This is a genomic window from Neobacillus sp. GCM10023253 (genome assembly GCF_042653105.1).
GTDB classification, from domain to species: Bacteria; Bacillota; Bacilli; order Bacillales; family Cytobacillaceae; genus Neobacillus; species Neobacillus citreus.
In genome coordinates, this window is the sequence record NZ_JBHSHV010000027.1 from 115,343 (window position 1) to 173,013 (window position 57,671).

Annotated in this window: 55 protein-coding genes; 37 read left to right on the forward strand and 18 right to left on the reverse strand. The window is 46.1% G+C overall.

Annotation, left to right across the window (positions count from 1 at the left end):
- The first annotated feature begins 433 nt into the window (after nt 1-433).
- From ACFPA1_RS24095 to ACFPA1_RS24115, 5 genes are all read left to right on the forward strand, one after another.
- Nucleotides 434-2,299, forward strand: a complete 1,866-nt coding sequence (locus tag ACFPA1_RS24095) for a GAF domain-containing sensor histidine kinase (protein ID WP_378586463.1) — start codon at nt 434-436, stop codon at nt 2,297-2,299.
- On the forward strand, nt 2,274-2,933 hold the full coding sequence (locus ACFPA1_RS24100; RefSeq protein WP_378586466.1) for a response regulator: 660 nt from the start codon (nt 2,274-2,276) through the stop codon (nt 2,931-2,933). Before ACFPA1_RS24095 ends, ACFPA1_RS24100 begins: the two co-directional genes overlap by 26 nt.
- A 272-nt stretch (nt 2,934-3,205) precedes the next feature.
- The gene (locus tag ACFPA1_RS24105; RefSeq protein ID WP_378586469.1) at nt 3,206-5,665 is read left to right on the forward strand and encodes a S8 family serine peptidase; all 2,460 of its coding nucleotides are present in this window, start codon (nt 3,206-3,208) and stop codon (nt 5,663-5,665) included.
- Nucleotides 5,666-5,966: 301 nt separating this feature from the next.
- Nucleotides 5,967-6,443, forward strand: coding sequence for a Cys-tRNA(Pro) deacylase (gene ybaK, locus ACFPA1_RS24110; RefSeq protein WP_378586472.1), 477 nt, complete (start codon nt 5,967-5,969; stop codon nt 6,441-6,443).
- Between the two features lie 195 nt (nt 6,444-6,638).
- Nucleotides 6,639-7,739, forward strand: coding sequence for a PRK06851 family protein (locus ACFPA1_RS24115; protein ID WP_378586474.1), 1,101 nt, complete (start codon nt 6,639-6,641; stop codon nt 7,737-7,739).
- Between the two features lie 56 nt (nt 7,740-7,795).
- Here ACFPA1_RS24115 and ACFPA1_RS24120 read toward each other — a convergent pair whose 3' ends face one another.
- Entirely contained in the window at nt 7,796-7,978 is a 183-nt protein-coding gene (locus tag ACFPA1_RS24120) for a hypothetical protein (protein ID WP_378586959.1), read from the reverse strand.
- A gap of 94 nt (nt 7,979-8,072) precedes the next feature.
- On the opposite strand from ACFPA1_RS24120, the gene ACFPA1_RS24125 reads away from it, so the two are divergent.
- The 3 genes from ACFPA1_RS24125 to ACFPA1_RS24135 all read left to right on the forward strand — a co-directional run bounded on the left by ACFPA1_RS24125 (nt 8,073) and on the right by ACFPA1_RS24135 (nt 10,747).
- Nucleotides 8,073-8,738: a DNA alkylation repair protein gene (locus ACFPA1_RS24125; RefSeq protein ID WP_378586476.1), complete on the forward strand. Its 666-nt coding sequence runs from the start codon at nt 8,073-8,075 to the stop codon at nt 8,736-8,738.
- A gap of 73 nt (nt 8,739-8,811) precedes the next feature.
- A complete protein-coding gene (locus ACFPA1_RS24130; protein ID WP_378586479.1) occupies nt 8,812-9,663 on the forward strand; it encodes a Cof-type HAD-IIB family hydrolase in 852 nt (283 codons plus the stop codon).
- A 13-nt stretch (nt 9,664-9,676) separates the two neighbouring features.
- Nucleotides 9,677-10,747 (forward strand): PQQ-dependent sugar dehydrogenase, encoded by a 1,071-nt coding sequence (locus tag ACFPA1_RS24135; protein ID WP_378586481.1) that lies wholly within the window; start codon nt 9,677-9,679, stop codon nt 10,745-10,747.
- Between the two features lie 62 nt (nt 10,748-10,809).
- Here the strand turns inward: ACFPA1_RS24135 and ACFPA1_RS24140 are convergent, their stop codons facing one another.
- From ACFPA1_RS24140 to ACFPA1_RS24170, 7 genes are all read right to left on the reverse strand, one after another.
- A complete protein-coding gene (locus tag ACFPA1_RS24140) occupies nt 10,810-11,730 on the reverse strand; it encodes a FixH family protein (RefSeq protein WP_378586483.1) in 921 nt (306 codons plus the stop codon).
- Nucleotides 11,727-12,404, reverse strand: a complete 678-nt coding sequence (locus ACFPA1_RS24145) for an ABC transporter ATP-binding protein (RefSeq protein WP_213147914.1) — start codon at nt 12,402-12,404, stop codon at nt 11,727-11,729. The genes ACFPA1_RS24140 and ACFPA1_RS24145 overlap by 4 nt, the downstream gene beginning before the upstream one ends.
- Complete coding sequence (locus ACFPA1_RS24150) at nt 12,401-13,198, reverse strand: ABC transporter permease (protein ID WP_213147915.1); 798 nt, start codon at nt 13,196-13,198, stop codon at nt 12,401-12,403. The genes ACFPA1_RS24145 and ACFPA1_RS24150 overlap by 4 nt, the downstream gene beginning before the upstream one ends.
- The gene (gene nosD, locus ACFPA1_RS24155; protein WP_378586486.1) at nt 13,162-14,511 is read right to left on the reverse strand and encodes a nitrous oxide reductase family maturation protein NosD; all 1,350 of its coding nucleotides are present in this window, start codon (nt 14,509-14,511) and stop codon (nt 13,162-13,164) included. Before nosD ends, ACFPA1_RS24150 begins: the two co-directional genes overlap by 37 nt.
- Nucleotides 14,508-15,086 (reverse strand): hypothetical protein, encoded by a 579-nt coding sequence (locus tag ACFPA1_RS24160; RefSeq protein WP_241114173.1) that lies wholly within the window; start codon nt 15,084-15,086, stop codon nt 14,508-14,510. Before ACFPA1_RS24160 ends, nosD begins: the two co-directional genes overlap by 4 nt.
- 158 nt (nt 15,087-15,244) lie before the next feature.
- The gene (gene nosZ, locus ACFPA1_RS24165; RefSeq protein ID WP_378586488.1) at nt 15,245-17,116 is read right to left on the reverse strand and encodes a Sec-dependent nitrous-oxide reductase; all 1,872 of its coding nucleotides are present in this window, start codon (nt 17,114-17,116) and stop codon (nt 15,245-15,247) included.
- Between the two features lie 15 nt (nt 17,117-17,131).
- Nucleotides 17,132-17,581, reverse strand: a complete 450-nt coding sequence (locus tag ACFPA1_RS24170) for a cytochrome C (RefSeq protein WP_213147919.1) — start codon at nt 17,579-17,581, stop codon at nt 17,132-17,134.
- Between the two features lie 283 nt (nt 17,582-17,864).
- Here ACFPA1_RS24170 and ACFPA1_RS24175 point away from each other — a divergent pair, with 283 nt between their 5' ends.
- Complete coding sequence (locus ACFPA1_RS24175; RefSeq protein ID WP_241114172.1) at nt 17,865-18,608, forward strand: Crp/Fnr family transcriptional regulator; 744 nt, start codon at nt 17,865-17,867, stop codon at nt 18,606-18,608.
- A gap of 55 nt (nt 18,609-18,663) precedes the next feature.
- On the opposite strand, the gene bshB2 is transcribed toward ACFPA1_RS24175, so the two are convergent.
- The 3 genes from bshB2 to pdxK form a co-directional block, all read right to left on the reverse strand.
- Nucleotides 18,664-19,332 carry a bacillithiol biosynthesis deacetylase BshB2 gene (bshB2, locus tag ACFPA1_RS24180; protein ID WP_213147920.1) on the reverse strand — a complete coding sequence of 223 codons (669 nt, stop codon included), beginning with the start codon at nt 19,330-19,332 and terminating at the stop codon, nt 18,664-18,666.
- 36 nt (nt 19,333-19,368) lie between these two features.
- Entirely contained in the window at nt 19,369-19,716 is a 348-nt protein-coding gene (locus ACFPA1_RS24185; RefSeq protein WP_213147921.1) for a YojF family protein, read from the reverse strand.
- A gap of 329 nt (nt 19,717-20,045) precedes the next feature.
- The gene (gene pdxK, locus ACFPA1_RS24190; RefSeq protein ID WP_378586494.1) at nt 20,046-20,888 is read right to left on the reverse strand and encodes a pyridoxine/pyridoxal/pyridoxamine kinase; all 843 of its coding nucleotides are present in this window, start codon (nt 20,886-20,888) and stop codon (nt 20,046-20,048) included.
- A 251-nt stretch (nt 20,889-21,139) separates the two neighbouring features.
- On the opposite strand from pdxK, the gene fdhD reads away from it, so the two are divergent.
- The 13 genes from fdhD to ACFPA1_RS24255 all read left to right on the forward strand — a co-directional run bounded on the left by fdhD (nt 21,140) and on the right by ACFPA1_RS24255 (nt 34,394).
- Nucleotides 21,140-21,937 (forward strand): formate dehydrogenase accessory sulfurtransferase FdhD, encoded by a 798-nt coding sequence (gene fdhD / locus ACFPA1_RS24195; protein WP_378586497.1) that lies wholly within the window; start codon nt 21,140-21,142, stop codon nt 21,935-21,937.
- Nucleotides 21,938-21,997: 60 nt separating this feature from the next.
- Nucleotides 21,998-24,979 (forward strand): formate dehydrogenase-N subunit alpha, encoded by a 2,982-nt coding sequence (gene fdnG / locus ACFPA1_RS24200; protein WP_378586929.1) that lies wholly within the window; start codon nt 21,998-22,000, stop codon nt 24,977-24,979.
- On the forward strand, nt 24,979-25,803 hold the full coding sequence (locus tag ACFPA1_RS24205) for a 4Fe-4S dicluster domain-containing protein (RefSeq protein ID WP_213147924.1): 825 nt from the start codon (nt 24,979-24,981) through the stop codon (nt 25,801-25,803). The genes fdnG and ACFPA1_RS24205 overlap by 1 nt, the downstream gene beginning before the upstream one ends.
- Nucleotides 25,796-26,500 (forward strand): formate dehydrogenase subunit gamma, encoded by a 705-nt coding sequence (locus ACFPA1_RS24210; protein WP_213147925.1) that lies wholly within the window; start codon nt 25,796-25,798, stop codon nt 26,498-26,500. Before ACFPA1_RS24205 ends, ACFPA1_RS24210 begins: the two co-directional genes overlap by 8 nt.
- A 316-nt stretch (nt 26,501-26,816) precedes the next feature.
- Nucleotides 26,817-27,626, forward strand: coding sequence for a formate dehydrogenase accessory protein FdhE (locus tag ACFPA1_RS24215; RefSeq protein ID WP_213147926.1), 810 nt, complete (start codon nt 26,817-26,819; stop codon nt 27,624-27,626).
- Nucleotides 27,627-27,638: 12 nt separating this feature from the next.
- Complete coding sequence (gene mobA / locus ACFPA1_RS24220; protein WP_213147927.1) at nt 27,639-28,238, forward strand: molybdenum cofactor guanylyltransferase; 600 nt, start codon at nt 27,639-27,641, stop codon at nt 28,236-28,238.
- Between the two features lie 16 nt (nt 28,239-28,254).
- Nucleotides 28,255-29,487 (forward strand): gephyrin-like molybdotransferase Glp, encoded by a 1,233-nt coding sequence (gene glp, locus ACFPA1_RS24225; RefSeq protein ID WP_378586503.1) that lies wholly within the window; start codon nt 28,255-28,257, stop codon nt 29,485-29,487.
- Nucleotides 29,488-29,501: 14 nt separating this feature from the next.
- Entirely contained in the window at nt 29,502-31,424 is a 1,923-nt protein-coding gene (locus ACFPA1_RS24230; RefSeq protein ID WP_378586505.1) for a molybdopterin biosynthesis protein, read from the forward strand.
- A complete protein-coding gene (locus tag ACFPA1_RS24235) occupies nt 31,425-31,892 on the forward strand; it encodes a molybdenum cofactor biosynthesis protein MoaE (protein ID WP_378586508.1) in 468 nt (155 codons plus the stop codon). It abuts the gene before it with no gap.
- Entirely contained in the window at nt 31,885-32,118 is a 234-nt protein-coding gene (moaD, locus tag ACFPA1_RS24240; protein ID WP_213147931.1) for a molybdopterin converting factor subunit 1, read from the forward strand. The genes ACFPA1_RS24235 and moaD overlap by 8 nt, the downstream gene beginning before the upstream one ends.
- A gap of 248 nt (nt 32,119-32,366) precedes the next feature.
- A complete protein-coding gene (locus ACFPA1_RS24245; protein WP_378586511.1) occupies nt 32,367-33,386 on the forward strand; it encodes a MoeB/ThiF family adenylyltransferase in 1,020 nt (339 codons plus the stop codon).
- A 163-nt stretch (nt 33,387-33,549) separates the two neighbouring features.
- Nucleotides 33,550-33,879, forward strand: a complete 330-nt coding sequence (locus ACFPA1_RS24250) for a YwdI family protein (RefSeq protein ID WP_213147933.1) — start codon at nt 33,550-33,552, stop codon at nt 33,877-33,879.
- Between the two features lie 143 nt (nt 33,880-34,022).
- Nucleotides 34,023-34,394 carry a DUF423 domain-containing protein gene (locus ACFPA1_RS24255; protein WP_378586514.1) on the forward strand — a complete coding sequence of 124 codons (372 nt, stop codon included), beginning with the start codon at nt 34,023-34,025 and terminating at the stop codon, nt 34,392-34,394.
- 47 nt (nt 34,395-34,441) lie between these two features.
- Here the strand turns inward: ACFPA1_RS24255 and gerQ are convergent, their stop codons facing one another.
- Nucleotides 34,442-34,906, reverse strand: coding sequence for a spore coat protein GerQ (gene gerQ / locus ACFPA1_RS24260; RefSeq protein ID WP_378586517.1), 465 nt, complete (start codon nt 34,904-34,906; stop codon nt 34,442-34,444).
- A gap of 183 nt (nt 34,907-35,089) precedes the next feature.
- Complete coding sequence (gene hemQ, locus ACFPA1_RS24265) at nt 35,090-35,833, reverse strand: hydrogen peroxide-dependent heme synthase (RefSeq protein ID WP_378586519.1); 744 nt, start codon at nt 35,831-35,833, stop codon at nt 35,090-35,092.
- A 246-nt stretch (nt 35,834-36,079) separates the two neighbouring features.
- On the opposite strand from hemQ, the gene pta reads away from it, so the two are divergent.
- A complete protein-coding gene (pta, locus tag ACFPA1_RS24270; protein ID WP_378586522.1) occupies nt 36,080-37,048 on the forward strand; it encodes a phosphate acetyltransferase in 969 nt (322 codons plus the stop codon).
- 257 nt (nt 37,049-37,305) lie between these two features.
- Nucleotides 37,306-38,136: a lipoate--protein ligase family protein gene (locus ACFPA1_RS24275; protein WP_378586525.1), complete on the forward strand. Its 831-nt coding sequence runs from the start codon at nt 37,306-37,308 to the stop codon at nt 38,134-38,136.
- A gap of 203 nt (nt 38,137-38,339) precedes the next feature.
- On the opposite strand, the gene ACFPA1_RS24280 is transcribed toward ACFPA1_RS24275, so the two are convergent.
- Nucleotides 38,340-39,101: an RsfA family transcriptional regulator gene (locus tag ACFPA1_RS24280; RefSeq protein ID WP_213147938.1), complete on the reverse strand. Its 762-nt coding sequence runs from the start codon at nt 39,099-39,101 to the stop codon at nt 38,340-38,342.
- 529 nt (nt 39,102-39,630) lie between these two features.
- Here ACFPA1_RS24280 and ACFPA1_RS24285 point away from each other — a divergent pair.
- The 3 genes from ACFPA1_RS24285 to ACFPA1_RS24295 all read left to right on the forward strand — a co-directional run bounded on the left by ACFPA1_RS24285 (nt 39,631) and on the right by ACFPA1_RS24295 (nt 41,827).
- Nucleotides 39,631-39,852: a DUF1450 domain-containing protein gene (locus ACFPA1_RS24285; protein ID WP_378586528.1), complete on the forward strand. Its 222-nt coding sequence runs from the start codon at nt 39,631-39,633 to the stop codon at nt 39,850-39,852.
- 140 nt (nt 39,853-39,992) lie between these two features.
- On the forward strand, nt 39,993-41,288 hold the full coding sequence (locus ACFPA1_RS24290) for an HD domain-containing protein (RefSeq protein ID WP_378586531.1): 1,296 nt from the start codon (nt 39,993-39,995) through the stop codon (nt 41,286-41,288).
- Nucleotides 41,289-41,320: 32 nt separating this feature from the next.
- Nucleotides 41,321-41,827: a YwgA family protein gene (locus tag ACFPA1_RS24295; protein ID WP_213147941.1), complete on the forward strand. Its 507-nt coding sequence runs from the start codon at nt 41,321-41,323 to the stop codon at nt 41,825-41,827.
- A gap of 114 nt (nt 41,828-41,941) precedes the next feature.
- Here the strand turns inward: ACFPA1_RS24295 and ACFPA1_RS24300 are convergent, their stop codons facing one another.
- A complete protein-coding gene (locus ACFPA1_RS24300; protein ID WP_213117092.1) occupies nt 41,942-42,127 on the reverse strand; it encodes a 2-hydroxymuconate tautomerase in 186 nt (61 codons plus the stop codon).
- 167 nt (nt 42,128-42,294) lie between these two features.
- Between ACFPA1_RS24300 and ACFPA1_RS24305 the strand changes: the two genes are divergently transcribed.
- A complete protein-coding gene (locus ACFPA1_RS24305) occupies nt 42,295-42,954 on the forward strand; it encodes a site-2 protease family protein (protein WP_213147942.1) in 660 nt (219 codons plus the stop codon).
- 18 nt (nt 42,955-42,972) lie between these two features.
- Entirely contained in the window at nt 42,973-43,482 is a 510-nt protein-coding gene (locus tag ACFPA1_RS24310) for a YwhD family protein (RefSeq protein WP_213147943.1), read from the forward strand.
- A 183-nt stretch (nt 43,483-43,665) separates the two neighbouring features.
- Here ACFPA1_RS24310 and ACFPA1_RS24315 read toward each other — a convergent pair whose 3' ends face one another.
- A complete protein-coding gene (locus ACFPA1_RS24315) occupies nt 43,666-45,735 on the reverse strand; it encodes a transglycosylase domain-containing protein (RefSeq protein WP_378586535.1) in 2,070 nt (689 codons plus the stop codon).
- Nucleotides 45,736-45,960: 225 nt separating this feature from the next.
- Between ACFPA1_RS24315 and speE the strand changes: the two genes are divergently transcribed.
- The 5 genes from speE (at nt 45,961) to ACFPA1_RS24340 (ending at nt 50,503) form a co-directional block, all read left to right on the forward strand.
- Nucleotides 45,961-46,791, forward strand: a complete 831-nt coding sequence (gene speE / locus ACFPA1_RS24320; protein WP_213147945.1) for a spermidine synthase — start codon at nt 45,961-45,963, stop codon at nt 46,789-46,791.
- Between the two features lie 54 nt (nt 46,792-46,845).
- Nucleotides 46,846-47,718: an agmatinase gene (gene speB / locus ACFPA1_RS24325; RefSeq protein ID WP_213148108.1), complete on the forward strand. Its 873-nt coding sequence runs from the start codon at nt 46,846-46,848 to the stop codon at nt 47,716-47,718.
- Nucleotides 47,719-47,941: 223 nt separating this feature from the next.
- The gene (locus ACFPA1_RS24330) at nt 47,942-48,352 is read left to right on the forward strand and encodes a DUF1934 domain-containing protein (protein ID WP_378586539.1); all 411 of its coding nucleotides are present in this window, start codon (nt 47,942-47,944) and stop codon (nt 48,350-48,352) included.
- On the forward strand, nt 48,349-50,019 hold the full coding sequence (argS, locus tag ACFPA1_RS24335) for an arginine--tRNA ligase (RefSeq protein WP_378586542.1): 1,671 nt from the start codon (nt 48,349-48,351) through the stop codon (nt 50,017-50,019). The genes ACFPA1_RS24330 and argS overlap by 4 nt, the downstream gene beginning before the upstream one ends.
- Before the next feature lie 304 nt (nt 50,020-50,323).
- On the forward strand, nt 50,324-50,503 hold the full coding sequence (locus tag ACFPA1_RS24340; protein WP_213117100.1) for an H-type small acid-soluble spore protein: 180 nt from the start codon (nt 50,324-50,326) through the stop codon (nt 50,501-50,503).
- A gap of 36 nt (nt 50,504-50,539) precedes the next feature.
- Here the strand turns inward: ACFPA1_RS24340 and uvsE are convergent, their stop codons facing one another.
- Both uvsE and cls read right to left on the reverse strand, forming a co-directional pair.
- On the reverse strand, nt 50,540-51,499 hold the full coding sequence (uvsE, locus tag ACFPA1_RS24345; RefSeq protein ID WP_378586544.1) for a UV DNA damage repair endonuclease UvsE: 960 nt from the start codon (nt 51,497-51,499) through the stop codon (nt 50,540-50,542).
- Nucleotides 51,500-51,557: 58 nt separating this feature from the next.
- Nucleotides 51,558-52,760 carry a cardiolipin synthase gene (gene cls / locus ACFPA1_RS24350; protein ID WP_378586547.1) on the reverse strand — a complete coding sequence of 401 codons (1,203 nt, stop codon included), beginning with the start codon at nt 52,758-52,760 and terminating at the stop codon, nt 51,558-51,560.
- Between the two features lie 184 nt (nt 52,761-52,944).
- On the opposite strand from cls, the gene ACFPA1_RS24355 reads away from it, so the two are divergent.
- The 3 genes from ACFPA1_RS24355 (at nt 52,945) to ACFPA1_RS24365 (ending at nt 57,595) form a co-directional block, all read left to right on the forward strand.
- The gene (locus ACFPA1_RS24355; protein WP_378586550.1) at nt 52,945-55,056 is read left to right on the forward strand and encodes a heterodisulfide reductase-related iron-sulfur binding cluster; all 2,112 of its coding nucleotides are present in this window, start codon (nt 52,945-52,947) and stop codon (nt 55,054-55,056) included.
- Nucleotides 55,057-55,380: 324 nt separating this feature from the next.
- Complete coding sequence (locus tag ACFPA1_RS24360) at nt 55,381-56,568, forward strand: acetyl-CoA C-acetyltransferase (protein ID WP_378586552.1); 1,188 nt, start codon at nt 55,381-55,383, stop codon at nt 56,566-56,568.
- Nucleotides 56,569-56,743: 175 nt separating this feature from the next.
- Entirely contained in the window at nt 56,744-57,595 is an 852-nt protein-coding gene (locus tag ACFPA1_RS24365) for a 3-hydroxybutyryl-CoA dehydrogenase (protein ID WP_378586554.1), read from the forward strand.
- Nucleotides 57,596-57,671 lie beyond the last annotated feature (76 nt).

The following is a 57,671-nucleotide window of genomic DNA, read 5'->3' on the forward strand; positions in this document are numbered from 1 at the left end:
ACTCCTTTTGGGGTATATATATAAATGTTTTTTCAAGAAAGGATTTGTGAGGGAATTCACAAGGTTTTTTAATGTTATGATCTCTGTTTACTTTAGTTTACTATAATAGTTGTTGGCTAGAGTGACAATCAGGTGACAAATTTTGGTTAACTTTGTGCCGAATAAATTTAATACAAAGGTAGTAGGCAAGAATAATCCTTTAGCCAAATAGAAAACGCATAGCGGTTTATGACATAATAGTGGATATCAAACCAATCTGGTTTGCCGAGGGCCTAGTCCGGTCAGTGTGATTCATTAGACCGGGTTGGGTCCTTATTTTTTGCGGACGTTTGGCCGACTGAACAATCATTCATATTGTTTTCAATCTATAAATACATTAAACTAGAATAAACAGAAAATTAAGTAAACCGTCACAGAATTTGGAGGGGAAGCTTTGGGCGATATCGGCATTTTGCAAAAAAAAGAACAGCTTTCAAGGCAATTCCTACTATTGATATCAATCATTGGAGTATTTCTTTATCTCCAATTTGGCCTGCTTGATTTATCGGTTCCCCATCAGCCAATGATTTTGACGTTGCTGGTGTTGTTTCTCTTTATTGTTGAACTGTTTCCAGTACCTGTTTGGAAAGGTCAAATAACCATCTCATTTCCATTGGTTTATGCCATATACCTTATCGATGGCTTAGCCTATACGATTGTTTTTTATGGGATTATTGTTGCAGCCATTAACATTATGAATAGACGGCCGCTCCGAATTATTTTCTTTAATCCGGCCATGCAGGTGATTAGTTTTTATATTGCCCATCTGCTTTGCCAATGGCTGTATCCGCAGATGCCAATCGAAGGGCTGTCAAGGGTGCTGCAGGGAATCATCCATTTTAATTTGCTCATCATTCCCTTTTATTTCATGAATAATCTCATTGTGGATTTTGTTTTTGCTATCAGGCCACAAACGTATAATCTGAAAATCTGGAAGATGAAAGCACTCTTTGAGGTGTATAGTTTTCTTATTTCCTATGGATATATAGTTTTGTTGCATGTTTTGGGAAATCAAAGGCGGGGAACGATTGATGTTTTTTCTTTTTTCTTCTTTTTTATCCCGTTAGTCTGTGTTGCCCTGCTAAGCTCAATTATTGCCAATTTAAAAAAGGAAAAGGCGAAGCTGAAAGCGTTGTTCAGCATTTCATCCGAGCTCAATAAAAAAATTGCGAGGTCTGATTGGTTAACTTTTTTAAAAGATAATCTTCAAGAATTTATCGATGTTGATGCATGGATTTTGTGGAAACGGAGACCAGAAGGCTGGTTGTTCCGTTTTGCAGCCGGCCCTGTTAATGAAGATTTAACAATGTCGGCGGAAACGGCTGCTGCTCTTGATAAAATCACAAATTTGACCATTTATCATAATGCCAAAAGAGACCCAAGTCCGGCAGGGATCTTTTTTACAAAGGAAATAGGGACATTACTGTATGCTCCCTTAATTTTAGAAAATGAGCTGGTCGGGATGTTCGTCTTTGGCAGAAGCAGGACCAACAGCTTCGGGGAGGATGATATGCGTTCTGCCGCCACCCTTGCTAATCAGCTGGCTGTCCTGATTAAAACAAGATGGCTGTTTGCCGAGCAGGAGAAGCGGCTGATTTTAGAAGAAAGGAATCGGATTGCCCGGGATATCCATGATGGGGTGGCCCAGTCGCTCGCCGGCGCGATTATGAATCTTGAAACGGCACAGCGAAAATTTGCGAAAATGCCGGACGATTCACTTCGGTTAATGGGCGAAAGCACCGAGAAGCTGAGGCGCAGCCTGAAAGAGGTACGGGAATCCATCTATGCGTTAAGACCTTATCCGACTGAGCGGGTGGGATTATTGTCGGCCATTACTGCAAAAATTAATGCGGTCAAGCGGGAGCATAATTTGGATATCAATTTGGAGACAAGAGGTCCGGAATTCCACCTGAGCTCGATGGTTGAAAAAATTATTTTCGATATTTGTCAGGAAAGTGTGCAGAATGCCGTTAAACATGCAGAAGCCTCGAAAATTGACATTCTGTTAAGCTATCAAAAAGAAAATGTGCTTTTGAAGGTGAAGGATAATGGCAAGGGGTTTTCGCTTTTTCAGGCCATGATCAAGGCCCGGGAGCATCCGCATTTTGGAATATTACATATGAATGAATCAGCTGATAAAATTCAGGCCTCGCTGCAGGTAGACAGCCGCGAAGGAGCCGGAACAGAGATAACCTTAACGGTGCCAAGAATGGGGATTGAAGGGAGTGATTTGCGTGATCAAGCTTATGCTAGTCGATGATCATGCCGTTTTACGGGATGGGTTGAAAAATATTTTGGAAATGGAAACCGATATTGAGGTGATTGCGGAAGCCATCAATGGCAATGACGCAATTGAAAAGGTAAAAGAGACAATGCCGGATGTGATTTTGATGGATATTAACATTCCAGAGAAGAATGGCATTGAAGCAACGAGCATTATAAAAAAAATGTACCCTTCTATTAAAATTCTGATACTGACGATGTTTGACCATGATGAGTACTTTATGTCGGCGATTCGCGAAGGGGCTGATGGTTATTTGCTGAAGGATGCCCCTTCTCAGCATGTGGTCGATGCGATTCGCGCGGTGGCAAACGGGCAGTCGGTCATCCACCCATCGATGACGAAGAAGTTTTTGGGCTTTTTCCAGCCTCCGGCTAAACCAGAGCCAGCTGAGGAAGAAAAGTCTGCGGATTCGACGCTGACTGAGCGGGAGAAGGATGTGCTTCTCTGCTTGGTCAAGGGCATGAATAACAAGGAAATAGCCCAAACACTGTTCATCAGTGACAAAACGGTCAAAATCCACGTGTCCAACATATTCAAAAAACTCGGCGTCAAAAGCCGGTCCCAGGTTGTCATTTATGCTGTACAGAATCAGCTTGTGCCGTTGACTTAGGAGTGACTTAAATAGTTTCTGAGAACCAAGCCGTGGGGCTTGGTTCTCTTTTGTAAGTGTAGGTGTGTCCATCCCGGAAAGACAAATGTCTTTTTGCGGTGCCTGACACCCTTTTCTTTGTATCTGCTATTTCTAACGGACTAATAAATATTACTTAAGTAGGAAGGGAAAATAGTACTTCTATTTAGTTGAAATAGACCCTTTGCTGAATAGTATTTTGGTCCGGTTTCTTGGACAATGGACTCATACTATAGCAGAAAAGGGGAATGGGTGTGAAAAGGTGGTTTTCGGGTTTATTAACTCTTATCATTCTTTTGTCATTAGTTATACCAAATTTACCGGCAGCGAAGGCCGATACAACATCCGCTGTACTTGACCTCCAGTTGGTAAAGGCACTAGCCACAGCAATTGAACCACTTCAGGTTATCGTTACGTTTGATGGCCAAGGAGCGCCGACAGAGGATAATCTTAATCTATTAAAAACTCTGGGAATTTCCAAGGGCATTTCATTGAAGTCTCTGCCGATTACGGGAATTCTTGCAACAAAGGATCAGATTAATAAACTGGCGGAGCAGCCAGGTGTAAAATCTATCTATTTAAATCGGAAACTGGAATATTATAATGCCGATGCCACCGCATTAACAGGCGTTGATAAGTCGCGCACAGATGCGGCGATGCAAAAAGCAAACGGCGGCATGCCGGTAACTGGCAAAGGTGTCGGAGTTGTCATTAACGACAGCGGTGTCGATGGAACCCACAAGGATATCGAGTTTGGCAGCCATCTTGTGCAGAACGTTTTGGCCAGTATTAATTTGGCTAGCCTTGCACCAGGAATACTTCCCATCACTTATGCTGAAAATGTGCCGAACACGGATTCCAACTCCGGGCACGGAACCCATGTAGCCGGTACAGTCGGCGGAACTGGGGCCATGTCCAGTGGAAAATATGAAGGTGTTGCCCCTGGTGCCAATTTAATTGGTTATGGTTCAGGTGCTGCATTGTTTGTCCTTGACGGACTTGGCGGCTTTGACTACGCCATTACCCACCAATTTGACTACAATATTCGCGTTATTACTAACTCCTGGGGTTCATCAGGGGACTTTGATCCCAATGATCCTATTAATATAGCTTCTAAAGCGGCTCATGACCGCGGCATCACTGTATTATTTGCAGCTGGAAATGAAGGACCGGGCGAAAACACGCATAACCCATATGCGAAAGCCCCTTGGGTGATCTCGGTTGCAGCTGGTGAAAAAGATGGTTCTTTAGCGGACTTCTCTTCCAGAGGAACAAAGGGTGTCGGCGGTACATTTGAAATGGATGGCGAAACCTATACTTGGAAGGATGAACCGACGATTACTGCCCCTGGGGTAGATATTATCTCGACTAGAGTGCTGGCGCCTGTATCTTCACTGGCGATTCAGGATGACGCAGCTGCCATTGAGCCTGCCTATCTGCCATACTATACGATGATGAGCGGCACCTCGATGGCAACACCGCACATTGCCGGTATCACGGCCCTTTTGTTAGAGGCAGACCCAACCCTGTCTCCGGATGAAATCAAACGAGTATTGCAGAATACGGCTACGAATATGCCGGGCTATGAAACATGGGAAGTCGGCGCCGGCTATGTGAATGCTTACGATGCACTGGATGCGGTTATGTTTGGAAAAACGTATGGGAAAACATTGAATGCCGGACAAAAATTTAATAGCTATGTCAACTCGACAGTTGATCGATCAGAGTTTACTGTTGACTATAATCCTGTCCTTGCCGAATCCAATATGTATTCCTTTACGGTTGCAGAGGGAGTATCCAATGTATCGGCCAGAATAGATGCCTACGGGTTATTGGGTCAGACCGGGAACCCAGTTAATTTGATGTTAATCTCTCCAGACGGTACGGAATACAGCTCGGGGGTTAGCTTATTGTTCCCACTTTATCCAGATCGTACGGTGGCCGTAAATTCACCTAAAGCAGGTGAATGGAAGGTAAAAATTGAAGGGCTTCACGGCGATCCTTCTAATCCGCTTGGGATTGGTCTTCCGGAAACCATTACCGGAATGATCTCCACGACAAAAGTCAACGGCTTTTCCGGCCTAAACGATATCACGGGCGATCCTGCTGCTTCCGCTATCCAAATGGCAGTCAGTGAAAGACTTGTTGACGGTTATGCGGACGGCACCTTCAAGCCGAAGCAAAACCTTTTGCGCAAAGAATTGGCCCGCTTCCTTGTGATGGGCGTGGGTATCCGCCAAAGTCAGGCACCTATGTTGAAGGATGTTGCTACGGGTGATGTCCCATTTGTCAAAGCAGTTGTCGCCAAGGGCGCAGCCATTCGCGATGGCGTTTGGGTGCAGGGCGGCGTCATGCAGCTTGATGCGAACGGCAATTTTAATCCAAACGGTGAGGTCAACCGCGCGGAACTGGCTTATACCCTTGTCCAAGCGCTTGGGCTGGAAAAACAGGCCAAGGAATTCACTGGGGATGTAACGGTTCAATACAAGGATGAGCGGATTAAACTTAAGGACGATGCTTCCATTCCGGCTTCCCTCAAAGGGTATGTGCAAGTGGCCCTCGACCTGAACATCCTAAATGCTACTTTTACGGTAAAACAAGGACCGTATGATTTAGTGCCGACTGTTGAAGCCAGCTTTGAGCCGGTGAAAAAAGTAACCAGAGGCGATTACGCAGTCGCCGTAACGCGCTACTTCCAGGCGTGGCTGCAATAGTTTTTGTAAGGAGAGAGTTTGTGCTAAGGTGCAAGCTCTCTTTTTATTTGAATTTATTTACTTGTTAAATTCCGCGTCAGTCCTCAAAATGCCAGACGATTAGCCTGGCTCAGGTAGCTTTTTAAGTTTAAAAGGTCGTAAAAATTATCTTTTTTTCATTTACTCGCCACTTTGCCCGGTTTACTGTTCTAATATAAAAATTTACTCGCCAACTTTTTTATTTTACTCGCCAATATCTTGAATTTACTCGCCATCCGCCAATTTTTGCTAAAATAAAAGAAAAATCAGAAGGATGATTCAGATGGCACAGGCCAAAACCAATGCAATGCGCATTTTGGACGCGAAAAAGATTCATTATGAGGTGCTTACATACGAAAATAAGGATGGAAAAATTGATGGGGTGTCGGTTGCTGAGAAAATTGGCAGGAATCTGAAAGAGGTCTATAAGACACTCGTCACGCAAGGGGCAAGCAAAAACCTGTATGTGTTCGTTATTCCTGTTGCCGAGGAATTAAACCTGAAAAAGGCGGCTAAAGCGGCCGGGGAGAAGAGTGTCGAAATGATTCCGGTGAAGGATATTCAAAAATGGACCGGTTACATCCGCGGCGGCTGCTCGCCCGTCGGCATGAAAAAGCAATACCGGACCTTCATCGACCAAAGCTGCTCAGAAATTGAAGCAATCGTCGTCAGTGCGGGAAAAGTAGGCATGCAAATCGTGCTCGAACCGAACCAATTAAAAGAAATCATAGATGCCGAGTTGGCAGATGTAATAAAGTAAACTTCCCTTTTTAAACATTCCTTTTTGTAACATTGTTGATTGGAGCGGAAATCAACACCCCATATTAAAAAAAATCAGTTTTTCGCATAGGCATTCACCTATAAACAACAAAAGCATAAGATATGGTGAACTTAATCTTTGTGATTGAAAATTGCCTAATGGCAATGTTTATTTTTAAAAAGGGAGTGTTAATGAATGGCAGGGAAAATTAAAAACTATTTTGCCGGCGGTAACACAGCCAGGGGATTTCATAATTTGTACGATTCCAACCTGCAGGGACTTGACCGTTTGTTTATCTTAAAAGGCGGGCCTGGTACGGGCAAATCGTCGCTCATGAAAAAAATTGGCCAGGAATGGGTGGAAAAAGGCTATGACATCGAGCTGCTCCACTGTTCATCTGATAATAATTCCATTGATGGAGTGATAATTCCGGCATTAAAGGTAGGAATTGTTGACGGAACTGCTCCGCATGTCATTGAGCCGAAAGCGCCGGGCGCGGTGGAAGAATATATTAATCTAGGCGAGGCGTGGGATGCCAAGGCGCTGAGTGCGCAAAAAAACACGATCAAAAAGCTGACCAGCCAAATTAGTGAGTCCTTTGTGACAGCCTACGCTACTTTTAAAGAAGCGCTTGAAATTCATGATGATTGGGAAAAAATCTATATAAACAGCATGAACTTCCAAAAAGCGGACCAATTGACCAAAAAGCTGATTGAAACTTTCTTTGGAAAAATGAGGTTAAGCAAACAAGCCGATGTCCGCCACCGTTTTCTTGGGGCTGCCACACCAAAAGGCCCAGTTGATTTTGTCCCTAATTTAACGGAAGACATTCAAAAACGCTATTTTATTAAGGGTCGCCCGGGTTCCGGCAAGTCTACGATGCTGAAAAAATTAGCTGCTGCAGCAGAGGAGCGCGGCGTCGATGTAGAAATCTATCATTGCGGCTTTGACCCGCATAGCCTTGATATGTGTATTTTTAGAGAGCTAGGGATTGCCATTTTCGACAGTACCGCACCGCACGAGTACTTCCCAAGCCGCGACGGCGATGAAATCATTGATATGTATGAAATTTTAATCGAACAGGGAACAGATGAGATCTTTGCCGATTTTATCAGCAAAATTTCCACCAAGTATAGAAACAAGATGACAGAGGCAACAAGCTGGCTCGCCAAGGCAAAAAAGCTCCATGACGAACTTGAGGACATTTATATCGCCGCAATGGATTTTTCTGTGGTCGAAAAAATCCAAACTAAAATTGCTGCAGAAATCAATGCATTAGCTGGGGTAAACGCTTAGAACCAAGGGGCCTGATTCCCTTGGTTCTTTTTCTTATTAGTGAGTAAAGCTGAGGGTCAGGCTCTATTTCCGTTATGTGTGTGGTTTTGTTTTGTCTTGCTTTGCTGGTCTTTGTTGCGTTTGTTTCCTTTGCTGTTATCGCCGCTTACGAATTCGGCGGCGAATTCCGCTTCAGCGTGGCCGGCGCGCGCCGAATTTTGGTTGTCGCTGCCTTTATTAAATTTTTTCGTCATCATCATCCCTCCTTCCGCACATGTTAGTTTGTCGTCTGCCTATTAGTTTATACACGAGTTTCTTCGCCAAAAATAAGGTAAAAAGAAAGGATGACGTTTATTGAAAGAGATCGCACTCTTGACCGAGCTTTTTGAGGAGAACAGAAATGAAGAAAATGCCGGGCCGATGGAAAAATATATGAAGGGGCATTTCCCATTTCTCGGCATAAAAAAACCTTTACGAAGCCAGCTGGAAAAGCAATTTTTTAAAGAAACCGGAATTTTAAACAATCCTTTCAATCAAGATTTTGTTTGGGGGCTTTGGGAGAAGGAAGAACGGGAATATCAGTATACCGCGTTAGTTTATATGGAAAAGTCACTGAACAAATTGGACAAGGCCGATTTGCCGTTCATGGAGCAGCTAATCACCACAAAATCGTGGTGGGACACGGTCGATGCGATTGCCCCAAAGCCGGTTGGAACAATTGCACAGGTCTTCCCTGAGGTAATCGAGGAGACCATAAACGGCTGGTCCGTCCATGAATGCCTCTGGCTAAGAAGAGCGGCGATTCTTTTTCAATTGAAATATAAAGAAAAAACGGATGAGGAGCTGCTTTATCAATACATACGTGAGAACGCCTCAAGCAAGGAATTTTTTATCCAAAAGGCAATTGGCTGGGCATTACGGGAATATTCGAAGACAAATCCTGGGTCCGTCGGGAGGTTTATCGTGGGGCACCAATTAGCGCCTTTAAGCATTCGGGAAGGCAGCAAGTATTTAAACTGAGCCAATTAGGAGAAAATACCAGTTGTTCATGGTAGAATGGCAATATTGAAAAGAGAAGAAGGAGAACATCATAATGAAATGTATTGCAACAGATATGGATGGCACATTATTGAATTCCATGCAGGTTATTACCCAGGAAAATAAACAGGCGATCTTAAAGGCACAGGAAGCCGGAGTGGAAGTGGTGGTTGCTACCGGCAGATCCTATCAGGAAGCCACTTATGTGTTAGATGCTGCGGGATTGAAATGTCCAGTTATTTGTGTGAACGGGGCTGAGGTCCGCTCAAAAGAAGGCGAGATTATTTCAGCTTCTCCAATTGCCAAGCAAATGGCCAAGGATGCTGCGGCGGTATTGTACGAAAAGGATATCTATTTCGAGGTATACACGAATAAGGGAGCTTTTTCCGTCGATACCGACAAGGCTGTTTCCATTCTCGTGGACATCGTAATGAGCGCCAATCCTGAAGCCGACCGGGACTATGTCGTTCATGCGGCGGGAGGAAGAATCAGAGATGGCTTGATTCATCCAATTCAAAATTATGAACTTCTTTTTGAAAGTGATGAGTATCAGATTTATAAGTTTTTAGTATTCTCCTTTGATTTAGATAAACTTGGCGATGCTGCCAGCGCCATAAAAGAGTTTAGCGAGCTTGAGGTTACCAAATCGGGCATTGAAAATATTGAAATTACCCATAAGAATGCGCAAAAAGGGATTGCCCTTGAGGCCTTCGTCAATGCAAAAGGGATTGATTTGTCAGAAACGATGGCGATTGGCGATAATTTTAATGACGTGTCAATGTTTGAAAAGGCAGGTCGTGCGGTTGCGATGGGCAATGCCAGTCCGCACATTAAGTCGCTGTGCGATTGGATTACCGATACAAATGAAAATAGTGGTGTAGGAAAGGCGATACTGGAAGTTTTATAAAAGGAGGCTGCAAATGTACAAAGCTGGATCCATCGTGTTAGTTTTGATTTTGCTGCTTTCAGGCTGTTCCTTTTTTGAAAAAAAAGAAGAGGAACCAGGGGATGAAGCCATTGTCCTCCAGCCTGATATTGAGGTTGTCGCTGAAAATTTATCTGTCCCATGGTCAATTGATAAAGTGAATGGAACATTTTACATCAGTGAGCGAACAGGAAGCATTGCAAAAATCGAAAATGACAAAATGGAACGGCAGCGAGTGGTCTTACGGAAACCGCTGGCTGAAGCAGCGGAAGCCGGGCTGCTCGGCTTTGTGCTGGATCCCCAATTTGCAGAAAATCACCAGGCCTTCGCCTATTACACATATTCGGAAGAGGGGCAGGGCCAGTTCAACCGGGTCGTTGTGTTAACATGGAACGGTGCTGAATGGGTTGAGGGGCGGATCCTGTTGGACCGCATCCCGAGTGCGGCCTACCATCATGGCGGCCGGATCAAAATTGGCCCTGACGGAAAGCTTTATGTGACAACGGGTGATGCGACTGTTCCGGAATCGGCGCAAAAAAGGAACTCCATCAATGGGAAAATATTGCGCATGAATTTGGACGGGTCTGTACCAGTTGATAATCCATTTCCGAACTCTTTTGTGTACAGCTACGGCCACCGGAATCCGCAGGGGCTTGCCTGGATTGGTGAGACGCTTTATGCAAGTGAACACGGGCAATCGGCGCACGATGAAATCAATCGGATTAAGACCAGGGCGAATTATGGCTGGCCGGTGATTCAAGGGACGGAACGAAAGGCGAGAATGGTGACGCCGCTCTTTCAGTCCGGGAATGAAACATGGGCGCCGTCCGGGATGGCCGCCCATAATGGAAAACTTTATGTGGCTGCACTGCGCGGGAATGCGGTCCGCGAGTTTGACCTCGAGGCCGGCCGCACCACAGCAGTCATCACTGGATTGGGCCGGATCCGCGATGTTTACAACGACGGCGAATACCTCTACTTCGTCAGCAACAACACCGACGGCCGCGGTACCCCGGATGAAAAAGATGATAAACTATACCGGGTTTTGGTGAGAAATTTGAAATAGATAGGAAAAGGTGTCAGGCACCGTGTGAAAAATTCACATGGTGCCTGACACCTTTTACAAGGCTATAAGATTTCAATCTTAAGCGAGTTAATTTGTGATACCAGCAGGTCTTCGTATTTCTTTTGGGCTTGGTAGTAAACTTCTTGGTCCCCAGCCTTTGGGTTTTCTTTTTTGGCTTGGTCAACTAAATCCTTTTGGACCATTTGGGCCAAGACAATCAGTTTGTATTGCTGCTTTTCAACAGTCCAAAATTTTTCTTCACCATATTGCTTGATTAACGCTTGAGCTGATGGGAATTGTGCGTATTGTCCGCGCGCTTTTTCGACCGCTGCATCCACCTCAGCAGCCTCGGCCTTATGGCCTTTTTCCTCAGCCAGCATCGCCATCGAGCGGAGGCGGATAATCTGTGTTAATAGCTGGTTTTTGTCCTCAGCTAATTTCTCCTGAGAATCCAAATAGGCCAACTCCTCGTCTAATTGCGCACCACTGTAGTTCTTCTTGGCTGCCTCCCGGTTTATCTCAAGCTGGAGCCGGTTGATTAACTTATAAAAAGTAACATCCTCATTGGTAATCCATTTTTCGTTTACCTTGGCAACACCTTCAGGCTTTGCCGCCTCGATGGAGATCACCTTTTCAGTCTTTTTCCCGCCTTTTTCCAAGTTGAAAACCGCTTCGTATTTGCCGTTCATCGGCACCTTTACGTCAGCCGAGTAAGTGCCACCCTTGCCCTCGGCAAACTTGGCTTTCACGGTGCCGTGGTCCATGTTGGACATCGATAATTTGACGGATACAGAAAGCCCTGTTACCGCCTTTCCGTTCTCGGTCACCTTGATTTCAAACGGCGAAGCCTTTTCCTTTTGGAAATAAAGCTCCTTGGTCACGTCAATTTTATAATCAGGCCCCGAACTGCAGCCAGCCATGACAGCTGCAAAAGCTACTATCATGACCAACAGCAGCACTGCGGGCATAAACCTTTTCCTCATGATCCCAAACCTCCTAATTGATGTGTGTCTAAAAACTCTCCAACTGTATATTTTTCAATTTTCCCTTCGTTTAAAAAAGCAACATGGGTGCAAACCTGGCGGATTTCATCCAAATGGTGTGACGAGAGCAGGATCGTTTTGTCCTTCAGTCCCTTCAGCACCTCCAAAATTTCCTTCCGGCCCATTGGGTCAATCCCGCTCGTCGGTTCATCGAGAATCAGAATGCTCGACTCCTGATACAAGGTAATGGCAAGACCCAGCCTTTGCAGCATCCCTTTGGAATACTTCTTTACCTGCTCATCGCGGTCATCCCAAAGCCGGACCGCCCGCAGCACCTCTTCCATCCTTGCGGCATCCGCCGTTCCGGAGACTGCCTCGGCAAAAAACGTCAGATTTTCAAGGCCTGTCAGCATCGGGTAGAGCATGAACTTTTCCGGCAGGTAAGCAATTGCCTTTTTCCATTCACTGTTTTTCTTGGAGACAGGTTGAAAGTTAATCGTAATCTCGCCTTGCTTGATCGGCAATAGCCCAAGCAAACTATTAATCAGCGTCGATTTTCCGGCACCGTTGCGGCCGACAAGGGCACAGATTTCATATTGGCCGATTTCGAGATTGACAGAGTCTAATACTAGTTTCTTCCCAAATGATTGATTTAAATTCGTGACTTTAATCATTCATAGCCCTCCTTGCGGTTAAACAATAGTGCGCTCGCAAACGAGACGATGAGCCAAACCAGCAAATTTCCGAATAAGAAGAATACCGGTTTTGTCCACATGAATGCTTCCAAAAGCCGTGACATATGGCCGAAGGAGTAAACGCCCATACCTGTTTCCAAAAACATTCGGATCGCCTGAAGCGGATTTAAAAAATAGATTAGGGAAAAGAATTTCACATTTTCATAGGTGACATCCGGCAAAAACGACAGCAGGATAAAATCGTGCAGAAAGAAAAAATAAAACCAGACAAAAATCGTGAAGCCGATAATCTGCATCCGCGAGCGGGCAAAACTGCCAATCGCCGTCCCCATTTGCAGGAAGATCAGTACCATCACTAAAATACTAAAAAGAAAAATAAAATAACTGCCAAAATCAAGCTGGAATTGGAACTTTAACAAAAGTGCATATAGTAGAAACCAGGCAAAAAGAGGCACCAGGACCACCGTATAAAGCCCCATGTTTTTTCTCAGCAAAAAGCTGCCATAGCTGTCCTGCTTCGTCAACAGCATGATTAAGGTCTTTTGTTCTTTTTCCTGAAAAATCGAAAACGCGCCGATAAATAAACATAATATCGGAATGAAATAAATAATTGTATCAAACAAATTGATTAGCAGAATATAAAAGCCTTTATCGAACGAAAGGTCAGCGGAACGGAATAAAATACTGATTGAAATCAGCACTATGATGCTTAAGCTTAGCCATAGGCCTTTACCCCTTATATTTTCCTTCCATTCTTTCCAAATGTAATGCATATTCGCTGTCTCCCCTTTATCAAGACCAGCACGGCGGCAAGCGCAGTCCCCAACCCGATAAAAATGGCGGAAGTGGAATGTCCGTCTTTTTTAGACACGAGCGGGTGCGGGTCCTTAAACATAACTTCATCTTCATTAAGGCTGGCGTTGATTTTTTCATAGATGGCAATCGCCGGGCTTTTTAAAAAGAAATTGGTTAATTCTTGATCCTCAATCAACTGATGGAGGGCTGAACGGTAGGTTATCGGAAAATCCCCTATGCTGTCCTGGTTTAAATCGGTGAGCGGGAAGGCGGAGCCCCATTCGTTGCCTTTGCCCTTTTGGGTCCAGACATTATGTTCGCCTTTGCCGCCAATCGTGACAGCAGGGATCGTATTTTCAGAGATTTGGTTTAACGTAAAAATCTGGTCATTGGAACTGGCCCACAGCTCAATTCCGATTTGGTTGCGAATGATTTTATTGTCTTTAATCAGATTCCGCGTTGCTTGGTCAATGTACAAGCCACGCTGGTTCATGTAAAACGTATTGTGCTCGATATGGTTATCATTGGCCTGCAGCAGCAATAAACCAAATGATTTGTTTCCATAGTTGACGATAAATTGATTGTCTGTAAGGGTAAGGCCATTGGAATTCATAATCGCGGCGCCGCCCTCGTTCATCGTAAACGTATTTCGTTTAAATGTATTTTCATCGGAGTACATATAATGCAAGCCGTACCGGGTATTGCTGATGTTATTGTCGAAGCTTTTATTGTGGCTGGAATAATCAAAGAACATGCCGTCCCGGGTGCCATCAATTGTATTATGGGAAAGCAAATTATTTTCGGCGTACCAAACATGGAGCCCGTTTCCCTGGGCAGCAATTTCACCCTTTCCCAGTCCCTTAATATTGTTATAGCGAACAATATTGTGGTGAGCTTTGCTTAAATAAATACCGTGAAAGGAATGGCGGATGGTAATGTGCTCAATCACGTTGTTATTGGTATAAACCTTAATGGCCGCGTATTCCTCAGAGGAGTTGCGGTCCATGCTGCTGCCAGACACGGTAAGATTTTTCAAGCTGACATTTGCAGCTTTAACGGAAATCACGTTGCCGGTTCCGTCCCCTTTAATCACGGTGTTTGTTGAACCAATGATCGTCATCGGTTTCTTGATGACGATATTGCCTGTATAGGTTTGATTGTCAAGCTTCAATACCGCCCCCTCTTTCATGGAGTCGATTTTTGCTTGCAGATTATCGGCAGCCATCTTTCCCTCAGGGTTGAAAAATAACACTAGAGAAAAAACAAGAAACAGGAGCGCTATTTTTTTCATCTTTTTCGATCCTTCCATACCGGAATTAGTAACAATATAAACGCGGCAATCACGAAGTAAACGCCTGTACCTAGGATGCTATGGGTAGTAAAGTTTGCCACTGTGTTTTCACCGATAATCGGCGGAACAAATGGGTCCATATGGATCGGCGCTTTAGGGTCTAAATTGGTTCCATATTTTTTTAAGGCAGAATGGAGGTCCAATACGCCGGCAAGGCCGCCGATGACAAAAATGCTAATCAATCCGTAAAGAACCTTTTTATTGCGGAGGATAGCTGTAATCAGGGTGAGCACCGCTAATCCGCTAATAAGGTAAATCAAGTATCCCAGTTCCGGGAAATTTTCTTCGCTGAAATTGGACATGCCAATATAGTGGTTAAGCCCATTAATAATATCGATTTCGCCTTTCAGCTTATTGGGATAGACAATAATATTCAATCCTTCGGGATATTGCGGGGCATAAAACAGCATCTTCCACCACGGAAAAAATATTGATACAACCAATAATACGGCTGAAAGTCCAATCAGCAATGCCGAGGTAATAGACAATTTACTGCCTTTGTTACGATCATTCAAGTTAACCATTCCTTTTATGCTTAATAAGGCGGAGAGGCCGCCTCCTTCAGTGCCGGCCCCCCATAAAGCGGGACCGGACACTTTCCCTGAGACAGCCTCGCCCAAAAGTCGAAAGTATCTGGCTTTTTAAGCGAAGGCCTGTGCTTCGCGGTAATCCGTTAATTTTTTGGTTTAACCAGGAAGTAGCCGTTCATTTCTTGGTGCAGAGCCGAGCAGAAGTTTGTGCAATAAAGCGGGAAGGTACCTGCTTTATCAGCGGTAAACTCCATTGTATTGGTTTGGCCAGGCTGAACTTCCATGTTTAAGTCATAGCTGTTGATTGCAAAACCGTGGGTAATATCTTCATCGAAGTCGATATTCGTCAAATGGATAAAGACATGGTCACCTTGGTTCACTTCAATCACGTCAGGTCGTTTTGACTTACTGTCGAAGATGAATCTTGAGCGCATCGCAATTCCATACACATGGACTTCATTGCCGTTACGGACAATTTTGGTGTCACTTTGTTTATAGACGGCATCCTTATTATTTGGATCCTTCGGATAAACGTTAATCGTTTTGATTTTGTCAGCTTTGATCATCTGTGCATAGTGCGGCTCAGGGTCAACCGGTGCCGACTGGACGACTTTCATTTTGCCGCTGATATCGATTAACTGCATTGATTCTGGATGAGACGGTCCGACCGATAAGTAGGTGTCTTTGGCAATCTTGTTCAAGGCAATCAGCCATTTTCCATCAGGTGCGACGGTGTCGCCTTCAGCAGCAACAGAGTGGCCAGGAGAATACTGAACAGGCACGCGGTCTAAAGTTTTACCGGTTTTCGGATCCCATTTTACAATTTCAGAAGAGATGAACATGGTTGTATATGCCATGCCTTTGTCATCAAACTGAGTATGAAGTGGTCCAAGTGCGTTTTCTGGGTTCACTTCACGTTCCATTACGGATTCATATTTTAAGATTGGAATGCCGTTGCGATCGCCGGCAAATTCTTTCTTTTCGATTGCCTTAAAGGCTTTTTCAAATGAGAATACAGTCATCGCAGGAGCAAGCTTGCCGGAAGCGATGAAATATTTTCCATCTGGGGTTACGTCAACACCGTGCGGCGATTTGGCAACCGGCACTAAATAAATGCCGCCCTTTTCTTTTTCAGGGAAAATCATTTTTTGGCCGCCAACATCCTCGTATTTGCCTTCCTTGACCATCTTCTCAAGCTCTTTCCAGTTGAAAAGAACGATGTAGTCGCGGTCAGCCTGTGAGGCATTGACTTCCATTGTAGTTGTTGCTTCTTCCGTATTGTAGGTTGTCATAACAGCCCAGTCTTTTGAACTCTTTTTCCCAGCATCAGAAAGGTCATAGGACCAAGGCGGAAGGGCCACCTGGTAAGCAATGTTCAGCTTTACATTCTTTTCGTCAAAGGTTACGGCTGACATCACACCGCGGTATTTCTGGCTGTAATCATCTAGAGATTCATATTTTTGTCCAAGCGGCACGGCGAAACGTGTCGGCAGGAACATGTACTCGGTATTTTCCGTTACAAACGCGGCACAGTGCGGGCCGGCTGTATTTGGAACATTGAGAATGTCTTTGGTTGTAAATGTTTTTAAGTCAACGACTGCGGCACGGCTGTTGCCGACATCAGTGGCAAACATCCATTTGCCGTCATAGTCGCCGTTTGTTTCCGAGAAAGCAGGGTGGTGAAGGTCACCCCAAGTATAATCACCCATCATTTTCTTGGAATGCTCATCAAAGCCATAGCCTGTAGCGGAATCCGGAGAAAAGACTGGAATCGTTCTAATTTTTCGCATTGAAGGCACACCGTAGATAAACATTTGTCCGGAGTGGCCGCCGGATGCGAATAAATAGTAATCATCTTTTTTGCCAAATGGCACATAAACCTTTTCGGCATTGCTCTTGTTGCTGGCGTTTGCGGCCTCAGTCTTCGTGTTGTTCGACGAAAAATCAGCGAACGACAGTGTTGCTGCAGCAAACCCGGCTAGCAGGCCGGATGCGATTGGAACCCATTTTTTCATTCGGTTAACACCACCTTATTTTTCAGATGCCTGCTTGAGCAGGTCTAGTACTTGCTTTTCTTCTTCTTCGGTTAATGGATTTTTGCCGATAACACCTGACATAACAGCGGATGTAGGCTGTTTTAAGAATTCCTCAATTGGTTTGCCGTGCTTTCCTTCAACGTTTACAAAGGCTTGGGAAAGATCCGGTCCGACTGCACCGCCTTTTATGTTGAGCGCTTCCACGCTATGGCAGCCAAGGCATCCCTTTTTATTAAGGATGTTATCGTCATTAACACTGGAAGTGGCTGCTGTTTCTTTTGGTTTGCTGGAATCATCCGCTGCTTTTTTCTTCGAAACAGCCTGGGCGGTTTGCGGTGCCTTTCCTGAGTCACTGGAGTTCCCCATGATGACATCAAATACTAGATATCCAAGCCCGAAGCCGAGCACAAGGCTAATGGCAAAACTAATAAGAGCTTTTTTCAAATTTGTTCCCCCTCCTTTTCGTCAATTGAACAGTTTCATCCTAATTCATTAAATTTTGTAAATTTGTGACGTTCGTCACACGAAATGAAGGGTTTTTGAACGTTCTGTGAAAGGGCCCCAAAAGCATATATCTAAAGCGTTTTTTTAAAAATGAACGTTCTGTGAAAAACGATTTTTCCATGATGTATTTGCGATTTGCAGTATTGTGACCCTTTTCACTTCTATAACGTGAGAAATAGCTTACAATTAGAGGAAAATAAGCTAGGTAAAGGTGGTGGGAAGGTTGGAGCGCATAAAAAAATTACTGGAGCCGAATTTATCAGTGATTCAGGAAGTCGACAAAGAAGGCTTGCTTCGAAAAATTGAGATTTTTAAAGACTTATCCCCGAAATCGCTAAATATCATTGAAAGGCGGATTCAAACGCTTGAAGTGAAAAAAGGGATGCGGATTATCAAAGAGGATGAGAAGGCAAAAGGGGTCTTCTTCATTCATTCCGGGTCGGTTAAGCTCGCCAAACAGGATGAGAACGGGAATGAAATTATCGTTTGTGTGAAGCAGCAAGGGGATATTTTCGCCGAAGCATGTTTATTCACACGGAAGGAAGAATGTTACCCGGCAACAGCAACGATGCTTGAGGATGGCCGGCTGTTCTTTTTGGATAAGCAAGAGCTCGAGCAGGATCTTTACCAATATCCGGAGCTTTCTATGCAAATGATCCGCTATATGAGCGATGCTTTAAGAGAAATGACCTCACAGTTAAGGGATGTGGTCCTGCTCGATGTTTATGCAAAAACGGTAAAGATGCTGGAGCGGCTCGGACGGAAGTTTAACCCAGACTTCAAACGCTGGGAAGTTGAAATACCGTTAACCGTACAGGAATTCGCCACCGTCGTCGGCACCTCGCGTGAAAGCATCAGCCGTGTCTTCTCCAAACTTAAAAAAGAGGAAATGATTGATTTGAAATCGCGGAAAATCATCATCCTTGACTGGTGCAAATTCTGCACGCTGCTCCATAAAGAATATTAAAAGGAAAGGGACCTGTCACCACTCTAAAAGTGAGATGACGGGTCCCTTTATATATTTAATCAAATTTGTACGTCCAAAAGCGCTCGTTGTTGATCCAGACCATAATTTGTGGGTCTTGGTTTTTTAGTTTTTCGGACACGTCGGCAAACATTAGCTCCGTTTGCGAGCGGTGTGCCTTGATGGCGGCAAGCTTTATTTCGGCGACAGGGCTGATATTATTAATGATGTCAGCTTCACCAAGTTTTTCAATACAATCGTTCGAGAAGGCAACGCAGTGTAAGGTTGGCCGTGCGGCTTCAGGAAGCCTTTCGACAGCGCGGACGACGGCCGCGCCGGTGGCGTCATGGTCGGGATGCACAGCATAGCCGGGATAAAAGGTGATAACCAAAGAAGGATTCAGTTCATCAATCAAGGCGGACATAACGTCGGCCAGCTTTTCTTCATCCTCAAATTCTACAGTTTTATCGCGGTAGCCGAGCATGCGTAAATCTTGGATGCCTAAAGCGCGGGCAGCTTCCTTTAGTTCCGCTTTTCTGATTTTCGGGAGATTTTCCCGATTGGTAAATGGCGGATTCCCCATATTGCGGCCCATTTCCCCAAGGGTTAAGCAGGCGTAAGTAACAGGGGTGCCATTTTTGATGTGGGTGGCTATTGTCCCGGATACTCCAAATGCCTCATCATCCGGATGTGGAAAGACAACTAGGACATGGCGTTCTTTTTCCATTTTACATTCTCCTTTCAGGACTGACGCATGAAACCACTATTCAAAGGGAGTCGGGCTGATTTCCAATGCGACGGCTAGTTTCCCTTCATTGTCATGGCCGGCAAGCAGCAGCCGTCCCAGTTCATCGATTTCAAAATGAGTGATGCCCTCAGCGTAAATCCAGCCAAGGTTAATTTTTAAGCCCACCCGGTAAGGACCTTTTCCGGTGATTTTCCCTATTTCATATTGGACTTTGGCGTTGCGGATATAAGCGCCTGCCGAAAAGAATGATTGATCGCGATGTGATGCGTAGGCACCGTTTGTGGTTTCAAGGTGAATATATACTTCTTTATTTACGAAGCTATTAATGGCTTCCTGTACTTGTTTGGTGTTCACTAGTTCCAAGCTGATTCCTCCCTTCCCGTTATTTCTTATAAAAAATAGGATTTAGTCTACGAGATATTTTTCTTTAAGAATGTAACTATCATACTAAAATTGGATAAAAAATGCGAAATGAATGCTCGGTTAAATATATGTTGATTTCCGCTCCGGGCACTCGCTTTCCGCGGGGAGGTCCTGGAGCCTCCTCGGCGCTGAAAGCGCCTGCGGGGTCTCCAGTGACCTCTATATCCCGCAGGAGTTGAGTGCCCTCCGCTCCAATCAACAAGGTTGGCGATCATTTTCACATTTTAATGAAAAAAAGAGCCGAACGTCGTGTTCAGCTCTTTAGGAAATTATTCTGCGCAGTCTTCGCAGTATTCGGTTTTGCTTTTTGAGCCGCGGTAGGCGCCGTGCCAGGTTGGGCCGACGTATTCGTTTAGGCGGAAGCCTTGTTCGATGGCTGCGGCGATAAAGTCTTTCGCCACTTCGACTGCTTCAAAGACGGATTTCCCTTTCGCAAGTTCAGCTGTGACCGCGGATGAGTAGGTGCAGCCGGCGCCGTGCGTAAAGGTTGTATTATATTTTGGCGATTCGTAAATTCTGAATTCCTTGCCATCATAAAGAAGATCGACGGCATTTTCTTCAGACTGCAGTTTACTGCCGCCTTTGATAAGGACATTTTTTGCCCCCTGGTCGAAAATTTTCACAGCGGCCTCTTTCATTTCTTCCACTGTCTTCGGCGTTTTCATGCCGGCAAGCTGTCCAGCTTCAAACAGATTTGGTGTCACTACTAAACAGCGCGGCAATAAAAGCTCACGCATCGCATCGGTTGTTTCCGGGTTTAACACCTCGTCTTCACCTTTACACACCATGACAGGGTCTATTACGACACGCTCTAGCTTGTGGGCATCGATGGTTTTTGCAGCAATTTCAATTAACTCGACCGTTCCCAGCATACCTGTTTTCATCGCGTCGATGCCAACAGAAAGGACGGTTTCCAGTTGCTTTTCAAGAACATCTGCCGCAATTGGGAACACATTATGATGCCAGTTATCTTTTGGATCCATTGTGACGATGCAAGTCAAAGCAGTCATGCCGTATACGCCAAGCTCCTGGAATGTTTTCAAATCCGCTTGAATTCCGGCCCCGCCGCTCGTATCTGAACCGGCAATTGTCATTACCTTCTTAATGCTCATTATGTACTCCTCCTAAAAAAGGCTTAATAATCACCCTATTATTATAATTCAACAGCAAAAAAACAACCAAAATAAACTTTTGCAATGGTGCAAATGATTTTTTTCGCCTGTCGAAAGAGTTTGACAAAAAAGTGAAATATCCAACTTTTTTACTATTTTAATCAATTTATAGTGATAAAAATTACTTTCAAAAAACTCCTCCAAAATTACTCTATTAATGAGAAATACTCTTCAAAGGTGGTGGGAAAACAATGAACCACAAAAGTTGTCCCGACGAATATCCCATTTCATTAATCATTAATGGATACGAAATGGCGATTTTCCAATTGACAAAATTTGATCTCGAGGATTGGACATATGGCTATTTGTTTTCTGAAGGATTTATTCAGGCAGCAAATGATATTGAGTCCATCGTCATCAATGAAGATATGGGGAGCATCCATGTCACTTTAAGCGCAGCCTTTGATGAGGAGCAGGTCTTTTCAAAAAAGAAGCATTACACAGCAGGCTGCGGCAGGGGCGTTACATTTTTTTCAATGACGGATGTAAAGAACTTCGATAGAGTCATATCAAATCAAACCTATCAGCTTAGCTATCTTTTAAAAAAACGCAGCGAATTTGCTCAGAACTCCCGTTTTTATTTGGAAACAGGCGGCATGCATGGCGCCTGCATTGTGGATGAAGAGGGAAATATCACCATTCGCGAGGATATCGGCAGGCATAATGCCGTTGATAAGATTATCGGACACGCCTTGAGAAACCGCTTACGCCCCGACAGGCTTGTACTTCTTACAACCGGCAGGGTTTCATATGAAATGCTCTCAAAAACAGCTAAATTCGGCTTTCCTGTTATCGGCTCGCGGACGGCCGCAACCAAGCAGGCTATCCAGCTGGCGCGGTACTTAAATATAGAAGTAATCGGCTATTTAAGAGGGAAAATGGCGATGATCTATACCGCGGCAGGACGGGTTGAAAATGATGTAAATCCAGAGCCGCTCTTGGAGAGAAGCTTTGAAGGGGGGAATCAGCCGGTAGAACTATATAGATAAACATAAAAAAATGGGATGTTCTATTCATTACTCTTGGGAAGGAGATTGGAAATGGTTGAAATGAACTTAAATCGCCGGCAATTTTTAAAGCTATCCAGTGCAACCGCTGCCACTTTAGCGGTTGTCGAACTGGGCTTTAATGAACAAAAAGCCTATGCGAAATCAAAGGAATTCAAAATTGCCAAAGCTACTGTAACACCAACCATTTGCTGTTTTTGCGGCGTCGGCTGCGGGATCTTAGTCCATACAAAGGATAACACAGTGGTTTATACGGAGGGGGACCCGGATAACCCAATTAATGAAGGCAAGCTATGCAGCAAAGGAACGACACTCAGACAGTTATACACTTCTGAAAAGCGGATGACGAAACCTCTTTATCGCGCTCCAGGCAGCGATAAATGGGAAGAAAAAGACTGGGAATGGATGCTCGATACCATTGCCAAACGTACAAAGGAAAGCCGCGATAAGTCATTTATCGTTTCGGAAAACGGCGTTACGGTAAATAGAACTGAAAAGATTGCCAGCCTTGGCGGTGCGGCACTTGATAACGAAGAAACGTATTTGGTTTCCAAATTAATGAGAGGGCTTGGCGTTGTTTACTTAGAACACCAGGCACGAATATGACACAGTTCAACGGTTGCCGGTCTGGCACCATCGTTTGGACGTGGAGCAATGACAAACCATTGGAATGACCTGCAGCATACAGATGCAGCGCTAATTATGGGTGCAAACCCTGCTGAGAATCATCCAATCAGCTTCAGATGGCTGACAAAAGCAAAAGAAAACGGCGGTAAAATTATCAGTGTTGACCCGCGTTATACTCGGACATCAGCAGTATCTGATATTTACGCTCCTCTTCGTTCCGGAACAGACATTGCGTTCCTGGGCGGAATGATAAAATATGCACTCGAAAATAATCTTATTCACAAAGAATATGTTATTAACTATACAAACGCTTCCTTTATCGTAGCGGATGGCTATGATTTCAAAGATGGCTTATTCTCTGGTTATGACCAAGCAAAACGCACTTATGATAAAACAAAATGGGCTCTTGCTGCGGGACCAGATGGAAAACCGGTAACGGATCCAACCTTGGAGAACCCTCGTACTGTTTTCCAATTACTGAAGAAGCATTATTCGCGCTATGATTTGGATACGGTTTCATCTGTAACAGGTACACCAAAAGAAGATTTATTAAAGGTTTACAAGACATTCTGTGAAACCAGCAAAGTCGGTAAAGCGGGAACAATCCTCTATGCAATGGGTACAACCCAGCATACAGTCGGCTCGCAAAACGTCCGTGCTTATGCGATTATTCAGATGCTCTTGGGCAACATTGGCCTGCCAGGCGGCGGAATTAACGCGATGCGCGGCGAATCAAACGTACAAGGCTCCACTGACTTTGGATTATTATGGGATAACCTGACAGGTTACCTGGCTATTCCTAAAGCATCAGTACCTGAGCACGCGACACTTGACGGCTACTTAAAGAAAGAAACTCCTCCATCAGGCTATTGGAGCAACAGACCAAAATTCGTGGTCAGCCTACTAAAGTCGTGGTACGCACAAAATGCAACAGCCGAGAACGAATTTGGCTATCAATATTTACCTAAACCAGGGGCAAAGAACTACTCGCACATTTTCTTATTCAAAGCAATGTACAATAAAGAGCTTGACGGTGCTTTCCTATGGGGCACAAACCCGGTTGTCGGCGGACCGAATGCCGGTAAGGAAAAAGAAGCACTTGGCAACTTAAAATGGCTGGTTGCTGTTGACCTTTGGGAAACAGAAACAGCGGCCTTCTGGAAAAAAGAAGCGGGCAGCGACCCATCGAAAATCAATACAGAAGTATTCCTGCTCCCAGCATCCGCTTCATTTGAAAAAGAAGGAAGTATTTCCAACAGCTCACGCTGGATGCAATATCGCTGGAAAGCTATTGATTCAAAAGGCGAAGCAAGACCAGACCTTGATATCATCCATGAGCTGGCACTTAAGCTTAAAAAGCTCTATGCCGGTGACATGAGTGCACAAGCTGCTCCATTCCTGGCTCTTGATTGGAATTTTGGCAACGGTCCTGAATGTGACATTGATCTAGTTGCCAAGGAAATTAACGGCTATGATGTGGCAACAGGGAAATTGATTCCTGGTTTCGGTGCCTTAAAAGCAGATGGAACAACTTCTAGCGGAAACTGGATCTATAGCGGCTTCTATCCTGAAGAGGGCAAGAACAAATCTAAGAATCGCGACAACAAAGATACGGGCGGACATAACTATCTAAACTGGTCATTCGCTTGGCCGTTGAACCGTCGTGTCCTATACAACCGTGCTGCAGCGGATCCAAGCGGTAATCCATGGAGCAAGGAAAAGGCCATCATCTGGTGGGATGCCATCCAGAATAAATGGGTGGGCAACGACGTTCCTGACTTTAATGCTACATTAGCGCCGACAGCACCAGGCGGTACTGGCGCAATCATGATGAATAAAGACGGAGTAGGGCTGCTTTATGCACCAACGATGAATGAAGGTCCTTTCCCTGAACATTATGAGCCGTTTGAAAGCCCGGTTCCGAATGCCTTCTCATCTGTGGAATTAAACCCGGCCGTTGTGATTCATGAAGGCGACTTCAACAAGAAAGGCTCAAAAGGAACTTACCCAATCATAGCGACCACCTACCGGGTATCTGAACACTGGCAGTCCGGTTCGATGACCCGCAACCAAGAATGGCTGTCGGAAATCGCCGGTTACATGTTTGTTGAAATAAGTGAAGAACTTGCAAAAGAAAAAGGCATCAAAAACAAAGATAAAATCACTGTCAGCTCAGCACGCGGCGAAATCACTGCATACGCAATGGTTACAAAACGTTATAAACCTTTCAAAGTAAGAGGCAAAGTCGTGCACCAAGTGGGAATGCCATGGCATTTTGGCTATAAGGGATATGTTACAGGAGATACAGCTAACCGCCTGACTCCGCACATTGGAGATGCTAACACGCAAATTCCTGAATACAAAGCATTCCTCTGTGATGTTAGGAGGGCTGACTAATGGCTAAAGAATATGTGAAATTCGTTGATGTTACCAAATGTGACGGCTGTAAAGCCTGCATGGTGGCCTGTAAAAACTGGAATGACCTGCCTGTTGAAGAGACAGCATTCCAAGGCAGTGCTCAGTCCCATCCAAAAACAACAGCTGATACATGGAACGTCCTCCAGTACATTGAGCATGAGAATTCCAAAGGCGGTCTGGATTACTTGTTCCGCCACTCATCCTGCTTCCATTGTACGGACGCAGCGTGTGAAAAGGTATGTCCGGAGAATGCCATCAGCTATACCGATTTTGGTTCCGTTGTTATCGATCAAGACAAATGTGTAGGATGCGGCTATTGCGTCCAAAACTGTCCGTTCGAAGTGATTTCTCTAAAGGAATACAAAGATAAAAACGGTAAAGAGTACCGTAAAGCTCACAAATGTACAATGTGTACCGACCGTTTGGAAGAAGGCTTGCAGCCTGCCTGTGTAACGACCTGCCATACTGGAGCAATGGAATTTGGCGATAAAGATGCGATGATCAGAAAAGCTGAAAAGCGCGTCCAAGAAATCAAAGACCGTTATCCTAATGCCCAGGTGTACAATCCGCAAGGCGTTGGCGGCACACACACCGTTTATGTTTTAGCAGAAAAGCCGTCAGTTTACGGGCTTCCGGAAAATCCAAAAGTTCCAACCTCCGCAGTTGCTTGGAAGGATTACGCACAGCCAATCGGCAAGATGATGCTGGGTGCCACCACGATGGCTCTTGTCGGTGCGTTTGTGACAAACAAGCTATTCAATAAAGAAGGCAAGGAGCAAGACGGAGGTGGAAGCAATGAGTAATCAGATAAAACCTGATGTAAAAGTTCGCCGCTTTCCAAAGGCGTTTGTTTGGGCCCATGCAATCAATGGGATTTCCTTCTTTGCGTTGTACATTACAGCACTGCCAATGTATACCGAATTCTTTGACTGGCTGTATCCGGTGTTTGGCGGCCCGGCCAACGCCCGGCTGCTGCACCGAATTTTCGCCGTCACATTTATAACGCCAACCTTGATCTTGTTGATTTTTAGCCCGAAGTTCCTGATGCTTTGGCTAAAAGAATTAATCACATGGAAAAAGCGCGACCTTGAATTTTTCAGCAGTTTCGTTAAAGAATTGTTCGGCTTTAAGTTTAAGCATATAAAACAAACCTTCTTCAACGCCGGGGAAAAAATTAACTCGATTCTGCAGATGTTCTGTGCAATTTTGGTTATTTGTTCAGGCTTCACAATGTGGTTTCCTGAGTATTTCCCGAGAGCTCTTGTGCAATGGGGCTACTTCTTCCACAACGTCGGCTTCGCTCTTGGAATTGCCGTCATTGTCGGTCACATTTACTTGAGTGTGATTCATAAAAACTCAAGACCAGGCTACTCCGGTGTCATCACCGGCGAGGTTCCTGCACGGTGGGCAAGGGATCATTACCAAGAATGGTATGAGGAAGAGGTCAAAAAGGGTAACTTCCCTGAGTTGGATGATCCGAAACATAAAAAAGGCGCTTAATTTTATGAGGAAAGGGGCTGGCTGTCTGTCAAAGGCAGCCATTCCCATTAAAAAGTAGACTCTTTAGTGGGAGTACTGTCATTTTATTAGCGAATTTTAATGGTCTATTAGCGAATTTTAAGAGTTTATTAGCGAATTTCAGGATTCTATTAGCGAATCGAGTTTCATCCGCCAATTTTTAGAGCGAAAAACAAGGAGTTCCGTACTCAATCGGCGAATTTCAGGCTTCAATCGGCGAATTAAGACTTTCTATCGGCGGATTGCAGCCATCTATCGGCGAATCCAAAAATATCACAAAAAAAGAGGTGCAACAACGATGATTAAATCCGTTGTTTCAAAGGAATACCAGAGCCTGCAAAAGGAAATTGTTCAGCTTCAGGAAAAATGGAAGCAGATGATTAATCCGGATACGGTCAGGCCTAATCTGGACAAAGCGGCGCTGGCTGCAGGGGTACCTGCTGCCGCGTTAACGGCGATTGACTTTGAAATTTCACTATTCTTACAGTGGGTAGAGGAGATAACAGCCCTCCTCATAGAGACCAACCCAGATTTGAAACCAAAGCTCGCTGATATTAGCAGTATGCTCAAGGAAGAAACGGCCATCCGCTGGATAGAGGAGGCATATTCCTTCAATAGCGTCTACTTTGAAAGGTTTGCTGAGGAAAATGGACTGGAACCATGGATTCCGCAATTTTTAGCAGAAACCGCGCTCCGTCCGTATCTTCAACTAGTGGCTGAAAAAGTCCAGCCGGAAATCGACCGTGCCGTACCGGGTTCAGGCTGCCCTGTCTGCGGCGAGCCTGTAAGACTGGCAGTTTTGGAGGATGAGGGTAAAAAGGTCTGCCAATGTCCGCGCTGCCTCGCCCATTGGAATGCCAAGCGCCTGGAGTGCTCGCATTGCGGGAATGAAGACTACCAAAAAATCAAATTTTTAACCATTGAAGGGGACGCCGTTTCGCAAATACAGGTTTGCGAGGAGTGCAACGGCTATATTAAAATTATTGATACAAGGCAATATATAGAAAAGCCGTCTGCTGCCATGATCGATTTAAATTCAATCCATCTCGATTTTGTAGCGCAGGAAAACGGATTTAGCTCAGTAGGAGAGAAAAAAGTAACGAATTAAGAGGTGCTGTCGATGAACGCTTCAGCAATTATTTTATCCGGCGGAAAATCCAGCCGAATGGGCACCAACAAAGCTCTATTAAAAATAAATGAGAAAACTAATATTGAAAGAATTAGAGACACACTTAAGCAACGTTTTAATGGTATAATTCTGGTAACCAATCATTTTGATGATTATGAATTTTTAGAACTGGAAATGGTCGCAGATGACTATCCCGGCATGGGGCCGCTCGCCGGACTTCATGCCGGTTTGAAAGCTTCCAAAGGCGATGTTAATTTTATCGTCGCTTGCGACATGCCGTTTGTGTCCGGGGAACTCGCCGAGACAATGGCAAAGCTATGCGGCGATTATGATGCGGTCATCCCGGTTATCAACGGGAATCAGCATCCGTTATTTGCTGTTTTTAAAAAATCAGTCGCAGCTGTTGCGGAAAGCTGTATTGCGGCGGGGAATCTCCGCATGAAACAGCTGCTGGACCGTCTTAATGTCCTTTATGTAACAGAAAAAGAGCTTGCAGGCTTTAGCCAAACAGAATTGGAGCGGGTCTTCTTCAACATGAACCGCCCGGAGGAATACGAAGACGCGAAAAAGTGGGCCGAAAGCGAACATTAGGGGGAGAAAGAGAACCATGCAATTTTTCAAAGTAAAAACAGTGGAAGAAACATTTGCCTTGATAGATGAAATGATCCCGGCAACCCAACAAACAGAAGTAAGAGAGCTTTCCGAAGCCCTTCATTATATACTAGCCGAGCCGGTGACTGCGAAGGAGAATGTTCCCGGCTTTGACCGCTCGACGGTCGACGGATATGCTGTCCGCGCGAAAGATACGTATGGTTCTTCCGAGTCCATGCCCGGCTTCCTGAACGTTGCCGGGGAAGTCAAAATGGGCGAGGTCCCCGATGTAAAAGTAGGCCTTGGACAAGCTGTTTACGTTCCGACTGGCGGGATGCTTCCGGTTGGCAGTGACAGCGTGATGATGATTGAACATTGTGAGGATGTCGAGGGACTCCTCAATACATATAAACAAGTGGCGCCCGGGGAAAATGTCATCCGGGCCGGCGAGGATATCCGCGAGGGCGAGATTCTCCTTGAAAAAGGGGTGAAACTCCGCGCACAGGAATTGGGTGCCCTTGCCTCCTTGGGGATTACTCATGTCACCGTTTTTCGAAAAATAAAAGCCGGCTACCTGTCGTCCGGCGATGAGATTGTTCCTTATCAAACGGAGAACTTGTCGGTCGGACAAATCCGTGATATTAACGGGCTGACGATTGCTGGCTTGGCGAGCGATTGGAATGTCGAGGTTGTGTACGGCGGCATTGTCCGCGATGACTATGAGGAATTCAGCCAAAAGGCCCGCGAACTTTACGAACAAGTAGACTGCTTGATTATGTCAGGCGGCAGCTCTGTTGGGGCGAAGGATTATACGACGGAGGTTATCGAATCATTGGGTGAGCCTGGCGTGTTTGTCCACGGGATTTCGATCAAGCCCGGCAAACCGACGATTTTAGCGGTGGCGGACGGCAAACCGGTGATTGGACTGCCTGGCCATCCGGCGTCGGCGATGATTATCTTCAAGCTGTTTGGCGAGCGGATTTTGAAGAAGTTGTCCGGCGAACATCTCGTGCCGAAGCCTGGGCATATTTTTGCAAAAATAACGAAAAACATCCCGTCAAGCCCGGGCCGGTCGGATTATATCAGAGTCCGGCTTGAGGAAAGGGACGGCGAATGGTGGGCGGAGCCGATTATCGGCAAGTCCGGGTTGATTACGACGCTGGTAAAGAGTGACGGCATTGTGGAAATCAGTTCTGAAAAAGAAGGAGTTTCGCAGGGCGAGTATGTTCCTGTGATTCTGTCCAGGTAAGGGGAGCGACAGTTATGTATAAACGGAAAATTTACTTGGAAGATAAACCACGTTTCGAGGCGCGAGATGAAATTCTCGCTGCTTTTGAGAGTACTCCGGAAAAGGAACTGATTCCGACAGTGGATGCATTAGGGCGTGTGACGGCTGAACCGATTTTTGCACCTGTGTCGACGCCGCACTATCATGCCTCGGCGATGGATGGGGTTGCGGTTGTAGCGGAAAGCACGTATACGGCGCATGAGCAGAACCCGCTTCATTTAAAGCTTGGTGAGCAGTTTGTTCATGTTGATACGGGAAATGCGATACCATCGCCGTTTAATGCGGTGATTATGATTGAGCATGTGCAGGTGTTGGACGAGGAGACGATTGAAATCATCGAACCCGCTACGCCTTGGCAGCACATCCGTCCGATTGGCGAGGATATCGTTCAGGAGGAAATGCTGTTTCCGCAGGGTCATGCATTAAGGCCTGCTGATTTGGGAGTGCTAATTGCGTCAGGGCTGCTTTCGGTTTCGGTTGTGAAAAAACCGGTTGTGGCCGTGATTCCGACCGGTAATGAGTTAGTTGAACCGGGGCAGGAAATGGCGCCTGGAAAAATTGTTGAATTTAACGGCACTGTGTTTGCCAATTTTATTAAAGAATGGGGCGGCGAGCCGCGTTTGCACCGGATTGTCAAGGATGAGCCGGAGAAGATTAAAGAAGCGCTTTTGGAGGCTTCTGTGACTTCGGACTTTATCGTCATCAATGCGGGGTCGTCGGCGGGGCGCAAGGATTATACCGTTCATATCATTCAGGAGCTTGGTACGGTTTATACCCACGGCGTCGCGGCACGTCCTGGGAAGCCGGTTATTTTGGGTAAGATTAATGGTACGGTTGTGATTGGCGTACCGGGATATCCGGTTTCGGCTTATCTGGCGCTGGAATGGTTCGCACGACCGCTTGTCTGCAAATACTTAGGTGTGCCGGAGCCAGAGCGGCAGAAGGTTACCGTCAAGCTTGGCCGGCGCATCGTTTCGTCGATGGGCGCTGAGGATTTTGTGCGAATGAATATCGGCTATGTGAATGGCCAATTTGTCGCTAATCCGCTGACAAGAGCGGCTGGGGTGACGATGTCGTATGTGCGGGCAGATGGGTTATTGGTGGTGCCGCCAGATGTGATCGGCTATGAACAAGGAGAGCAGGCGGAAGTGGAGTTGCTGCGGCCGCTTGAGGAAATCCGAAATGCGATCATGTTTACGGGCAGCCACGATTTGACGATTGACCTATTGTCGTCGGCGCTGAAGCGGGTGCGGACCGAGATGAAAATTGTCTCCTCGCATGTCGGCAGCATGGCCGGCATTATGGCAATCCGAAAAGGCGAGGCCCATGTAGCGGGGATTCATTTGCTTGACCCTGAGACAAAACAATATAATATATCATATGTACGCCGGTTGTTAGCCGGACAGGAGGTTGTCCTGTATCCATTTTTGAAGCGCAAGCAGGGCTGGATTTTACCGGCAGGCAATCCGCTTGAAATCCGTGACGTGCGTGATTTATTGGAAAAGGGAGCGAACTTTGTGAACCGCCAAAAAGGCGCCGGCACGAGGATTTTGTTTGATATGCTGCTGGAGGAAGCGGGGCTTGAGCCGGAGAGAATAGCGGGCTATGACCGCGAAATGTTCTCGCATTTAGCAGTTGCTGCGGAAGTGAACAGTGATGATTGTGGCGCTGGTCTCGGCATTTATCCGGCGGCAAAGGCAATGGGCTTGGAGTTCGTTCCGGTTTCCGACGAGGAATACGATTTAGTCATGACCAGAAGCTTTTACGAAAGTGAACAATTCAAGCTGCTAGCGGAAATCATCCATTCCCCTGCCTTCAAGGTTCAGGTGGAGAATATCGGCGGCTATCAAGTGGTGGAAAACGCCGAGCCAAAGCGCTTGGCTGAAGAGGTGAAATAATTGAAGCTTTACGAGATTTCAAAAGAAACTATTAATATACAGGATGTTATCGACAAGGTGGTCCAGCGCGAAGCAGGCGCGATTACGACGTTTATCGGTACCGTCCGGGAATTGACCTATGGAAAAAAGACGTTGTTTTTAATCTATGACGCATATGAAGCGATGGCTGTGAAAAAGCTGGAGCAGATTGGCGGCGAGATTGAAGAGCGCTGGGCGGGTTCTCAAGTTGCAATTACTCATCGGGTCGGGCGCTTGGATATTACCGATGTTGCGGTAGTGATCGCGGTGTCGACGCCGCACCGGGCTGATGCCTATGAGGCGAACCGCTATGCGATTGAGCGGATTAAGGAAATTGTCCCTATTTGGAAAAAAGAGCACTGGGAGGACGGCGAGGAATGGGTCGGCAACCAGCTCGAAACGAAGGCCTATCCGAGCGGAAAGCCTGAGGAAGGTGATTTAAGTGAATAAAATTTTGTTTTTCGCCCATTTGCGCGATGCGGTTGGTGAGGAGTTCCTAAGGCTTGATGTTAGCGGAAAAACGGTCGCTGAATTGAAGGCTGAACTCTCTGAGAAGTACGACCTGCCGCGTATGGAGACTGTAATGACGGCGATTAATGAGGAGTTTGCTTCTAATGATGAAGTCATCCAGGAAGGCGATGAAATTGCATTTATCCCGCCGGTCAGCGGGGGCTGATTTTTTGATTCGCCGATTGGGAACCCCAATTCGCTGATAGAAGTCTGAGATTCGCCGATAGACTGCAAAAATTCGCCGATAGAATGGAAACTTGTCCTTTTAAAAAAATGAATTTTCTTGTTGGAAACTCAAATTCTCTAATAGAATCACGCAATTCGCGGGCATTAAATATAAATCAATTAAAAATAGCTAATTTTACCCTAAAACCTCGCCAAAATGGCGAGTTTTCTTCGAGAAAGGGGATCTTTATGAACGAACGCTACTCAAGGCAAGTCCTTTTTCCGGGAATCGGTAAGGAAGGCCAAGAAAAGATAAGAAATAAGCATGTGTTAATCATCGGCGCTGGGGCTCTGGGTTCGGGTAATGCGGAAATCTTGACCCGCGCCGGTGTCGGCAGATTAACCATCGTCGATCGGGACTATGTTGAAGCCAGTAATCTGCAGCGCCAGCAGCTTTATACTGAAGAGGATGTGGCAGAAAAACTACCTAAGGCAGCAGCAGCTAAAAAGCGTCTAAAAGCAATTAATTCAGATGTTGAAATTAACGCCATCATCGGCGACGCCACTCCGGAGCTACTCGAGGAGCTAGCTGCGGGGGTCGACCTGATGTTAGATGCGACTGACAATTTTGAAACGCGGATGGCGATGAACGACGTTTCCCAGAAATACAACATTCCTTGGATTTACGGGGCCTGCGTCGGCAGCTATGGGATGAGTTTTTCCATCATTCCGGGTAAAACACCGTGTTTAAATTGCCTGCTGCGGACAATTCCGCTTCAGGGGATGACCTGCGATACGGGCGGCATCATTTCTCCTGCCGTGCAAATGGTCATTGCCCACCAGACTGCGGAAGCGTTGAAGATGCTGGTCGAGGATTGGGATGCAGTCCGCCAGGCCTTTGTCAGCTTCGATTTATGGAGAAATCAATATACAAGCATGAAAATGTCAAAGGCCAAATACTCCGGCTGCCTATCCTGCGGCGAGGAGCGGACATATCCTTATCTCGACCGTGAAAATATGACAAAGACCACAGTCCTGTGCGGCCGCGATACCGTGCAAATCCGTCCTGCCACACCTGGGGAAATTTCGCTAGAAAGGCTCGCAGGCCAGCTTAGCTCGCTCGGCTACTCTGTAAAAGGCAATCCATATTTAGTGTCAGTTGAAATGGGCAAGGAGCGGATGGTCATCTTCCAAGACGGCAGGGCCCTTATTCACGGGACAAAAGATTTGACCCATGCGAAAACAATCTATCAAAGGATATTAGGATAAACTAAGAAACCCGAATCTTTAAAGATGCGGGTTTTACATTTTTCAACAAGTTTCACGTGGAACATTTGAAATATGTCGAAAGCCTGTAAAAGACTATTTTTTCGAAAAAAAGCCGATACTCATGTAGAATAAAATAGAGACCGAAAATGAGGAGTATTTGAACGTGAATATATCTGTCCAAAAATTATTAGCCAAAATGGAAGAAGAACTGAATCAGGCACGGGCCAGCCATAAGGAAGAAAGCTTGCGGGAAAGGGTTTACTCTATTAAAATATTATGCGAATTGATATTGGAAGAAAAGCAGACCGGACGGGATGTGCAGCCCGCATCGGCCGTTATTCAGCAAGCAACAACAGCTCAAGTATTCCAGCAGGCAGCCTATCAGCCCGCTGTCTCGCAGCCTATTTTTCAACAGCCAACAGTCACTACACCACAGCCAAAAAAATTGGAACTGGACGATGAGGCTAATGGCGATTCACTGTTTGATTTTTAAATAGAAAAGCGGAAGCGCCTTGACCAGCCCCGACAAGCATAAGACAAGCCGGCGAGAAGGCTGTTCTTTAGCCTTCTTGACGGATTGGCTTATGACCTCGAGGGGCTAGGCGCTGCAGCTAGACAAAAGGAGAGAATAATAACATGAAAACTTTTATTGTCATTGGCGCCATCAATGCCTTTTTGGCAGTCGCACTTGGTGCCTTTGGGGCACATGGACTAAAGGACAGATTAGATGCTCATTATCTTGAGATTTGGAAAACTGGCGTTACCTATCAAATGTTTCATGCAACCGGTATTTTAATCATTGGCCTGCTGCTTGGAAAAGCTGCAACTAGCTCTTTGTTTACCTGGTCAGGCTGGTTAATGCTTGTTGGTATCATCTTATTCAGCGGCAGCTTGTATCTATTAAGCTTAACAAAAATCGGCCCGCTTGGCGCCATCACCCCAATTGGCGGCGTTTGCTTCCTAGCGGCTTGGGTATTGATGATTCTTGGAGCGATAAAACAATTTTAATCATGAAAAAAAGCATTGAGACCTTATTGCTCAATGCTTTTCTCATATTATCTAGGCGGGTAAGTGCCTAATTGCGGTCCTCCGCCGAACGGGTAATCATACTCAATTTCTTCAGAGAATGTAATGTAGTCCACGGCCACCATCGGAATCAGGTAACGGGTGCCCTTTTGCGGATCGCTTAAGATGACATGGTCGCGGCCGGCTGCCTCGATAATTCCTCTAAATTCTTTAGCATTCCACTGTGTGTTGCCTTCAAATGTAGCAAATACAGATACCAGTTTGCCTTTGTTTAAGCGTAAAATATTCTCAATATACGATTGTTCAATTGGCAGCATGCCCGGAACGGCGCCGCCTCCTGCTGGCGGTCTTGGCGGAACAGCTCCTCCCGGCGGAAATCCTCCCGACTGAGTGGGAACAAATCCCTGCCCGCCAGTAATTGGCTGGGCCCCTTGCATTCCGGCTGCACCACCAGTATAGGGCTGAAATCCTTGAGGATTATAATATTGGCTCATTTTTTTCCCTCCTAAAAATATAAATCAATAGCCCAACAATCTATACATACTCGGAAACCTATAATTGGTTCCTACTTCTCGCTGTTTTATTAGTATGAGGGAAAGTTCGAGGATATGACTTTAGGACGAGGCGCAAATGAAAAAAGCTCCCAGCTTTGAGTTGGGAGCTTTTAAACGAACGAGTTATACGTGTAAGAAATTAGGAATGCGCTCTTCCTCTAACAGGTTGCCGACAAAGAATGCGCCAAATTCGCCGTAGCGGGCACTGACTTCGTCAAAACGCATTTCATAAACAAGCTTTTTAAATTGCAGCACATCTTCCGCGAACAGGGTTACACCCCACTCGTAATCATCGAAACCGACGGAACCGGTGATGATTTGGCGCACCTTGCCAGCATATTGGCGGCCGATCATGCCGTGGCTGCGCATCAGATTGCGGCGCTCCTCCATCGGCAGCATGTACCAGTTATCATTGCCCTGGCGGCGCTTATCCATCGGATAGAAGCAGACATACTGTGTTTTTGGCAGAGTAGGATACAGGCGTGCCAAAATTTGCGGGTTCTGGTACGGATCCTCTCCTGCAGGCAGGTAGTTGCTGAGCTCGACAACGGACACATAAGAATGAGCCGGCACGAGGAATTCAGCAAATTTGGTTTTGTTGAATTCGGTTTCAATTTGGTTCAGTTCTTCCATCGTCGGGCGCAGGATCATCATCATGAAATCTGCCTTTTGGCCTACGATTGTATATAAAGCATGGCTGCCTTCTTTGCGTTCTTGGGTGGTGTTCCATTTTTCAATCAGACTTAAAAACTCGTGAATCGCCGCTTGGCGCTCATCTTCAGAAAGCATCTTCCAGGTGGTCCAGTCCACAGTGCGGAAATCATGCAGGCAGTACCAGCCATCAAGCGTTTGTGCTGCTTCACTCATTAAAATCACTCCTATGTAATCATTCTTCTTAAACAACCATAACTATACCATAGTTTGACCAAGGTTTCCCCAAATAAACCTTTAGTGGATATTTTTATGAAAAAAAGAGAATAGTAAAAGGTAGAGTGCCATTTTTTGAAAAAATAAACTTTTCTGTGGAAACGCTGTCTGTGATGAACATCGCTTGAAAAATTAATTTGGTAAAGTATCCTGATTTAAAGGAGTTTTTTTAAAGGAGTGTTTGGTGTGGATTTGTTTGAAGGATTGAAGAATAAAATTTCCGGACGTGGCTTGAAAATTGTTTTTCCAGAAGGCTTGGATGAGCGGATTGTCAGAGCGGCCAGCCGTTTGGCGGAGGATAATCTGCTTACGCCAATACTGGTGGGGAACATTGAACAGGTTCAGGCAAAAGCACAGGAGCTTGGCGTATCTTTGGATGCCGCAGAAATTTATGACCCAGAAAGCTACGCGGGAATGGATGAGCTAGTGGCCGCGTTTGTGGAACGCCGGAATGGAAAAGCAACCGAAGAGGATGCCCGTAAAATTCTGTTAGATGAAAACTACTTTGGCACGATGCTGGTATATACAAATAAAGCACATGGACTTGTAAGTGGCGCTGCCCATTCGACTGCGGATACCGTCCGCCCTGCTTTGCAGATCATCAAGACAAAGACTGGCGTGAAGAAAACCTCCGGCGTGTTCATTATGGTCCGCGATGACGAGAAATATGTGTTTGCGGATTGCGCGATTAACATTGCACCTGACAGTATGGATTTAGCGGAAATCGCGATTGAAAGCGCGAAAACGGCAGAGAAGTTTGATCTTGAGCCACGTGTAGCGATGCTATCGTTCTCAACGAAGGGCTCTGCGAAGTCGGAAGAAACGGAGCGGGTTGTGGCCGCTGTTGAAGAGGCGAAGCGTCGTGAACCGTCGCTTGTGCTCGACGGGGAATTCCAGTTTGACGCTGCCTTTGTTCCTTCTGTGGCAAAAAGCAAAGCGCCTGGCTCCGTGCTGCAGGGCGACGCGAATGTATTTATCTTCCCTAGTTTGGAAGCGGGAAATATCGGCTACAAAATTGCCCAGCGCTTAGGCGGTTTTGAAGCAGTTGGCCCGATTCTGCAGGGGTTGAACGCGCCGGTTAATGACCTTTCCCGCGGCTGTAACGAAGAGGACGTTTATAAGCTGGCGTTGATTACGGCGGCACAGGGATTGTAGTGATATTTTGAGGGCTGGTCCGAGGCTGGACTGGCTCTTTTTTTCAGGCCCGATTAGAATTTGTAGATATCTTACTAAAATGTGTAGATATATCGTGAAAATTGTAGATATCTGAAAAACTTTTGTAGATAAGTTGCAGAAATTTGTTGATATAAGACAGAAACGTGTCGATACCCTCCTTTGAGAGAGCCCGAACTATTTTTTCCTGAAGCATTTTGATAAAATAACTCCATCATACCGTACAAGGAGCAACCAAAATGGAAGGTTTATTGCGACAACCACAGTGGCGGATTATTGACCAGTCCTCGGTCGGGCCGCATTTTCAGGCGCTGCAGTCATTTGGCATCGATGACACACTGTGTGCCTCGGTCGGAGCGGAACAGGCCCCGGCAACAGCACGCACGTGGGTGCATTACAACACGATCGTCCTCGGCATACAAGATACAAAACTGCCATTCTTACAGGAGGGCATTCAATTTTTACAAGAAAAGGGCTATCAGTCTATCGTCAGGAATTCCGGCGGACTTGCTGTGGTTCTCGATGAAGGAGTCCTTAACATCTCGTTGATTCTTCCGGAGGCGGAAAAAGGAATCGACATCAACCGCGGCTATGATGCGATGTGGGAGTTGGTCCAACACATGTTTTTCGACTTTCCGCAGCAGATTGAAGCGAGGGAAATCGTCGGTTCCTACTGCCCGGGCAGCTATGACCTCAGCATCGGCGGAAAAAAATTTGCCGGCATTTCGCAGCGCCGTTTGAAAAAAGGGGTCGCAGTCCAGATTTATCTTTGTGTAAACGGGAGCGGGTCGGAGCGCGCTGAACTTGTTCGCGAATTTTACAGAAAAGCCAAACGAAATGAGCCAACCAAGTTCGTGTATCCCGAAATCGTCCCGGAGGTTATGGCCTCACTTTCAGAGCTGCTCGGAGTGGAACTTAGCATAGCCGACGTCATGCTCAGGCTGCTAACGGAGTTGAAAAATACCAGTGACCGGCTGTTTGCCGGCCCGTTAAATGAATACGAGCTGGAGCTTTTGCCGGGCTACTACCAGAGAATTGTCGAGCGGAATGAAAAGCTGGCGGAGCTGTAGCGAATCCGGCAAAGCCGGCTGCTTTTACAGCTTTCCGCAAGTTGGCAGGCCCTATCTGCAAGTTGGGACTGACGTGGAGTGCATTCACGGAGCTAATTTTTCAAACCAAGCAAAAAAGCCGTCACATCCTTTGTAAAGGATGTCCGGCTTTTTTTGAATAAAGATGCTGTGCGTCTCTCTCCCAGTGCTTTCTGTCTAGAGAATTATTCGGCTACTTTTTCGAGGTTCCCGTTGCGGTCCATTTTGAACTTTGTTGCCGGCCGTTCCTCTTCCTCAAAAAGAACAAGCTTGCGGGCGCGGTTCATGATCTTCATGAGGGTCTCGTAATCTTCCTGCATCGTTTCGCGGTTATCCTCAAGATCCCTGACTTTCGAGCTCAATTCTTCATTCTGCTGTCTCAGGTCAGCAATTTCTCTTTTTAATCTTTCATTCTCAGTTTTTAATACATCATTTTGCAGATTGGAATGTTTAAAGTTTTCCAAGAAAGCAATAATGGTATCCATTGTGAGACCTGATGCGGATGTTGTCACAGCTGGCCTGTAGGTCTGTACCGGCGCTGTTTGCGCTTGCGTCTGCACCAATGCTTCTACTGCCATTTCAACCGTCATGTCCTGCATTTCAGCAGGGGCCTCAGGCATCACTTCACTCTGAACGTTTAAAACTCCTAAATCTTCGGAGACTGGAACCGGCGGGTTGTAGAGAAGCTTTTTCTTGCCGCCTTGATCCTTTCCTAGGATTCTTTGTCTTTGTTTGCGCTGTTTTTTCGCTAATTGCAACGCTTTTTCATAGCGATGGCGGACAACGGCGTTCCATCTGAAACCGCAGGCTGCGGAGGTCCGGTTCAATTTGTCTCCTACCTCTTCAAATGCGTTAAGCTGGGTGCTGCCCTCCCTCACGTGTCTGAGGACGGTTTCGGCCAAAAGCAAATCGTCTTCATCTGTCCATGCATCTTGACGAACTTTCATATTTTTTCATCTCCCTAACATAATATCCACATGATTTGCCGGGCAAATTCCGGCGAAATTATAAAAAGTTCTAGTCTTATGATGGACAAGTTTTCTAGGCTTTATACCAAAATGGTTAAAAGGATAATAGATTTTTTTGCTAATAGGTTAAATGAAAACTCGCCGATTGGCGAGTCCGATAGGACGAAGACAGAGGCGTAGTTGAATTTATGCGTTAAGAAAGTATAAAGTTTTCGACAGAAAGTTTATACTTTCTTATTAGCAAATATAAAGCAGTGATTTGGGTGATTGCTTTGGTTATGCCGATTAGCGGCTGTTGTGTTGCGGTTTATTGAGAAGTAGAACCATGATTGCTAAACTTTGCAACTTGCATTGAAAACAGAGAAAATGTAAAATACGTTAGTAGTTCAATGTACGGACCTGAGGTTTTAAATTTTTTTCAAATTGTGATTTTTCTCATTGTAATTTCAATATGGTAGTTGGTTAAACTATTATTTATAGATTGTTTTTGTAGAAAGGGTTGTAATAAATGTCCAATGAATTTCGCGTTTGCGACGATTGTCAAGCCGTAAATTTAAAGACATTGATCCCTCGTCTGAAAGAGATTGACCCGAATGCCGAAATCAAAATCGGCTGCCAGTCTTATTGCGGACCCGGCCGAAAAAAGACGTTCGCCTTTGTCAATAACCGCCCGCTCGCGGCCCTGACAGAAGAGGAATTAATGGAGAAAGTCAATAAAAAGCTAAAATAATCACCTTTGCGATTATACATTGGTGATTTTTTTCTTTTATTGATGTCGAAAAATACTGATGAAAATTGTTGAATTTTGGATGATTTACCCTTTTATTGGGGATATAATAGAACCAAGAAAGATCAGGAAGAGGGAAGCCAATGGTGTATTCGGCGGAAAAATTAAGCGAAGAAAAAGTGTTTAAGGACCCCGTCCATCGCTATGTCCACGTCCGCGACCGGGTGATTTGGGATTTGGTCGGGACGAAGGAGTTTCAGCGTTTAAGACGCATTAAGCAGCTGGGGACGACCTTTTTGACCTTTCACGGTGCAGAGCACAGCCGATTCAACCATTCCCTTGGCGTTTACGAAATTGTCCGCCGGATCATCGATGACGTGTTCGAAGGAAGGCCAGAATGGAACGACGATGACCGCCTTCTCACCCTTTGCGCGGCTTTGCTGCACGACCTCGGCCACGGTCCGTTTTCCCACGCCTTTGAGAAAGTGTTCGGCTTTGACCATGAGGACTTCACCCGTGCGATTATCCTCGGAAGCACAGAGGTAAACAGGGTCCTCCAAAGAGTCAGCCCGGAGTTTCCTGAGCAGGTAGCCGAAGTGATCGCGAAAACATCGGAAAAGAAGATGGTTGTCAGCCTGATTTCCAGTCAAATTGACGCTGACCGGATGGATTATCTTCAGCGCGATGCCTACTTTACCGGGGTAAGCTATGGGCAGTTTGACATGGAGCGGATTTTAAGGGTGATGCGTCCGCGCGAGGACCAGGTCGTCATTAAAAAGAGCGGCATGCATGCGGTCGAGGATTATATCATGAGCCGCTACCAAATGTACTGGCAGGTTTACTTCCACCCCGTCTCCCGCAGTGCGGAGGTTATTTTGACAAAAATTCTCCATCGCGCCAAGGAATTATTTAAGAAAAACTATTCTTTTAAACATGAACCGATTCACTTTATCTCTTTTTTCACGGAGCAAGTGACGTTAGAAGACTATTTAAAATTAGATGAATCTGTGATTATGTTTTATTTTCAGATCTGGCAGGAGGAGGCCGACCCTATTATAAGCGACCTCTGCAAGCGTTTTGTCAATCGGAATTTATTTAAGTATGCCGAATTTGATCCTGCCAAGGAATATAAAAAGCTCGCCGAATTAACGTTGCTTTTTGAAAAAGCAGGTATTGACCCCGAATATTACTTGGTGGTCGATTCTTCATCAGATCTGCCATATGACTTTTACCGTCCAGGTGAGGAAGAGGAACGGCTGCCGATTCATCTGTTGATGAAAAATGGGGACTTGCGGGAGCTTTCCCGCGAATCAGAAATCGTCGATGCGATTTCGGGAAAACGCAGAACGGACCACAAGCTATACTATCCGGCTGATTTTCTTGAGGACACTGCCATTGGTGCAGAGTGGAAAAAGAAAATTCGCGCCCTTTTACAATAAGTATTGTTAAATGGAGTAGGAGATGACGAACATTGCTGAAAGATCATGCCAAACTGATGCAGGCAATTCTAGTTTCCGGTGAAATTATCGGAAGAAAAAAGCTGCAGAAGATGATATATATTGCTAAAAAAATTGATTTTCCGTTTCAGGACCGATTCCAATTTCACTTTTACGGCCCATACTCTGAGGAATTGACCACTCGCGTGGAGGAGCTTTGCAATATGGGGTTTCTAAATGAAGTGAAGGAGAAAAAGGGCGGATATTATCAATATCGCTATACATTGACCGATTCAGGCAAGGAGTTTTTGAGTCTAAACGAAGTGGACATGCCTTGCTTGGAGGATTGCCTGACCGATATGAATGACCAGAATGCTAGATTCCTTGAACTGGTTTCGACGGTTTTATATTTTGATAATCTTCCAAAGGAAGAGGTTGCCCAGAAGGTGTTCACGCTGAAAAGCAGCCAGCGCTATACAGAGGAAGAAATCGATGAGGCGTATCGATATATTGAGGCATTAAAAGTCAAAGTAACGCAATAAAGGCAATTGTAAAAAACCGCTTGAATCACGGCCGATTTCAAGCGGTTTTTTATTGCATTTGAGTCTGGGTGTGCACCTTAGGCGGACAAATGTCCACGAGCGGTGCCTGACACCCTATTTGTCGCTGAAGCGAACTCCTGCTCTTGCGTAGTGGTTTTTGCTCATTTCTTCGATGAAGATGGTGATGTTTTCTTTTGGTGCGCCGGTGGTTTCGCTGACGGCGTCGGTTACTTTTTCAACGAGCGCTTTCTTTTGCTCCTCGGTGCGACCTTCAAGCATTTTAACAGTTACATATGGCATACTAACTTCCTCCTTTTAATGGGTCATGATTGTAGTGTTCCACAAACGGTCAAAATGTGCAAGAATGGTCGGCACATTTGGTTTTCTTTTTCCATGCGGTTTCATGTATACTTAAAGGAAACTAGAGAGATACCAAGCTGTTTTTTCACGAGAGAGGAGAAATCCATTTGGAAGGTTTTAGTCGATTTTTCGCATACCCGTTGGAGCTGATTCCCTACGTCGCGATTACGCTCGTGTTTGCCTTTACATTTCACGAATTTGCCCATGCTTATGTTGCCTATAAATTCGGCGACCACACTGCCCAAAAGCAAGGCCGCCTGACGTTAAACCCGCTGCAGCATCTTGATCCATTCGGGACCATTTTAATTTTTATCGCTGGCTTTGGCTGGGCCCGTCCTGTTCCGGTCAATCGCTTTTTCTTTAAAAAGCCGCGCCTTGCCGGAGTGCTTGTGTCAGCCGCGGGGCCGCTGAGCAATTTGGTGCTGGCTTGCCTCGGCTTTATTATCGCCTATGGGCTGAACCGGTTTGGGGTCAATGCACCAGATCGTTTATATGATTTTTTTGAAATCTTTATTCAGCTCAATGTGGTATTGTTTATTTTTAATCTTCTTCCCCTGCCGCCGCTTGACGGCTACCGGATTGTGGAAGATTTGGCGCCCAATGAAGTCCGGGCAAAAATGACACAATATGAACAGTATGGGATATTAATTTTTCTGATATTAGTCATCACACCGCTCGACAGCTATACGATTCAGCCGATTTTTAATGTTGTCGTCCCGTGGGTGGCTGGTGGATTAAGCAATTTCTTTTATGGTTTGTTTTTTTAAAGGAGGTTTATAGCATCAATGGAAGAAAACAAGAAAAAACTAGGTTTTAATATTATTAAAAATGACCCGACGGACGGGCACAAGGGCTATGGCAAGGGGGCGTTGAGCCTGGATAATGTTTCGCCGGTCATTATTGACGTCAATGCCGGGGAAGCAGAGATTGATGTCGGTGCGATGCATGCCCGCAGCGTCGTTGAAAAAGGGATCAAATTCCTCCCGAATCAGGATGATGTGCCAAATGGCAAGCCTTATTGGCTTGTGTGGGTGACGGTTGACCGCAAGCCGGAAGGTCCTTATTATGCTGGAGTGACAGCCTGTTATATGACTGTTGACCGGGAAATCCGCCGCGGCTACAAGTCGCTGCCAGAGCACGTCAACCGCATGGATAAATCGCTGAAGCGCCACATTATCGTCGAACATATGGACGACAAATCGAAAAAGGTGCTAGCCGATTTCTTGCGCGGCCATAACGAAGATTTATGGAACAATTCGACCGATGAACTGAAAAAAGGTTTGCAGGCTAATTAGAATATTTTAGGGAAAATCAAGCCCCTTTTTAACCCTAATTATGAACATTTTTTTACAAAAATAAATGATGTCAAACTCTTGTAGTTTTTTTCAAAAATGGGTAGTATTATAAGAAGTGTGAAAACACTGTAAGACTAGGACAGGAAAAAGCTCCGGGGCTGAACCCGGAGCTTTTTCCGTTCATTAACTCCATGGAAGAATGCGTTTATACCATGGGGTTTTTTGGTCATCGCCATTCTTATCATGCTTTTTCGAACCGCCTTTGCCGATATGCTCGGTGCAATATTCGGTTGGTTCAGTGCCAGTCACGTAGTAGGTGAAGCGGCGGACTGGGCAATCCCTGGTCGCAAGCTTGCCGTTCGTCGGGTCGACGTAAAGCCCGATGACACCCTCTTTTGGCGGCTTGAATGCTTTGACGGGCTTGCCGTCCAAAGCCTCCTCCATGAAATTCGCCCAAACGTTCTTCGCATACGTTTTCTCGGCAGTAACATCAAGCGGTTTGCCGATATCATAGCCTGCCCAAACGGCCGTCACCAGCTGTGGCGAGAAGCCGATCATCCAGCTGTCCGTTTCCGTCGAACCGGACTTTCCGGCATAGGGGCGGGTCAAGTCGTTGATGATAGTGCTTCCCGTAACCCTGGCATAGCCGCTAAGCTTAGGGTCGAACACACCGGTCATCATTTGTGTCATGACGAACGCTTTGGCCGGGTCCAGCACCTTTTCTTCTTTATTTTCCTTTTCAAAAATGACATTGCCATTAAAGTCTTCCACTCTCGTAATCAGGTTCGGGCTGACCTTTTTGCCGCCATTGGCGAACATGCTGTAGGCGTTCGCCATTTCAATCACTCGCACCCCTGAGGTACCCAGCGCAAGTGACGGCACCTTCGACATTTTGGTGGACAGGCCGAATTTCTTCGCTGTATCAATTAATGTTTCTTCCCCTAAAAAGAGGTGGGTTTTTACGGCAAAAATATTATCCGAAACGGCAAGGGCCTGAGCAAGAGTAATCTCGCCGTCAGCATATTTGTTGTTAAAATTATGCGGCGTATAGTCGGCCTGGCCGTCGTCAAATTGGAATTTCGTAAACTCGCTCCGCATCGTTGACGAGGGCGTGAAGCCGTGCTCAAGGGCCGCGTAATACAGGAGCGGCTTGATGGTCGAGCCTGGCTGGCGGACCGCCTGAACGGCCCGGTTGAACGGACTTTTTTCATAATCCCGGCCGCCGACCATCGCCTTTACATTGCCGTTTTTCGGGTCCATTGCGACAAGGCCGACTTGAATTTCCGAAGACTTCGATACATATTTATTGACTTGCTGCTCTGCCGCCTCTTGCTGCTTCATGTTCAGTGTCGTATAGACCTTTAGGCCGCCGAGGGTGATGGTCCGGTCATCGAGATGAAGCTGATTTTTTAAGGCCTTTTTAACCGCATCCTGAAAATAAGGGGCGGTCCTTGCTTTAACCGTCGGGTGTTCCCCCACGAAGACAAGGCGCTGCCCGGCCGCAATTTGGGCTGCATCTTTCTTGATGTATCCGTTTTTCACCATGCTTTGCAAAATAATGTTTTGCCGCGCTTTCGCGTTTTCGATAGACCGGAGCGGTGAATAGATGCCCGGCCCCTTCGGAATGCCGGCGAGCAGGCTTGCTTCTGCCAGCGAGAGGTCGGCTGCTTTTTTACCATAATAATATTGGCTGGCTGCTTCGACCCCATAAGCTCCGTTGCCGTAATAAATCGTATTTAAATAGCCTTCGAGAATTTGTTGTTTTGAATAGTTCATCTCGAGGCGGATTGCATAAAAGGCTTCGGTCAGCTTACGCGTCCAAGTTTTGTCATGCTCGAGGAAAAGGTTCCGAGCGTATTGCTGGGTGATGGTACTTGCCCCCTGAACCTTGGCGAAGGCCTTGATATCGGCGAGAACTGCCCCGGCAATCCGCTTATAATCAAACCCATGATGCTCGTAAAAATTTTTATCCTCAATCGCGATGGTCGCATTGACGAGATCCGGAGAGATATCGTTAAGCTTTGCCCAGTAGCGCTTCTGGCCGTTATTGCTTTCGCCGATCAGCGTTCCGTCGTCAGCGAAGAATAACGTCGACTGCGGAACGGCGAGCGGCGGCGGTCCTAGTATTTTCGCATAGGCGAGGACGCCGAGGAAAAGTACAAGCATACAAATCATGCCAATCAAGCTGATGATGATTAGAGCACGCAAATATTTAACTGTTTTTCGAAAACCGTGATTCGTCATGACTTCCATGCTAACTTCACCCCCTGTTTTTTTGTAATACCGTTCTGACGGGAAATTTTGGATTTTGGAAAAAACCGATAGTAATAGTATTGAAAAAATAGACTCTTTTTAAACAATTTTTTGCAGGAATTTGAAACATTTTTGCTAGACTTTTTCATGTGTTTGTAATTCAATAGTTTGGGTAGTATAAATTTGAAGTGTTTATTAGAAAAAAGAGGAAAGGAAGATGGTTAGATGGGCGGACTTTGGTTTACGGAAAAGCAGACCGAGAACTTTGGGATTACGATGAAAGTGAATCAAACTTTACATACAGAACAAACCGAGTTTCAAATGCTGGAAATGGTAGAAACAGCCGAGTGGGGCAACATGCTCTTGCTAGACGGCATGGTCATGACTTCGGTAAAAGACGAGTTCGTCTACCATGAGATGGTCGCACATGTGCCGTTATTTACGCATCCGAATCCGGAGAATGTGCTGGTTGTCGGCGGCGGTGATGGCGGCGTCATCCGCGAGGTGTTGAAGCACCCAAGTGTGAAAAAGGCGACGCTTGTCGATATCGACGGGAAAGTAATCGAGTATTCGAAGAAGTTCCTGCCTGAGATTGCCGGCTGGCTGGACGACCCTCGTGTCGATGTCCGCGTTGATGATGGGTTTATGCACATTGCCAATAGTGAAAATGAATACGATGTCATTATGGTAGACTCGACTGAACCGGTTGGACCCGCCGTGAACCTGTTTACAAAGGGATTCTATGCCGGGATTTCCAAGGCATTGAAGGAAGACGGAATCTTTGTGGCCCAGTCAGACAACCCGTGGTTTAAAGCGGATCTGATTCGCAATGTGCAGCGTGACGTTCGTGAAATTTTCCCGCTGACCAACCTTTATGTTGCCAATATCCCAACCTATCCAAGCGGCCTGTGGGCATTCACCATCGGATCGAAAAAATACGATCCGCTCGCAGTCGGCGACGACCGCTTCCACGACATCGAAACACGATACTACACAAAAGAACTCCACAAGGCAGCCTTTGTTCTGCCGAAATTTGTGGGGGATTTGTTGAAATAAAATGGTCTGGTGATGTATTGGGGGGCGTACCTCCGTTAGAAAGGGGAATAAATGATGCGTTTTGATGAAGCGTATTCGGGGAATGTATACATTAAGAGCCACCCGAATTTTGAGGAGAGTCAGGTTGTATTATATGGAATGCCGATGGACTGGACGGTAAGCTACCGCCCGGGTTCCCGTTTCGGCCCGGCACGGATTCGCGAGGTGTCGATTGGGCTTGAGGAGTACAGCCCGTACCTCGACCGCGAGCTTGATGAAGTAAAATATTTCGATGCGGGCGATATTCCGCTTCCGTTTGGGAATGCCCAGAAGAGCCTTGATATTATTGAAGATTTCATTGACCAGGTATTGGCTGCCGAGAAGTTCCCGTTTGGCATGGGCGGGGAGCACCTAGTTTCCTGGCCGGTTATGAAGGCTGTTTTTAAAAAATATCCGGATTTAGCGATTATCCATATGGATGCCCATACCGACCTGCGTGAAAATTATGAGGGTGAGCCGTTATCGCACTCTACACCAATTCGTAAAATCGCTGAGCATATTGGGCCGCACAACGTGTATTCTTTCGGCATCCGTTCCGGGATGAAGGAAGAATTCGAGTGGGCCAAACAAAACGGCATGCATATTTCCAAGTTTGAAGTGCTTGAGCCGTTAAAGGAAATTCTGCCGAAGCTTGCTGGTCGTCCGGTATATGTCACAATCGATATCGACGTCCTCGATCCAGCGCATGCGCCAGGAACTGGTACCGTCGATGCGGGCGGAATCACCTCAAAAGAGCTGCTTGCTTCGATTCATGCGATTGCCCGTTCCGAGGTAAATGTGGTCGGCTGCGACCTTGTTGAAGTGGCGCCAATCTACGATGTATCCGAGCAAACAGCCAACACAGCTAGCAAACTGATTCGCGAAATGCTGCTTGGCTGGGTGAAATAAGTGTTGCATGGGGTCAGACCCCCGATAGAGTAACGCGTTAAAGCGATGGGGGTCAGACTCCCTAAAAGATGCCTGCCCTTTTTTGGGTGGGCATCTTTTGATTTGTAGGTAAACCATGTTTATAATAGGAAAAGTATGCGAAACGGTGTGTAAGTCAATGTTATAGACATGGACAGAGAAAAAAGAGCTTATCAAGGTTCCTTTTTTTAAAGAGGAGTGCAGCATGGAGATTCCTGTAAAGATTAACGTGAAGACAACGATTGATGACCAAGAGACGTTTGAACTGACGGTGTTTGGCCGCTACTTTCAAAAAGATCAGGCTTCCTACCTGCAGTATGAGGAAGTGCTGGAGGAGGGGATGGTGCGCACGATTGTGAAAACATCCCAAGACGAGGCCCTAATCCTAAGAAGCGGCCCTTTGAAGATGCGCCTGCCCTTTCAACTGAATCGGAAGCTTCGCGGCAGTTACGAGCTGGCGTTTGGGACGTTCGAGACAACGACGAAGGCGCGAAAACTGGACCATTCATTCGAAAATGGCAGCGGACATATCAGCATCCTATATGATTTTGCCATGCAGGGAACGCCTGCCGGTACATACCATTTAGAAATAAGTTTTCAGGAGGAACAAAAATGAATATTGTGGGACAAGTGCAGCAAAAGATTAAGGAGGAAATTCGGGCAGCGGTGCTGAAGGCAGGGCTTGCGTCCGAAGAGCAGATTCCGGATGTGATTCTCGAAACCCCGAAGGAGAAGGCACATGGCGATTATTCGACCAACATGGCGATGCAGCTGGCGCGGGTGGCGAAGAAGGCGCCGCGGATGATTGCCGAGGCCCTTGTGGAGAACTTCGACCGTTCCAAGGCTTCGATTGAAAAAATGGAAATTGCCGGGCCGGGGTTTATTAATTTTTACATGAATAATTCGTATTTGACTGAGCTGATTCCGACGATTTTGCAGGCTGGGGATAAGTATGGCGAGACGACAGTTGGCCGCGGCCAGAAAATCCAAGTGGAATTCGTGTCGGCGAATCCAACGGGCGACCTTCACTTAGGACATGCGCGCGGTGCGGCGGTCGGTGATTCTTTAAGCAACATTTTGGCCAAGGCTGGCTATGATGTGTCCCGTGAATATTACATCAATGATGCTGGAAATCAGATTAATAACCTGGCGCTATCTGTTGAAGCGCGCTATTTCCAAGCGCTTGGTCTGGAAAAAGAAATGCCGGAGGACGGCTACCACGGTGCGGACATTGTGGGGATTGGCAAGCAGCTTGCGGAAGAGTTTGGCGATAAATATGTAAATGTCTCTAAAGAAGAGCGTTTTGAATTTTTCCGGGAATATGGCTTGAAATACGAAATGAAAAAGCTCCAAAGGGACCTCGAGGACTTCCGTGTCCGCTTTGATGTGTGGTATTCGGAAACATCGCTTTATAAAAATGGAAAAATTGACACGGCGCTGGCGGCATTGCGGGAGAGCGGCTATATCTATGAGCAGGACGGGGCAACCTGGCTGCGTTCCACCGAACTTGGCGACGACAAGGATCGCGTGTTGATTAAGCAGGACGGCTCTTACACGTATTTGACGCCGGATATTGCCTATCACAAGGACAAACTTGAGCGCGGCTTTGAAAAATTGATCAATATTTGGGGAGCGGACCATCACGGTTATATACCAAGGATGAAGGCGGCGATTCAGGCGCTCGGCTATGACCGCGAGGCGCTCGAGGTTGAGATCATCCAACTTGTTCATTTGTATAAAAACGGCGAGAAGATGAAGATGTCGAAGCGGACCGGAAAGGCTGTCACAATGCGGGATCTAGTCGATGAGGTCGGCCTCGATGCGACGCGTTATTTCTTTGCGATGCGCAGCTCGGATACGCATATGGATTTTGATTTAGATTTGGCGGTGTCGCAGTCAAATGAAAATCCGGTTTACTATGCGCAGTATGCTCATGCGCGGATTTGTTCCATTTTGCGGTCTGGCGAGGAGCAGGGATTTGCAGTTGATTCCGGTGCTGATTTTTCAATGGTGGCTTCTGAAAAGGAAATCGAATTGTTGAAAAAGTTGGGCGAGTTCCCGCATGCGGTTGGTGAAGCGGCGTTGAAGCGCGTGCCGCACCGGGTTACCAATTACATTTTTGAATTGGCTTCGACGTTCCACAGCTTTTACAATGCGGAAAAGGTGCTCGAGGCTGGTGAGCCTGAGCGGACTAAGGCACGCCTTGGATTGGTGAACGCTGTGCAGATTACGTTACGGAATGCGCTGGCGTTGATTGGGGTTTCGGCACCGGAAAAAATGTAGCGCATTGTTATCCAATTTGAATTGCCTCCTTTTTTGAAAAGGGGGCCTTTTTATTGGGGTTGGCGAGTAAATTGGGGGTTTTGGCGAGTAAACTGGTAAAACAGACGAGTAAATGTTGGTATTAGGCGAGTAATTTAAAAAGTTGGCGAGTATATTCCAGAAACTGACAAGTAAACAAAAAATGACGCACAAAAATAGATTAACGGCCCTTGATTTTTATCAAATAGTCCCTAAAAATATGAATACCCTCCAAAAAAATGCAAATAGTAATAGTGTACTTATTTGTGAGGAGTGGACCGAACGCATGAATGTAGGCAGAGCGAAGGAAATTTTGGAATCCGCGGATATGATTAATGTGACCTATGAGGGAACGCCGGTCATTATCCAGCATGTGGACGAAGCATCGAAAATGGCGCGGATATATTCCAGGACGGATCCTGAACATGAGCAGGATGTTCCTGTCTTAAACTTAATTGAAGAATAAAAGAGTCTCCGGGGTCGGGGACTCTTTTTACTGGAGTTATTTAATTTCTAGCGCACCTCCACTAATCCGCTTAAAGCCGCGAATCTTGCTTAAGTCCTCCACCAATTTCAAGCAGGCTTGATCCTTTGCTTTCGCCTCAATCATGAAATCAACATCCTTTCCAGCCTCTTTCAGCATTTTTAAAAAGGGCATGATAAACTCAGGGTCGACGAAATCCGCATGGGACCGGTATTCCTTTTCCGACTTGGGAGAGGAGATGTGTACCTTCGGCAAGAGGCTCGGCCTATGGGACCAGGTTTGGAAAATCTGTGGCAGCAGTTCCTCAAGCGGCTTGGTGCAAGGATTGGCCATATGGTGATGGTAATCAAAAACGAACGGAATCGTCTCTTCTTCACATACAGCCAGCGTCTCTTCTGCGGTATACGTTTTGTCGTCATTTTCTAAGGTCATAATATTTTTTATATGAGCAGGCAAGGCTTTCAGGTTTTGATGAAAACGGGAAAGGGCATGCTGTTTGTCACCATAAGCACCGCCGATATGGATGTTAATCAAGCTTTCCGCCGCAATTCCCATGGCATCCAGCATTTGAAAATGGTAGGTCATGTCGATCACCGCGTTCTCCGTAATTTGCGGCTTTGACGAGGTAAACAAGGTAAATTGGTTCGGGTGAAAGCTGACCCTTAGGTTGTGCTTTTTCACAAGGTCGCCAATTTCCTGCCACTCGCTGCGAAATGGGGCGACGAAGTCCCAGCGCACCTCCGGATGGGTGGCAAGCGGAACAATCGAGCTGGAGAATCGGTACAGTTCCAGCTCATGAGCCACATTATAATGGAGCATCCGCAGTGTGTGGTTCAGATTTTGTTTCGTAATCTCGCGGAGTTTAGCCGCCCGCTCCTCAGAGTTCAGCTGTTGATACCGCGCAAAGGTAAGAGTCTTGGCAGGAGAGGCATCCCACAAACTAATCGCATGCGAAACATACCCAAAGCGAATTCTCATTACTCCCACCTCCCATAGAAATAGTTCACCCCAAATGTTCACGCCAGTGCCTGAGGCCTTATAAAAAGTAAGAAACCACTCCAGCAACAGCTTCTTTCATCGATCTGGCTAAGTTTGGTTTGTTCAGTTGCTCGAGTGTGAGCCGGGTGGAGTCGTGGATGTCTTTGTCCAGTATGCCTTTTATTCTGTCAATAAAACTTGAGTCGTAGATGTAGCAGTTGATTTCTTGGTTTAAAAAGAGGCTGCGTTGGTCAAAGTTGGCAGTACCGATGTCGGCGACCTTGTTATCAATGACAATGGTTTTGGCATGGTAAAAACCTTTATTATACTGATAAACCAATGCGCCTTCGCGAAGCAGCGTTCGTAAATACTTGAACGAAGCCTCTTTCACGAGTGCGTGGTCAGAAACTTCCGGTACAATGATGGTCAGACAGACGCCCCGCTGTACCGCCTTCCGCAGCTCCGCAAAAATCTTCCTGCTTGGAATAAAGTAAGGTGTGCCGATGGTAATCGATTTTTCAGCCAATTGAATGAGACTGATAAACATACATTCCAGCTGATCGGCTTCTGTCGGAATAAATTGCTGGCGGACGGCGCCCTTAGGCAATTTCGGGAAATATTTCGACTCACCTTGCAAGTCAACCCCTGTGCATCGCTCCCAATCAATCAGAAACTCACTTTGTAGAAAATTGACGCTTTCACTGCTGATTTTTAGATGATAATCACGCCATGGGCCAAGGCTAGGTTCTTCGTCAATATATTCCTTCCCGATATTAAACCCGCCAAGATAGCCAATTCGCCCATCTATAATCGAAATCTTACGGTGGTTCCGGACCTGCATCGAGTAAAAAAGATAGGGGAGCTTTACCGGATTGCTGAAGGCAAACTCTACCCCCGCCGCGCGTAGCTCTTTTATCTCAGCTCCTTTTACTTTCCAGCTGCCAAGCCGGTCCAGCAGCAAGCGAACCTCAACTCCGGTTCGTGCTTTTTCTTTTAAAATTGAAAGAAATTCCTGACTAAAGGCATCATCCTTTACAATATAAAACAACACATGGATATGTCTTTCTGCCTCGCGCAGCACGGAGAAGTAGTCGTGAAACAGTTCCTTACCATGAGGAAAAATGTCAAAATCACCATGCAGGATGGGAGTTTCCATTTTTCTTACAGAAGAATGATGCTTCTGTCGCCCTAGACAAAAGTCCAGAATAAGCCATATAATGAAAAGTAAGACAATTCCGAAAAAAATGACGAAAAAATTCATTGGAAAACCTTCCTCCAATCAGTTTCGTTAGTTTTTCCAACTACAAACATTTCTATAAGTTTGCAAAAATTCATTGACTGAATGCTCATTCATATTATAATAGAGTTAAGGTAATTCAGAAAATTTACTATTTTGAACATCTAGTAAAAAATTAGGGGAGAAATCAACGAAAGGGGCTTATTTCATGAATGGACTTTTATGGGTCAACCTTATTGCCTTCTTGGCCGTAACCGCTTACGCGCTCAGCCTGTTCGTCTATGTTGTCAAAACACGGATCGAATATATGAAGCTTGGCAAAAAGGAAGAGTTTGACAACAATGTCAAAGAACGTATGCGAAAAATCTGGGTCATGGTATTTGGGCAGAAGAAGCTTTTAAAGGATAAAAAGAGTGGTGCCATCCACGTTATGTTCTTTTACGGCTTCATTCTTGTTCAATTTGGAGCGATCGATTTTATTTGGAAAGGGCTTGCACCAGGATCCCACCTTCCACTTGGACCGCTTTATCCGGCATTTACATTCTTCCAGGAGATCGTCACTTTAGTCATTTTAGTGGCAACTTTCTGGGCATTCCATCGCCGTTATGTTGAGAAACTTGTCCGCTTAAAGAGAGGCTTTAAATCAGGTCTTGTCTTAATCTTTATCGGCGGCTTAATGGTTTGGGTGCTTTTAGGAAACGGAATGGGCATCATCTGGCATGGTGAAGAAACTTCGTTGGCAGAACCAGTGGCATCTCTCATTTCAATCATCTTCGCCGGGATCGGCAAAACAGCAGCAGTGTCCATCTTTTATGTAGCATGGTGGTTGCACTTGATTTTCTTATTGGCATTCTTAGTGTATGTGCCGCAGGGAAAACACGCTCACTTAATCGCCGGTCCTGCAAACGTTTACCTGAATCGTTTGGATAAGGCAGGTAAATTGAGAAAGATTGACTTCGAGGACGAAACCGCTGAATCATTTGGCGTTGGAAAAATTGAAGACTTCACACAACTGCAAATGATGGACTTCTATGCTTGTGTAGAATGCGGCCGCTGTACAAATATGTGTCCGGCAACCGGCACAGGCAAAATGCTGTCGCCAATGGATTTAATCGTGAAAATGCGTGATCATCTCACCAATTACGGTGCGGCTGTGACGCAAAAACAGCCGTGGGTACCAACATTTGCATTTTCCGGTACAAAGGGCAACCAGCTAGCGCTTGCCGCTGCAGGACAAGGTGCTTCCGAAACAGCAGCAACTTCCATCTACAGCCCTAGCCTGATCGGCGATGTCATCACCGAAGAAGAAATCTGGGCTTGTACAACCTGCCGTAACTGTGAAGACCAATGTCCGGTTATGAATGAGCACGTTGAAAAGATTATCGACCTTCGCCGTTACCTAGTTTTAACAGAAGGAAAATTGGATGCCGATGCACAGCGCGCGATCACTAACATCGAGCGTCAGGGCAACCCTTGGGGCTTGAACAGAAAAGAGCGCGAAACATGGCGCGAAGCTCGTGAAGATGTTCATGTGCCGACTGTCAAAGAAATGAACAAAGCTGGCGAAGAGTTCGAGTACCTGTTCTGGGTTGGCTCAATGGGCTCTTACGACAACCGCAGCCAGAAGATTGCGTTGTCCTTCGCTAAATTGTTGAATGAAGCAGGCGTGAAATTCGCTATCCTTGGAAACAAAGAAAAGAACTCCGGCGACACGGTCCGCCGTCTTGGAAACGAGTTCCTGTTCCAGGATCTTGCTGCGAAAAACATTGAAGAATTCGAAAAGGCTGAGGTTAAGAAAATCGTTACGATTGACCCGCACGCCTACAATATTTTCAAAAATGAATACCCTGATTTCGGGTTGCAGGCTGAGGTTTACCACCATACGGAGGTTCTTTTCGAACTTGTCCGCGATGGCCGTTTGAAGCCAAAGCATGCAGTAAACGAAACGATAACGTTCCACGATTCTTGTTACTTAGGACGTTACAACGACGTTTATGATCCGCCGCGTGAAATCTTGAAGGCCATCCCAGGCGTGAAGCTGGTGGAAATGGAACGGAACCGTGACAAAGGAATGTGCTGCGGCGCCGGCGGCGGCTTGATGTGGATGGAGGAAGAAACAGGACACCGCATCAACGTGGCACGTACAGAGCAGGCATTATCGGTGAACCCATCTGTCATTAGCTCCGGCTGTCCATACTGCTTGACAATGCTGTCAGACGGTACGAAGGCGAAAGAGGTTGAAGACAAGGTTGCTACCTACGACGTGGCTGAGCTTCTTGAAAAAGCTGTCTGCGGCGAGCCTGCGGCAGTGGCATCGTAAGACTGAAAATTGAATTTTAAAATAGCAGAGGTTGATTGCATACACGCGAAAAAATTTTAGGAATTTTGTGTAAAACAATTCAACTTCTGCTATTTTTTTTGTAAAATAGAATAAGTGGATTAAAACGCTTACATTTCCTTTTTAAATTAAATGCGTGGGCAGGGTGATCCCCTGGACCTGCGTTAGTTTTTGCAGCAGTGTTGAGCGAGCGTTCAGTCGATGATGAAATCAGCACGCTCCCATTTTTTTATGTACCGGTGACTGAAAATTGGGAAAAGGCATAATTGTTTTTTGAAATAAAAACAGGGGAAAGGAATGTTTTGAATGAGCAGAACGGTTATCTTAAGCGGGGTTAGAACGCCTTTTGGTAAATTGGGCGGGGCATTGAGCGGCTTTAGCGCTTCTCAGTTAGGCGGTATAGCCATTAAAGAAGCGTTACAACGTGCTAATGTGAATCCGGAAGACGTGCAAGAAGTGATATTTGGATCAGTCCTGCAGGGTGGACAAGGGCAAATCCCATCCCGCCAAGCTGCGCGGGGCGCTGGGCTGCCATGGGAAGTGAAAACAGAAACGATTAACAAGGTCTGTGCATCAGGCTTACGCAGCGTCACGCTTGCTGACCAAATCATCCGCGCCGGCGATGAAGAAGTGATTGTTGCAGGCGGTATGGAATCAATGTCAAATGCACCATACATTTTGCCAAAAGCAAGGTGGGGCCTAAGAATGGGCGACGCGGCTGTTCAGGATTTGATGATTCACGATGGATTGAGCTGCAGCTTTACCGGCGTGCATATGGGAACGTACGGAAACTCGACTGCTGAAGAGATGTCGCTTAGCCGCGAAGCACAGGATGAGTGGGCATTAAGAAGCCACCAGCGGGCCATTGAAGCAATCGAGAGCGGCAAGTTTGCCGAAGAGATTGTGAAGGTGGAGGTGCCGCAGCGCAAAGGGGCGACGGTAGTAGTCGAGCATGATGAAGCGCCGCGGAAAGACACTTCTATAGAAAAATTAGCTAAGCTTGGACCGGCGTTTAATGGCGAAGGTACCATCACAGCCGGAAACGCACCTGGGGTCAATGATGGAGCCGGTGCACTCGTGTTGATGAGCGAGGAACGTGCGGAGCATGAAGGCCGGCGGGTAGAAGCGGTCATCATCGGTCAGGCTGCGATTGCGGTAGAAGCCAAGGACTTCCCGCAAACACCGGGACTTGTTATCAATGAAATTTTACGAAAAACAGGCCGAAGCCTTGAGGAAATTGACTTGTTTGAAATTAACGAAGCGTTTGCGGCCGTAGCGCTGGCAAGCGGCCAAATCGCCGGCTTGGATCCGGAAAAAGTCAATGTCAACGGCGGTGCGGTTGCCCTTGGCCATCCAATTGGCGCAAGCGGAGCGCGAATCATCATTACTTTGTTGCATGAGTTAAAGCGCCGCGGCGGCGGGATCGGCATCGCGGCCATCTGCAGCGGCGGCGGCCAGGGCGATGCGATTATGATTGAGGTGCCGAAGAGGTAAACAACTTTGCTGAAAGGCAGACCGGCGGGCGGCAGTAACTGTCGTATAAGGCGTCGTTACTGTCGTATAAGTGACCATAACTGTCGCATAAGACATCCTTACTGTCGATACGCAAAAATAATACAAAAATCAAGGCCGGATTTCATTTCCGGCCCCGAAAATCGGAGGGGAAAACATGAAAGTTGAAAAGGTAATGGTAATTGGGGCTGGCCAAATGGGCTCGGGAATCGCCCAGGTTTGTGCACAAGCTGGTTATAAGGTTATTTTAAACGATTTGAAATCGGAATTTGTTGAGCGCGGACTCGGAGTAATCAACAAAAACCTATCCCGCAACGTTGACAAAGGCCGCTTGACCGAGGAGCAAAAGCAAGAGGTGCTTAGCAACCTGACTCCATCAACAAACCTGCAAGACGCATCCGGCGTGGATCTAGTCATCGAAGCAGCTGTTGAAAACATGGAAATCAAAACAAAAATCTTTGCACAATTAGACGAAATTGCGCCGGCTCATACGATTTTAGCAAGCAATACCTCCTCGCTGCCGATTACGGAAATCGCAGCAGCAACGAAGCGCCCGGAAAAGGTCATCGGCATGCACTTCATGAATCCGGTGCCTGTCATGAGGCTGGTAGAAATCATCCGCGGCTTGGCAACGGCTGACGAAGTGTATCAGGTCATCGAGGACATGACAAAAACGTTATCCAAAGTTCCTGTAGAGGTAAACGACTTCCCTGGCTTCGTTGCCAACCGCGTGCTGATGCCGATGATTAACGAAGCCATCTATACATTGTACGAGGGCGTAGCCACGAAGGAAGCCATCGATGAAGTAATGAAGCTTGGCATGAATCACCCAATGGGACCGTTAACGCTTGCTGACTTTATCGGTTTGGATACCTGCCTTTACATCATGGAAACATTGCACGAAGGCTTTGGCGATGACAAGTACCGCCCATGCCCGCTGCTGCGTAAATATGTAAAAGCAGGCTGGCTGGGTAAGAAGACTGGACGCGGATTTTATGTATACGAATAAGCTTTGAAGTCGTCAAATTTTACAAAAATAGAAAGATAGAGATAACGATATGGTCTACTCGGGAGAGAAATTTTTC

What these genes read in the sequence shown, in the direction of transcription:
- ybaK (WP_378586472.1), top strand. Translation starts at nt 5,967, where the DNA reads ATGGCACAGGCCAAAACCAATGCAATGCGCATTTTGGACGCGAAAAAG.
- ACFPA1_RS24115 (WP_378586474.1), top strand. Translation starts at nt 6,639, where the DNA reads ATGGCAGGGAAAATTAAAAACTATTTTGCCGGCGGTAACACAGCCAGG.
- ACFPA1_RS24120 (WP_378586959.1), bottom strand. Translation starts at nt 7,978, where the DNA reads ATGATGATGACGAAAAAATTTAATAAAGGCAGCGACAACCAAAATTCG.
- ACFPA1_RS24130 (WP_378586479.1), top strand. Translation starts at nt 8,812, where the DNA reads ATGAAATGTATTGCAACAGATATGGATGGCACATTATTGAATTCCATG.
- ACFPA1_RS24135 (WP_378586481.1), top strand. Translation starts at nt 9,677, where the DNA reads ATGTACAAAGCTGGATCCATCGTGTTAGTTTTGATTTTGCTGCTTTCA.
- ACFPA1_RS24140 (WP_378586483.1), bottom strand. Translation starts at nt 11,730, where the DNA reads ATGAGGAAAAGGTTTATGCCCGCAGTGCTGCTGTTGGTCATGATAGTA.
- ACFPA1_RS24145 (WP_213147914.1), bottom strand. Translation starts at nt 12,404, where the DNA reads ATGATTAAAGTCACGAATTTAAATCAATCATTTGGGAAGAAACTAGTA.
- ACFPA1_RS24150 (WP_213147915.1), bottom strand. Translation starts at nt 13,198, where the DNA reads ATGCATTACATTTGGAAAGAATGGAAGGAAAATATAAGGGGTAAAGGC.
- nosD (WP_378586486.1), bottom strand. Translation starts at nt 14,511, where the DNA reads ATGAAAAAAATAGCGCTCCTGTTTCTTGTTTTTTCTCTAGTGTTATTT.
- nosZ (WP_378586488.1), bottom strand. Translation starts at nt 17,116, where the DNA reads ATGAAAAAATGGGTTCCAATCGCATCCGGCCTGCTAGCCGGGTTTGCT.
- bshB2 (WP_213147920.1), bottom strand. Translation starts at nt 19,332, where the DNA reads ATGGAAAAAGAACGCCATGTCCTAGTTGTCTTTCCACATCCGGATGAT.
- pdxK (WP_378586494.1), bottom strand. Translation starts at nt 20,888, where the DNA reads ATGAGCATTAAGAAGGTAATGACAATTGCCGGTTCAGATACGAGCGGC.
- fdhD (WP_378586497.1), top strand. Translation starts at nt 21,140, where the DNA reads ATGAACCACAAAAGTTGTCCCGACGAATATCCCATTTCATTAATCATT.
- ACFPA1_RS24205 (WP_213147924.1), top strand. Translation starts at nt 24,979, where the DNA reads ATGGCTAAAGAATATGTGAAATTCGTTGATGTTACCAAATGTGACGGC.
- ACFPA1_RS24210 (WP_213147925.1), top strand. Translation starts at nt 25,796, where the DNA reads ATGAGTAATCAGATAAAACCTGATGTAAAAGTTCGCCGCTTTCCAAAG.
- ACFPA1_RS24215 (WP_213147926.1), top strand. Translation starts at nt 26,817, where the DNA reads ATGATTAAATCCGTTGTTTCAAAGGAATACCAGAGCCTGCAAAAGGAA.
- mobA (WP_213147927.1), top strand. Translation starts at nt 27,639, where the DNA reads ATGAACGCTTCAGCAATTATTTTATCCGGCGGAAAATCCAGCCGAATG.
- glp (WP_378586503.1), top strand. Translation starts at nt 28,255, where the DNA reads ATGCAATTTTTCAAAGTAAAAACAGTGGAAGAAACATTTGCCTTGATA.
- ACFPA1_RS24230 (WP_378586505.1), top strand. Translation starts at nt 29,502, where the DNA reads ATGTATAAACGGAAAATTTACTTGGAAGATAAACCACGTTTCGAGGCG.
- ACFPA1_RS24245 (WP_378586511.1), top strand. Translation starts at nt 32,367, where the DNA reads ATGAACGAACGCTACTCAAGGCAAGTCCTTTTTCCGGGAATCGGTAAG.
- ACFPA1_RS24255 (WP_378586514.1), top strand. Translation starts at nt 34,023, where the DNA reads ATGAAAACTTTTATTGTCATTGGCGCCATCAATGCCTTTTTGGCAGTC.
- gerQ (WP_378586517.1), bottom strand. Translation starts at nt 34,906, where the DNA reads ATGAGCCAATATTATAATCCTCAAGGATTTCAGCCCTATACTGGTGGT.
- hemQ (WP_378586519.1), bottom strand. Translation starts at nt 35,833, where the DNA reads ATGAGTGAAGCAGCACAAACGCTTGATGGCTGGTACTGCCTGCATGAT.
- ACFPA1_RS24275 (WP_378586525.1), top strand. Translation starts at nt 37,306, where the DNA reads ATGGAAGGTTTATTGCGACAACCACAGTGGCGGATTATTGACCAGTCC.
- ACFPA1_RS24280 (WP_213147938.1), bottom strand. Translation starts at nt 39,101, where the DNA reads ATGAAAGTTCGTCAAGATGCATGGACAGATGAAGACGATTTGCTTTTG.
- ACFPA1_RS24285 (WP_378586528.1), top strand. Translation starts at nt 39,631, where the DNA reads ATGTCCAATGAATTTCGCGTTTGCGACGATTGTCAAGCCGTAAATTTA.
- ACFPA1_RS24290 (WP_378586531.1), top strand. Translation starts at nt 39,993, where the DNA reads ATGGTGTATTCGGCGGAAAAATTAAGCGAAGAAAAAGTGTTTAAGGAC.
- ACFPA1_RS24300 (WP_213117092.1), bottom strand. Translation starts at nt 42,127, where the DNA reads ATGCCATATGTAACTGTTAAAATGCTTGAAGGTCGCACCGAGGAGCAA.
- ACFPA1_RS24310 (WP_213147943.1), top strand. Translation starts at nt 42,973, where the DNA reads ATGGAAGAAAACAAGAAAAAACTAGGTTTTAATATTATTAAAAATGAC.
- ACFPA1_RS24315 (WP_378586535.1), bottom strand. Translation starts at nt 45,735, where the DNA reads ATGGAAGTCATGACGAATCACGGTTTTCGAAAAACAGTTAAATATTTG.
- speE (WP_213147945.1), top strand. Translation starts at nt 45,961, where the DNA reads ATGGGCGGACTTTGGTTTACGGAAAAGCAGACCGAGAACTTTGGGATT.
- speB (WP_213148108.1), top strand. Translation starts at nt 46,846, where the DNA reads ATGCGTTTTGATGAAGCGTATTCGGGGAATGTATACATTAAGAGCCAC.
- ACFPA1_RS24330 (WP_378586539.1), top strand. Translation starts at nt 47,942, where the DNA reads ATGGAGATTCCTGTAAAGATTAACGTGAAGACAACGATTGATGACCAA.
- argS (WP_378586542.1), top strand. Translation starts at nt 48,349, where the DNA reads ATGAATATTGTGGGACAAGTGCAGCAAAAGATTAAGGAGGAAATTCGG.
- ACFPA1_RS24340 (WP_213117100.1), top strand. Translation starts at nt 50,324, where the DNA reads ATGAATGTAGGCAGAGCGAAGGAAATTTTGGAATCCGCGGATATGATT.
- uvsE (WP_378586544.1), bottom strand. Translation starts at nt 51,499, where the DNA reads ATGAGAATTCGCTTTGGGTATGTTTCGCATGCGATTAGTTTGTGGGAT.
- cls (WP_378586547.1), bottom strand. Translation starts at nt 52,760, where the DNA reads ATGAATTTTTTCGTCATTTTTTTCGGAATTGTCTTACTTTTCATTATA.
- ACFPA1_RS24355 (WP_378586550.1), top strand. Translation starts at nt 52,945, where the DNA reads ATGAATGGACTTTTATGGGTCAACCTTATTGCCTTCTTGGCCGTAACC.
- ACFPA1_RS24360 (WP_378586552.1), top strand. Translation starts at nt 55,381, where the DNA reads ATGAGCAGAACGGTTATCTTAAGCGGGGTTAGAACGCCTTTTGGTAAA.
- ACFPA1_RS24365 (WP_378586554.1), top strand. Translation starts at nt 56,744, where the DNA reads ATGAAAGTTGAAAAGGTAATGGTAATTGGGGCTGGCCAAATGGGCTCG.